Origin of the sequence: Pedobacter sp. UYP1 (assembly GCF_040547305.1) — a bacterium.
GTDB lineage: Bacteria > Bacteroidota > Bacteroidia > Sphingobacteriales > Sphingobacteriaceae > Pedobacter.
Window position 1 is genome coordinate 1 of record NZ_JBEPPL010000017.1, and the last position, 57,671, is coordinate 57,671.

Consider the following 57,671-nt stretch of genomic DNA (forward strand, 5'->3'; position numbering starts at 1 on the left):
TTTTTGGAGTGGAAACGGCATTACCTTTAGCATCTCCTACATATAGTTCTGTGTTGTTTAGTTTATTGTCTACAGGTACCCAGTCTGTGCCGTTATAAACGTACAGGCGGTTATCTGCGGTGTTGTAGTAAGTATCACCTGCAACTGCTGTACCCGGAGCGGTGGGCCCTACTGGTGTTTTGGTAGTTTTTGAATCTACGTATTTTTTAGTAGCGGCTTCCTGATCGGTTGATGGATCGGCAAGGTTGATAATTTTGAAATTAGTTGTTCCATTACCTATTGCAATATCCTTTACTGCGTTTCCAAAATCACTCAGTGGAATATCATCTTTCGCAACTGCTTTTGCCTTGTTTAATATGTCACCTACAAGCATGTGATCTCTTGGAATAGTTAATGAGCTAGGGATAGCAAACTGATCATCTACATAACTTCTGGTAGCAGCATCTAAAGGAGCCTCAGGATATTTCAGGAAACTAATACCGAATTGTGTATCCTTATCTCCCATATAAATATTGTCTTTTGCTTCTCCGAAACCACTGACAGGAATTAGTTTTTTAGCTGTGGGTTTAGCTTTTCCTTTATCATTTCCAACAAAAAAAGACCCTTCAGGTAAAACCAGAGAATCCGGGTTTCTAAATTGATCATCAACATATTTCTTTGTAGATGCATCTCCGTCAGCTACTGGAGTACCTAAATTATTAAGCACAAGCCCCCCCATAGAAACAGGTACAACTGGTAAGCCAAAACCACTTAAAGGAATCGTATTTTTCAATACATCGGCAGCTTTTCCTTTATCGTCACCTACGAAAAAGTTCCCTTTAGTTAAGGAGATATTAGCAGCGACAATAACTTTAGTATCTACGTAATTCCTGGTCGCTGCATCCTGAGCATCCTTTGGTTCAGCCAGATTAGTCATATTAAATCCTCCTAAAGAAACAGGAAGTACAGCTGGTCCAAATTCACTAAAAGGAATACTCTTTTTTTCTACAGCTGTTGCTGTACTAATATCATTTCCAACAAACATAAATCCTTTTGGAAGGCTTAGCTTTCCTGGCGCAACGATGCGATTATCGACATAATTCATTGTTGCGGCATCCTGAGGAAGCTTTGGATCACTCATATTGGTAATCTTGAAACTTACACCACCAGGGATTCCGTCACCCATAGAAACATCTTTCAAAGGCCTGTCAAATCCACTGATTGGAATCATACTTTTGGCAACTGCAGTAGCTATACCAGAAGAATTTCCTATAAAAAAGTTATCGGCAGGTAAGGCTAAAAGAGCAGGTTTTGCAAACAACGATTTTAAATAACCAAGCGTTACAGCATCTGATGCGAGTGAGGGATCTTTAAGATTAGTAATTTTAAAATTTGTAGTTCCATTACCCAGCTTAATATCATCTGTAGGAATGCCAAAGCCACTTAGTGGAATACGTGCTTTATCAAGTTTCTCATCTGTGATTGCATTCTTCTCAATAATCAATCTGCCGGAAGCCCCAAGAGTTGCATCTCCGGAGATCGTTACTCCGCTCGCCATGTTGGAACTGTTTCCCATAAAGATTTGTCCGCTGTTTAGTGAAAGATCGGCAGGCACCCATGCTGTACCATTGTAAACATATAGTTTATGGTCTGCTGTGTTGTAAAACAGGTTTCCTTCTTTGACAAGAACAGCAGAAGGATCTGGATTCGTATCTCCTGATGGAGTGGATCCGTTAGCAGAAATTTCTAACCATTTTTTGGAATTATCTAAGACGTAAAGTGTATTGTTATCTGTGTTGAAATAAAGATCTCCGGGCTTACTATTGCCAGGAAATTCAGTTCCCGGCCCGCCTGGAATAGATAATCCACCAATATTTATCCACTTGTTATTGACATCGAACATGAATAGCTTCTGCTGACTTTTGTCATAGAATACATCTCCATATTTAGATTGTGTAGGCAGCGCGGTCAGTACTTTTGGTAATATCCAGGAGTTTCCGTCATAAGTATAATTCTGATCATCAAGCGCATTGTAAACAACATCGCCCTTAACTGCATTATCCGGAAGACCAAATACGAAAGGGATATTAGTGACCATTTTCCAGCCACCAGTCTCCATCTTATAGATTTTTGAATTACCGGAAAGCAGCACGACATCTCCAACTTTTGCTGTGGCTTCAGGAAGTGTGGTACCAGAACCATAAGTAGGGATACTATTGTCTATAGATAAGGTTGCTGTATTTTGGGCACTGGTCAGAATCGCAACTCCTGCATTATTGGTAATCAATGGAAATCCTTTAGCCGACGGACGATAGATCAATCCATCTCCAATAGTTGGAGCAACTCCATCCATTGCCTTTGACAATGCATTGATAATAGAACCTTCTGTAGTCAGGGAGATAATTTCAAACATCTTTCCACTGCCATCAATGATCCTGTCACCTGGTAGCCCATCGGTTGACTGAAATACACCCGACTGATCGGTAAAAACTCCCCGAATCTGATATTCATTGATTCCCATAGCTTCAATTTTCTGGATCACAAACTGTCCGTTGAACTGTACTATAGATTGTGCTTTACTGCTGCAGACTGAGAAAATCAGAATAATAAATACGCAGAACCTTGATATTTTCATCTGTTAAAAATTAATCATTACATAGAATCCGTTACCGTTTGTAAGGTTGTTCACTCCGGTTAACATAAGATTTAGTGTTCCTCCACTGTATCCTACGGTTTGAACATTGAGATTGCCGGTACCTGCAGGCTGGTAACTGTCCGCGGTACTTAAACTTGCAGCTGCTGCTGTTCTCTGAGCAAAACTTATAAATGGAATCATTGTATCAGTAGCATCGTTGTTGACCAATCCTGATTCATCTTTAATAGAAAGACTAATAAACGATTTACTCCCTATTTCCAGAAGTGTTGTATTCGCTCTGATATAATAAACAAGTACACCTGCCGGGATCGTAATATTCATTGCATTACCCGTTAAAGTATAAGTTACTCCAGGGCCGGATGCTTTAACCATAACCTTTCCGCCATTCAACTTATAAACCTGGTAGCCGGAACTTCCACCGCCCGCGGCTGGAGTAACCCACTTTGCTTTTGTACCGTCTGCACTTACTGTTAATACTTTATTTGCATCGGTAGCAGTTACGATGTCATCAATCTTATCTAGTTTAATTTTATCTGTGTTTGGCATCAAACCGGCCGCCACGGCTGTTGCGCCTGGAATAACAACTGCTTTTCCAGGGCTTGTTGGTGTAATTGTTCCTGTTAGCGGGGCTGCAGTATAAGTTAAGTCTGTTGTGGCACCGCCTCCACCACTTGCTGGTGTTGTCCAGGTAAACCCACCACTTCCGTTTGAAGAAAGGACTTGTCCTGTTGTTCCGTTAGCGGTAATGTTATTTAATTTTGTAGCGGTAATGGTTTGGTTCGCGATATCTGCTGCGACAATTGTTCCGTCCAGAATATGCGCTGAGGTCACTTTATTCGTACCGATTGCGGTGGTGATTGGCCCGGTACCTGTTCCACTCACATCGCCCGAAAGTGCAATAGTCTGGTCACCTGTATTTGTGCCAGCTAAATTACTTCCAATAATTGTTCCTGATGTATTGATAGAGGTTGGCGTGATATTTCCTAAACTCAGCGAAATACCTGGCGTAGTGTTAGGGGCTGCCACTGAACCAACAATACCACTAGCTGTTGTCAGGGATACATTGGTTACTGTTCCGCTACCGCCGCTGCCACCTGCTGCATTGAGTGTATTACCAGTAAAGCTTAAGCCTGTTCCCAGCGTAATTTCACTTACTGCTGTTCCTGACGCGCCAGATCCTAAAAGCTTATTTGCCGTCATGGCTTGCATCTTGGCATAAGTAACTACACCGGGTTGGATAACCACAGTATTCTTAGTCGTAGTTTTTACATCTCCAGTAATAATTGCATTGGTTTCTACGGTTTGAGATTTACCAGGAATATCTGTCTGATCGCCGGTGTTTGTTCCGGTTAAGTTACTTCCGGTAATTGTTCCGCTTGTAGTGATAGCTCCTGTAGCATTGATGGCTGTTGGGGTAATTGCGCCCAGTATTAATGTAATTGCTGGCGTAGTAGTTGGGTTGGCTACTGTACCACTGATCCCATTTGCATTGACAATGGAAGCAGAAGTGACTGTTCCACTGCCACCGCCTGTACTAGCTGTCCATAATGCAGCGGTTCCACCGCTATTTACAGTAAGTACTTTATTGGCGTCGGCTGCTGTAAATGCAGGAACCTTTTTATCAATATATGTTTTTATTGCCTTTTCTGTTGGGAATTTAACATCCGAATTGCTGGCAAATGTTCCATCAGTACTTTTATTAACGGCATCTTCTTTACCCGCAAGTGCAGCGGTGTGCGCTGCAACGGTAGGGTTTGCACTCACTCTTGCTTCAGTGTAATATTTATTGCCAGCCTCAGTTACCTGATCTGTGGTGTAATCTCCAGGTGCCGCAGCAATTGCTCCGGTTCTGCCAAATACAGTAGAAATTGTACTGCTGCTGCTTACTTTATCCCAGTTTGTTCCATTTGAAATTACCCAGTCTCCTACGTTTAAAGTCAAACCTTGTTGTGTCCCTGCTGTGGTCACTACAAAATAATATCCTTTGTTAGCTGAACCCGGGGCTGCCAGTGCTGGTGAATTTGACACCGCATTATAGACACCTTGATAAGTAACTGCCCCAGTCAAAGAGTTTGGTAAGTATTTGCTGTCAATTTTACCAGAACCGTCTAATGGAGTTACGCCTGAAGGTGATCCTTTTTCTGTAATATTTATTTTTCCATCCAGTGCTGCTTTAGTCAGGTCACTGATGATTTTATCTTTATCTGCTGTATTTTGGATATTTCCAAGACCTAAGTTTGTTCTTGCTCCGGCAGCATCTGTTGCTCCTGTTCCACCATTGGCAATTGCAACTACACCTGTTACGTTACCGGCTGTGGTAGCAGAGCCTGCTGTGGTTGCAGTGGTCGCATTCCCTATTAAATCTGCTTTGATTTTACCTGCGGAGAAGTCACCGTTGGCATCTCTTTTAACTATTGTATTGGGTGTATTGATGGCAGTTGCTGCATTTGCAAGGTTAACACCGTCTTTAATTACATCAGCAGCTAAACCACCTACTTGTTTGACTAAAGGTAAATCTGCAGTACCGGTGAAGTCTCCTGCTAATTTTAGTTTTCCTTTGGTAGTTGCATCTGCATCAGGAACTGCTCCTGCTCCTATTTCAGCTGCTTTTACTGCTGCGGCAACTGTTTTGTCTACATAGGTCTTTGTTGCTTTCTCTGTAGGGAACAACTCATCTGAGTTACTTGCAAATGTTCCATCAAGACTTTTATTAGCAGCGTCTTCTTTTAAATTCACTCCGAGTTCTGCTTTCAGATCGGCTGGGGTAACTTCGATCAGCGTAGTTGCGTTTCCTGCTTTAATATAGTTTCCGGCAGTATAAGAATCTTTACCAGTTCCGCCATTGGTAACCGGAAGAATACCTGTTAAGGAACCAGCTGTAACTGTACCCCAGGTACCATCACCGCGAAGAACTTTCGTTGCATCAGCAGTACCTGTAGTTTTCAAAGCCTCTACAGGAATCGTTCCGGCACCGAATAGTTTCTCTTTAAGAGTTCCGGTAGTCAGGTTATCTGCATTTGTCTGGTCAACATTTTGAACTTTATCTAAAAGAAGTACCGATTTGACTGTTGCAGCATTTAATGGGGTTGGTACTGCAGGTGTCAATCCGGAGTTACCTAAAATTGTATTTGCAGGGATAGGTGCCAGTCCTAAAGTAGCGTTGCCGCTGGTAGCTCCTCCTTCTAACCCTGTTCCGGCAGTTACACTGGTTATTCCACTGGTACTGCCTGATGCGGTTGCGGATAATACTCCGCCTGCATCAATACTAAGGTTTGCACCAACTTTAATTCCTCCTAAGATAGTCGCAGAAGCTGCCGTCAAAATATAACTGCTATTACCTAAACCATCTAATTTTGCTTTATCTGCCGGCGTAAGCAAGCCCGATTTGGTTGTTGTTGCATCGGGGATGTTCACCGCTAATGTTCCTCCGTTGATGGCGATACCATTACCAGCAGTAATGTATTCTGGTTTGCCTGCTATTGCTGTACTATTTCCTATTAATGAATTTGGTAAAGCATCGGCCATTTTAGCCAGCGTAACCGCTTTGTCTGCTAAGCTTAAGTCTGTTATATTGCCGTCTCCGGTTAAGGTTGCATCGTGTTTAACACCAGTCATTCCGCCACCTGCAGAGGTGGTTATTTTACCTTGTAATTCCTCTAATGCAGCTTGTACATTGGTTGAAACCAGTGCGCCTTTTGGGGTAACAGGAACCGTAAGTGCAATCTGGTCACCTGTATTAATATTGGTCATGTTATTGATTAGGGTAAGCTGCGCGTCAGTAACATATTTTTTATTCGTTGTTTCTGCAATATCAGCAGTAGTTGCGTCTTCGCCTCTGGTCACTAATCCTTTAGCATCATAAGTTATTTTAGTTTTAGTAGCAGCAGTTATCGGAGCATTGTTATCTACTTTTTTATTCAGTTCATTTCTAACGGCATTACTAACTGGTTTATTGATATCGGAGGTATTGTCAACATTTCCAATACCTAAGTTTGCTTTGGCGTCTGGTACATTATTTGCACCTGTACCGCCATTAATAATGGGAACAATACCTGATATATTACGTGCAGTACCGTCAATATTACCAGTAGCATTTCCGATGTTCGGTGTAGTTAATGTTGGAGAGTCGCTTAAAACAATAGCTCCTGTACCTGTCGTTGCTGCTGCTGTAATTGCGCCTGCTTTTCCTGTTAGGATACCTTCAACTGAAGTTCCAAGTGTAATATTAGGGGTAGTTGATGGATCAGCAACTGAACCTGTTAACCCATTTGCCGGAGTTACAGCTACAGAAGTTACAGTTCCCTGCCCTATATTGCCACCAGCACCCGATGTTGCGTAAGTAATACGGCCTTTTGCATCTATCGTAACATTTGCAGATCTGTATTCACCAGGAGTAACTCCTGTGTTTGAAAGCCCTAATGGCTTGCTTAAATTTCCAAGGCCTGTGAGTGTAGCATCATGTACTACTGGTCCGCCACTGCTACCGTCGTTTAGCAATGAATAAAGATCCACCTGGCTGTTTCTTGGTCCTGATATAGATAATACTGTCCCAACAAGACTCAAAGATTGGTTCAGGTTTTCAAGACTTACTGTATTTCCACCTCTTATAGATAAGTTACTCGCTCCATCATAGCTCAATGCTGGTATTTGTCCAGGGTTTACTGGCCCTGTAATCAGTTTATCATCAACGTATTTTTTTGTAACCGCATCCTGATCTTTTGCCGGCGCAGCAAGGTTCGTAATTCTGTACCCTCCAAAGGACACATTTTTAGCTGGCACCCCGAATCCACTCAGCGGGATGTTCTTTTTATCCAGATCAATATTACCAATTGTTCCATCAGCAATTTTAACTGAGGTAACGGCATTGTCCGCAAGGTCAAGTGTAAAGTCTTTCAAAACAGCCTCCTGACCGTTTACGATCGTTATAGTCCCTCCAGATGTGACTGTTTTCCCTATTCCGGGCAAAAAATTCCCCGGAATCCCAGGAATCCCTTGAATACCCTGGATACCTTGTACTCCAGGATCGCCTTTTGGACCGGTTGCACCTGGAATACCCTGTGCTCCAAGCGTCCCAGGATCTCCTTTTGAACCTGTTGCGCCAGGAATCCCCTGTGCTCCGGGTGCACCAGGATCTCCTTTTGGACCTGCTATTCCCTGGATTCCCTGTGAACCAGGTATACCCGGATCTCCTTTTGAACCTACTAATACTGTCCCGTTTGCTGGCCAGCTTCCTGATCCTTTGGGGCCATATAAAGTATTATTACTGGTATTCAAATAGAAATCTCCGTTTGAACCTATAGCTGAAGAAGGCACAACATTTCCATTTAAGATAGTATTTCCACTAGTTCCATTGCCTCCTGAAGTTAACTCTGAGTTATTTACCAGCCTCTGCCACTGTCCGTTATTATAAAAATAAAAGCCAGAAGAACTATTTGTCTGGTAGATTAATAAACCATTGGCAGGGTTATTGATATCATTACGTTGTAAAAGTGACATCCTTGGGATAAGAAGACCTTTTGAAGTAGAAAGTATTTCAAGTTGGGCACTTGCATCAGGAACATTAGTTCCAATTCCAACTTGAGCTTTAGCACCGAATGCAGAGAGCAGTCCGATAAGCACGGCAAAATGCTTAACTTTTTTATTCATGAGCGTATTGAATTTAAAATAGTAGATTATTTTTTATAGCAAAAAGGGGAAACGAGCATAAACAAGTCCACTCTAAAGCCAGAGTACACTGTTTATTCATTTCCAATTATAGGTTAGCAGTTAAATATTAAAATTGCGAATCAGGAATCTTCTGATAATTCATAACACATTCAGGTGGTATGAAAATTAGTGGAGAGAGACCGTCTTTTTTGTACTTTAGATGTTTTTTCATTACTGGAAATATATTTACAGGAACAATCGTTAAGCGTTGAATATTTGCATTTTAAACTCATAGGTAAGTCCACTTTTGCAAAAATTTCTCAATTTGGGAGCTAAGCTACCAATCCATATCTGAATTTTATTGCATCATAAGCAAAGTTACCACAGCACAACGCAAAAATAAGAGTCAACAAACTGACTGTCAGTTAATTAATTTTAAATTTTATTTCTGAAATAAAAATATGAGCTAACCGGAAAAAGGAATGAGGCCACTCCTTTTTACCTAAAAAAGCCGGTAAGTTGAATTGATTTCCAATTTCGAGAATTAGAAACTTTAAGTTAATTACATCACTTACATCCACCTGCTCAGGTAGGTGTTGAATGCATCTTTATATTGTTCACCCACGGTTATACTTAGTGAGCCGATGTTCAAACTATTCTTGGTAACAGAATTTACCTTTTCAAGTGAAACGATGTAAGATCGGTGAACCCGCATAAATATTTTAGCAGACAGCTTTTGTTCCAGAACCTTAAGGCTGGTTAAAGTCAATATCGCCTTGTCTGCGTTTTCCAGATAAACTTTTACATAATCTTTAAGTCCTTCAATATACAGGATGTCTTTAATAGCAACTCTAACCAGATGATATTCAACTTTTAAAAAGATATACTCTTCTTCCTGTTCAGTCTGAATAGTGGCTTGCTGGGCAGGTTTAACCAGTTCAGCATAAGCTCTTCCCTTATTGGCTGCAATCAGAAACTCTTCATAATTAAATGGTTTCAACAGATAATCCAGCGCATCGACTTTATAGCCTTCGAGTGCAAAGTTGTTAAAAGCCGTGGTAAATATTACTCTCGGGCCATTACTACCGGGCTGTCTGTCCAGAATCCGGGCCAGTTGAATCCCCGTTAGATCTGGCATCTGTATATCCAGAAAAATAAGATCTATTTCCTGTTCATGAATCATAGTCAGCGCGGTTACCCCACTGGAGAAACTGCCTGCAAGATGTAAAAAAGGAGTTTGTTCAATAAAACTGCAAACCAGCCCCAGGGCTAGTGGCTCATCGTCTACCGCTATACAATTCAGTATCATCAAGTATTAAGGTTAAGTGAACAATAAATTCATTGGTATCTTCAGTCTTACCGGCCGAAAAAGTATGCTTACCCGGATATAATAAATCCAGACGTCTTTTAGTATTTGTGAGTCCTATACCCCCATAATTATCTGCAATCTCTGCATTTTCATTAAAAATCGAGTTCCTTACCTTCATCTCAAGGAGATCTTCTTCCATACTCAGCTCAATAGAGATCACCGAGGATGAAGTTGAACTTACACCATGTTTGAAGGCATTCTCAATATAAGGAAGAAATAACATAGGTGCGATTTGTATATCATTATTGATCAGCGGACCTTCAAAAGTAACTTTAGTCGTATCATTCAGCCGAAGCTTCATGAGCTCAATATAATCGACGATAAAGGAGACTTCTTTGCTGAGTGGGGTACTGCCTGCCTGAGTGTCATACAAGAGATAACGCATCATTCTCGATAATTTATGCAGTGCATTACGGGATTTCTCTACGTCCACATGTGTTAGGGCATAGATATTATTCAGCGTATTGAAAAAGAAGTGAGGATTAATCTGGGCTTTTAAAAAGGACAATTCTGATCCTATCCGGTCTTTTTCAAGTGCTTCCTGCAATTGTTTATTAGCTTGCCATTTTTGTATCAGGGTTACGCTGGTGCTGATTCCGATCACCAGGAAAGTCATCATGATCAGAAAAATATCCATCTTGTTTCCGGCTTTCGGAAGTTTCGGAATACCGATTTTCATAAATGCCTGGTTAATTAGAAAAGGTAAATTCAACGCGTCATCCAAAGATTTCACGAGGAAGCTACTCAGCGCTGCCACCAAAACTATAATCAGCAAAAACAGAAAAGACTTATTCTTCATCAGCAATTGCGGAACGAAGATATAGCTATTGACATAAAAGATAATAATGAGCAGAAACAGTTCAAAACTTTGCTTGATCCAGAACTGGGGAGGTACAGTAATACTCCAAGTTAATGGCATATAAAAAAGCAGGATAAAGGCGAATAGCATCCATAATAAAATATGGAGAAGAACTGTGATATAGGAACGGCTTTTTACTGCATTCATCTATTCAAAAATTTAATTATATTTATTAGGGCAAGGTAATCAACCTATAGTAATAGGTGCAAATCTTTCCATCGTCCACTTTTTGTTCTTTGTCGGTATGTTTTAACCACCAGTCGATTATACTTTTTTCGCCTCGTTAATTAACGTTAATTAGATCTGTTAAACCGGATTTTTAATCTCATCATATGTCACAATTAACCATTAAGAGCCTGCTCTTTTTGTTTCTTGGCTTCTCCTGTATTCAAGGTTTCGCCCAGGACACGACAACTAAAGATATTCCAGTGATATGGGATCTGGCTACCTGTCTTGACTATGCAAAGCAAAACAATATTCAACTCAAGACATTAAGACTAACTACCGAAAGCGCCAAACAAGACGAACTACAGTCGAAATCTGCACTGCTGCCCAATCTTTCTGGTTCAGCGTCTCAATCTTTCAATCATTATAACCTGAATACGAATGGTTCAACCAATGCCATTAATTATTCTGGTGCTTATGGACTGGCCTCTTCCTGGACATTATATAAAGGAGGTTATCTGAAAACTGATATTAAACAGAAAGATTTGGCTGTTCAGTCTGCAAATTTCACTGTCCTTTCTACTGAGAACGATATTACCCTGGCCATTACGCAGGCGTATTTAAGCATTCTGCTCGATAAGGAAAGTATTGTGTACAATCAGGATCTGGTCAAAACATCGACTGCACAACTTGGTCAGACACAGCATCTTTTTGAGGTGGGTACTGCCGCAAAAAAAGATGTAGCTCAATTTCAGGCACAACTCGCCGGGGATCATTATAATTTGATCACTGCACAAAATGCAGAGCGCCAGGATAAAATTACTTTAAAACAGTTATTACAACTACCTGCAACTCATGATTTTGATATTATAAAACCTGACACTGTAATCTCTGATCAATCCATCCCAGCCCTGCAAACGGTACAACAATATGCCTTACAGAATCGTCCTGAAATCAAAAATGCTGAACTTGGCGTACGCATAGCAGCCCTTGATGTGGATAAAGCTAAGTCTGGTTACCTCCCCACTTTAACATTGGGAGCTGGAGTCGGGACAAGTTATGCGAATGATCCGACCTATAATGCTTTCAAACAATTTGATAATAATTTCTATCAGCAGGGCGGACTAACGCTCTCTGTTCCGATTTTCACGAACAGAATCAACAAGACCAATGTTGCTAAGGCAAAAATACAGGCTATCCAATCTGATCTGGCATTGGAAAACACAAAAACCACGCTGGCACTAACTACTGAAAAAGCTTATATCACTGCGCAGAATTCACAAAGTCAGTTAGTTTCAGCAATTGAACAATTAAAGTACAACACAGAAGTTTACCGGATAGCCACTCAGGAATTAAAGATTGGCGTCTTTAATATTGTCTCTTTTTATCAGCAGCGAAATTTATACGTCCAGGCGATGCAATCGTATATACAAGCAAAATATAATGCTGCACTTGCTGCAAGAATTTATGCCTTTTACTTGGGAACACCCATTAAATTATAAATCATGAACTCTAAAAAAATTAGGTTAATTATAGTCTCAGTGATTGTTTTAGCTGGTTTGGTTTGGTACTTCTTTTTAAGGACTAAAGAAAAACCTGTTGTGCTAACCACAGAAACCGTCAGTAAGGGTGCAATCTCCACGAGTGTAACGGCCACCGGAACGGTACAACCTGTCGACACGGTTACTGTAGGTACACAAGTATCGGGAACAGTCTCTGCTTTATATGCTGATTTCAATTCTACAGTAAAAAAAGGTCAGCTTGTTGCGCAACTGGATAAAACACTGATTATGGCCACAGTCGATCAGGCCAAAGCGGGTGTGGCGCAGGCGCAGAGCAATCAGAGTTATCAGGCTGCAAATTTTAGCCGTCAAAAACAATTGTTTGAAACGGGTTCTATCAGTAAACAGGATTATGATATCGCTTTAAATACTTATCAGGTGGCTAAAGCTACTGTTAATAGTGCTCAAGCGCAGTTAAGAGCGGCAGAAAGAAACCTTTCTTTTACGCAGATTTATTCTCCTATTGACGGTGTTGTGTTAGGCAGAAGTGTGAATATCGGGCAAACACTAGCAGCCAGTTTTAATACCCCTACAATTTTCACCATTGCGAAAGATATCACCAAAATGCAGGTCCAGGCAAAGGTGGATGAGGCCGATATAGGTAATGTTGTTGTTGGGTTGAGAGCATCATTTACTGTAGATGCTTTTATTGATGATACTTTCAATGGGACGGTGAAAGAGATTCGTCTGCAACCTTCTATATCGGCGAACGTGGTGACTTATTCTACACTGATTGATGCACCAAATAATGACAAAAAATTAAAGCCGGGAATGACAGCCAACATTGTAATTTATACGAAGGAGGTTAAAGATGCCTCGTTGATTTCTGTACAAGCCATAAAGTTCAATCCGGATTCATCCTTAAAGAAACAGTACGAGCTTATACCAGCACCCGAAAAACGACATGAACGTAAAGCGCATGGTGCTGATGGTAATAAAATGAGGAAACAAACGTCAGACAGCACTTCCAAATCTGAGACGGTAAAGGTTCCTGACAGCTATGTCTGGGTTTTACAAGCGAACAAGCTCATTCAGAAAAAGATTAAAATTGGTTTGAATGACAATAACCATGTGCAGGTATTAAGTGGATTAAATGACAATGAGGTCGTGGTTACCGGAACTGAATCTGTTGCCGCAGCAAATGCCGCTGCGGTTAAGAGTCCGTTTATGCCACAAAGACCGGGAGGAAGAAAACGATGAACAACAAAATTCTGGAAATCCTGAATGTAAAGCGTGAGTTTACCATGGGTACTGAAATTGTAAGGGCATTGAAAGGGGTCTCTTTTGAGGTCAATGCTGGAGAATTCGTAACCATTATGGGAAGCAGCGGTTCAGGAAAAACAACGTTATTAAATATGCTTGGATGCCTGGATAAACCTACAGACGGGATTTATATGCTCGACAAGGTCAATGTGAAAGAGCTTTCCAGAGATCAGCTGGCCAAACTAAGAAATACGAAGATTGGCTTTGTTTTCCAGGCTTATAATTTACTACCCCGTACTACGGCATTGGAAAATGTAGAATTACCCTTGCTTTATAATCCTGCAATAGGTTCGAAAGAGAGAAAAGAAAGAGCTATTGCAGCTTTACAAGCTGTGAAGCTGGATGGAAGGTTTGACCACACTCCCAACCAATTGTCAGGCGGTCAGCAGCAGCGTGTAGCCATTGCAAGAGCTTTGGTAAATGAACCGGTAATGATTCTGGCAGATGAGGCGACGGGTAATCTGGATACACGTACCTCTTATGAAATCATGTCCCTGATGCAGGATTTGAATCAGAATGGAAAAACAATTGTGTTCGTTACGCACGAGCCTGACATTGCAGGATTCAGCAGCAGAACGATCATGCTTAGAGACGGTAAGGTTCAAAAAGACTCAATGAATACTAACCATCGGTCTGCCAAAGAGGCTTTAGCTTCTCTGCCAGCAGCCGATGATTATTAAAATATGCGATTATGAAACTCATTAATCTGGTCAGACTGGCCCTGTTAGCTTTAGAACGCAATAAATTACGTGCCTTGCTCACTATGCTCGGTATTATTATAGGAGTGGGTTCTGTAATCACAATGATGTCCATTGGGGAAGGATCAAAAGAAAGTATTAATGCATCACTGTCTAGTATGGGCTCCAATATGATCACCATTACTCCTTATAGTAATGAACCTGGAGGAGCAAGATTAGGCGGAAGCAGTTTTAAAACTTTAACCTACAAGGATGTGGAAGCTATGAAGAAAAGTGCGCCTGATATTGCTACACTCTCTCCGCTGGCCTCCTCTAGCGGACAGGCAATCAATGGGGCAAATAACTGGCCGACGAATATACAAGGAGTTAGTCCGGAGTACCTTGATATCAGAAAACTGGTGATCAAAGAGGGAATTGTATTTTCCGACCAGGACGTGAGGGCATCAGCCAAGGTTTGTTTACTGGGCAAAACAGTTGTCGACAATCTTTTCCCGAATGGAGAAGATCCAATAGGCAAGATCATCAGGTTCGGAAAGATTCCCTTTCAGGTTATCGGTGTACTTGTCCCTAAAGGATATAGCAATTTCGGACAGGATCAGGATGACCTGATTATTGCACCTTATACAACCATTCAGAAAAGAATAACTTCCTCTATTTATTTTGGAAGTATCTATGCGTCTGCAATTAATGAGGGTGCTTCTGATGCTGCGGTTAATGAAATCAATTCGATTTTGAGAGAATCTCATCGCTTAAGACAGAATCAGGATAATGATTTTCAGGTCAGGACACAAGCAGAGCTGATGACCATGATGAATTCTACCAGCAGTATGATGACCGCTTTATTAACTGCGGTAGCCAGTATTTCTCTAGTGATTGGCGGAATTGGAATTATGAATATCATGTATGTTTCAGTAACCGAAAGAACACGTGAAATAGGCTTAAGAATGTCTATTGGGGCGAGGGGAATTGATATCCTGCTTCAGTTTTTAATTGAGGCAGTTATGATCAGTATTACCGGTGGTGTGATTGGTGTCGTGATCGGGGTATCAGCGGCATTGATAGTCCCTAAAATGCTGAATTGGCCAACCGTAATTTCTGAGTTCTCTATTGTGATCTCCTTCCTGGTCTGTGCAGTTACAGGGATCTTCTTTGGCTATTATCCGGCCTTAAAGGCTTCCCGTCTCGACCCTATTGAAGCGTTGCGTTACGAATAATTAATTTTGGCAGGAAAAAGTACTACTATACTTTTCCTGCCTTATCCATTAAAGGTTCAAGCGTAAGACGCCACCTTTAAGGCTATAAAATTGTTTATCAGGATAGGCTTCCAGCAATAATTCTCCTGCAATGACACTTCTGATTCCAGAGTGGCAGAACAAAATTACTTTCTTTCCTTCAATAGGTGGAATTTGCTTTCTTAGTTCAGATAGTGGTAAACTGACAAAGTCAAATCCGGATGCTGCAGGAAGTTCACCTGGCTCCCGCACATCAATAATTGTGAAATCCCCTGTTTGTTTCATTTTATTAAAATCTGCCGGACTCATTTCTTTAACTTCTCCGCTCTGTTGTTTAATACCGCAAAACCATTGATAATCCATTTGAGCGAAAGCTTCCAGACTAGCGGGTAAAGTTGTCTCTCCTAAAGCTGCAGGTGATAACTTGAGTTTATACGTTTCTCCAGAATACAGGTTATAAATGATCATTTTATTGATCAGCGGTATTCCAATCCCCGAAATCAGTTTGATTGCCTCACTGGCCTGCATTGTTCCAATAATGCCTGGTAAAACACCAAGCACTCCTGCTTCCGAACAATTTAAAACTTCACCTGGCTGTGGGGAGGTGGGAAAAACATCTCTGTAATTCACTTTAACACCATCAGCGCCTGCCACATTAAAGACAGCAACCTGTCCTTCGGATTCGGACAATGCGCCATAGATTAAAGGTTTGTTTAATAATACACAGGCATCGTTGATCATATACCGTGTCGGAAAGTTATCTGAGCCATCAATCACAATATCAAATTCATTTAAAATTGATACCGCATTCTGATTCGTCAATTGTAACTGATAGGGAATAATTGTAATATCAGGATTGAATTTCCTTAATCTTTCTGCTGCGCAGGATGCCTTTGAAAGTCCCACATCTGCAACTGTGTATAAAATTTGCCTGTGCAAGTTACTCAGCTCTACTACATCATGATCTATAATCCCTAAAGTGCCAATACCAGCCGCAGCAAGATATTGTAAAATGGGACAACCGAGTCCACCTGCACCAATGACCAGCACTTTTGCTTCAAAAAGCTTCTGCTGACCACCAGACCCAAAATCTTTAAGTAATATTTGCCGCTGATAGCGTGCTTCGCCCTTTATATTCATTTTAAAATCCGGAAAATGGTCTGGATATAAAGATAGCGCATTGAAAGAACTTTCGAAAAAAACAGGTTACCTGGCACGATTAAAACCGGCTGTCTGTGGAGCTTTTCTGAGGAATATTGGATTGTGATTACATACGGTAGCGCAAAGATACAGATCTGCCTAAAGCCTGAGCAAGATCAGGTTCAATAGTAAATTCACTCTCCTGCTGCATCCAGACCTGATTGATACTTTTCAATAAAGTTACCGGCTGCCCGTTTAAAATTATTTTCAATTCGGTAGTTTCTTTATTTATTGACGCACCATTTACAATTTCGTACACATAATCTGTGTCTCTATACGTTATACGCATTTTCAATCCCATATTCTTCTCCTCGACCCCAAAGATAAATTAAAACTCCTATAACGGCGTGTTTTTGTTGCTATTGCTAAAGAATAATTAAAAATTCAGCTTATAATCTGTTCAGGCCACTTTTTAAGGCAACTATTTTTTTCTGACCCCATCTTCAAAACATCCATTGTCTCAAGCGTGTAAATAAATTCGTTAAATTTGGACATCAAATTCTATACAACAACATTTGCAATATGACATATCAGGATAAACTACGCGAAATACGTAAACAAATGAAGGCCGATAATGTACAGGCCTATATCATCCCATCTGCTGATCCTCATATCAGTGAATACCTGCCAAAACACTATAAATGTATCCCATTTACTTCAGGGTTTACCGGCTCTGCAGGCACATTAGTAATTACACATGATTTTGCTGGTCTCTGGACTGATTTCAGATATTTTGAACAAGGAGCTGCACAATTAGCAGACAGTGGTTTTGAACTGGTCAAACAAAAAGTTCAGCATGCACCAGAATATATACAGTGGTTAAATGAAAAATTGGATAAAGGTGCTATAGTGGCGACCAATGAGAAGTTACTTTCTGTTTTATTAGGCGATCTGCTTACCCAGCAATTATCTACCAGAGGTATTCAATTAGTCAGCAAAGATTATTTAAGCCCGATCTGGGAAAACCGTCCGGCATTACCCGTTGATCCAGCATTTTTAATTGCGGATGAACACATTGGACAAGCTGTAAGCAGCAAGCTAACGCAAGTAAGGGCTGCATTACTTAAACATCAGGCAGACCATCACCTGGTTTCTTCACTGGATGATATTGCCTGGTTATTCAATATCAGAGGTAAAGATGTAAACTTTAATCCTGTGGTGCTGGCCTTCGCACTGATTAATCAGGACCATGCTACTTTATTCATTAATCCCGATAAACTAACAGCAGAAGAAAAAGTGACCTTACTGAAAAGCGGAGTTGAAGTTCTTCCTTACGAAGAAATTGAACGTGCCCTGACTCAGCTTCCAATAAACACCTCCATATTTATAGATCCAAAACGTAACTGCTATGCTTATGCGAAGCTGGTACCTTCTGCTGTAAAGATTATTAAGGAAACCAACCCTTCTACCAATCTGAAAGCTGTTAAGAACGAAACTGAAATTAAGAATACCCGTGAAGCTATGCTTAAAGACGGTGTTGCCATCACCAGGTTTTTAAAATGGGTAGAAGAAACTATTGGAAAAACCAAAATTACAGAACTTTCTGCAGCTGCGCAGCTCCGCCAGTACAGAGCGGCACAAGAAGGATTTATCGGAGATAGTTTTACAACGATCAGTGCCTTCAGAGCCCATGGTGCTTTACCGCATTACTCACCTTCGGCTGAATGCGATGCAGAAGTAATTCCTGAAAGTCTGTTCCTGGTAGATTCAGGAGGTCAGTATTTTTATGGTACGACAGATATTACCCGTACTATCCCAATGGGTATTACCACCGAACAGGAAGAAACAGATTATACACTTGTGCTGAAAGGTATGATTGATGGCTGTAAAGCAAAATTCCCTAAAGGAACCTGCGGATACCAGATCGATGCGATCACCAGAAAACCATTATGGGATTACACAATCAATTATGGGCATGGAACAGGCCATGGCGTAGGCTATTTCCTGAATGTACATGAAGGCCCGCAAGTCTTTAACCCAACCAATACTCCTGTCTCTATAGAACTGGGTATGATCACCTCTATTGAACCAGGAGTGTATCGTCCCGGAAGACATGGTATCCGTATTGAAAACCTCGTACAAACGATTGCGATTGAAGTGAATGAGTTTAACGAGTTTTATGGTTTTGAAACATTAACTATTGCTCCAATCAATACGACCATTGTGAAAAAAGAATTGCTGGACCAATCACAGATCGACTGGCTGAACAGTTATCATGCAGAAGTTTTTGAAAAACTAAGTCCAAGACTAAGTCAGGAAGAAAACGACTGGCTGAAAGAAGCTACTAAAGCTATATAAATAAAAAGCGGTACTCTTGTTTTGCAATGCCCCCAAGAAGTTAGACACTTTCTGGGGGCATTGAATTTTAACAAGAGCACCGAATTTCTTTTTAAGCGTAAGTCTTAAGCAAGCTGCCAGCTATAAGCAGCACCAACTAAAGCTGCATCTTCCCACATGATGCTTTGTTTTAAAGCGACATGCTGATCTTGAAGATGCTTTTTTACTTCTGGAATAAAATAATCCCATGTCTTGGCTATATTTCCGCCGATCACAATAACATCAGGCTTCTCTTCAGCAATAAAATCATTCAGGAAACTTGCCAGATTCTGGCCAAACTCCTCAAATATCTGATCCTTGATTCCCTGTTCATCAGATTCAAGCAGAGATTCTACATTTTTAATATCTTTTCCGGTTAACTCTTTATAACGCTTTGAAAACCACCTTGTAGAAATATACTCTTCAGCAATACTGTCCTTGAATGGAATAAATGCACGGTCCGAGTCTACAGTTTTACCCTGACAATTACTTGCAGAACCTAATCCGGTTCCAAGTGTAATTCCCAACGCACGTTTCTCTCCTGCCACTGCTCCTGAGGCCAATTCACCATGCAAAAACGATTCAGCATCATTTCTGAAAAGAATATGACTAGCTGGGATATTTAATTTTTCAGCTAAAATTTCTAAAACATTTAACCCATATAATGAGTCATATTTTTTAGTTCCTTTCATCAGGGAGATTCCTTTTTCATAATCGAAAGGTCCGGGCATCGCAATGCCAACATAGGTGGTTTCTTCACCCTGATTTTCGATCAGTGGCAATAAAGCATCAACCCAAGACTTAATGATTACATCAGCACCTTCCATAGAAGCTACGCGTTCTCTGATCAGAGAACTCTTAATTACTTTCAAATCAGCAGCACCTACGTGTGCTGCTGTAATATGAGAGCCTCCAATATCTACCCCTATATAAGGTAGTTTAGGCAAATTATAATTCATGTTTCTGGTTAAGATTGTTTTAAATTTATTTGATCATTTTTAGCAAATAAGCACCATATCCACTCTTAACAAGTGGGGTTGCTATTTTGCGTAGTTGCTCAGCATCAATAAAGCCCATTCTGTAAGCTACTTCTTCAATACATCCGATTTTTAAACCCTGACGTTCTTCAATAACCTGTACAAACTGTCCGGCCTGCATTAAGGAAGCAAAAGTACCTGTATCCAGCCATGCTGTTCCACGGCTCAATACACCAACTTTTAAGTTTCCTTGTTCAAGATACACTTTATTTACATCGGTAATTTCATATTCACCACGTGGAGAAGGCTTAATATTTTTCGCGATTTCTACCACACTGTTATCATAGAAATACAGTCCTGGAACTGCATAATCAGATTTCGGTGCTACAGGTTTCTCTTCAATAGATATTGCTTTTTTATCGTCATCAAATTCCACTACTCCGTACCGTTCAGGGTCTGATACACGGTAGGCAAAAACGACACCACCATCAGGATCAGAACTTGCTTGTAATAGCTTAGTCATACCGTCACCATAGAAAATGTTATCGCCTAAAACAAGCGCAACTTTATCCGTTCCAATAAAGTCAGCTCCAATTACAAAAGCCTGGGCAAGACCATTAGGTTCATGCTGAACAGCATAAGAAAATTTACAGCCTAAACTGCTACCGTCTCCCAGAAGCTTTTCAAAATTAGGAAGGTCATGAGGGGTAGAAATAATCAGTATTTCTTTGATTCCAGCCAGCATTAATGTCGACAATGGATAATAAATCATTGGTTTATCGTAAACAGGCATCATTTGTTTACTCATGACCAGAGTTAAGGGATGCAACCTGGTGCCGCTCCCCCCTGCTAAAATTATTCCTTTCAAAATTTTATATTTTTATGATTATAGATTTGAAGATACACTATTTTCTAATTCCTCATACCAGTCAGCGCCATATTTTCTGATCAGCGGGCCTTTTAAAAAGGTATAGACTGGTACTTTAAGCTCCCTTCCAAATGCACAGGCATCAGAACAGATATGCCATCTGTCATAATTAAGCACATCAAATTCCGGATATTGTGTAATCCGGATAGGATACAAATGACAGGAGATTGGTTTTTGCCAATCCACGATTCCCTGTTCGTGTGCTTTCTCAATTGCACATTTAGTAATTCCATTCTCAAAAGTAACATAAGCGCACTCCTTATTACCATCAACACATGGTGTAGTCAGGTCACCATCTGCATCTACTACAGAGGTACCGTATTCTTCAATTGCTGCGATCCCTTTTGGCGCAAGCATATGTTTTATCTTAGGATAAATCTCCGCAAGAATAGCTGTTTCAGCTACTTCTAAAGGCGCTCCTGCATCTCCCTCCACACAACAGATACCTTTACACTTATTCAGATTACACACAAAATTTTCGCGTATAACATCTTCGTGTATCAGGGTATTTTGTATTTCTATCATTTTTATCAGAATATATTTGCTTTTCAGCGGTTATGAAGCTATCATGATTTCATGTTCATTCGTTTTGTAATTTGAAAATCATGATGATTTCTTATTTTTCTTTAGCCAGCGGATATTTCAGTCCGTCAGCCGATTTAATTTCCATAGTGACTGCACCCACGATAATCTCTACCTGAGCCTTTACAGGCACCCTGTTGCCATCATCAGTGATCCAAAGATACAAAGCGCTATCTTTTCTAAAGATCCTGCCCGGATCAATAGACGGGCTGAATTTCAGACAACGTATATTTCCCAGTTTACTTTTTACAACTTCTTTTCCAACATACTTAATTTCCAGCTGATGAATGCCATCACCCAGAAAATAGTTCAGCTTAAACTTCTCTCCTGTCTTTAGTTTGGAAATATCCAGACTGCGGGCAAAATAATAAGCAGAAACCAGATCAAAGGTCTGATTTGTTGGTGCAGTAAAGGTACCCTTATTAGAAACCACCTTTTTGGCTTCCTGCGTAAACCTCGCCTTGTCTTTTCTGGTATAACTTGCCTCTTTAATGTCCTCCTGATAAAAATACGGAGTCAGTTTCGTCTTGTCTATATAAGAATCGTAATGATCCCTGATTTTATAAAAGATATCAAAGGTGCCCGAAGTTTTCGCATCGACAACCAGTTTATAAGTCTCATTATCCTCAAATTTGAGGTCAGAATTCATGACTTTAATCGTAGCCTCGGCAGCTGTGATAAAGCCATATTTCAATTTATAAGATAAAACTTCACCCGCCTGAAAGATAGGTTCCTTCTTTAACGGTAATTCCTGAGCTTCAGCATCGGCGATGGTAATCAAAAATACAAACAGCAAAAACAATTTTCTCATACCTGATCTAAACAAAAACTCCTCCAAAAAACTAATCCTTTCGTTTAAAGATAGGCACTGTAGAACAAGGTTCACCATACATAATACTTTTTACCACCGGAGTTAACAAAGAAGTGATCTCTACATAAGCAGATACCGGAATATCAATATCCGCACATCCCTTCACTACAACCCTCGCATCCTGGTATACAGAAAGGTCAACTTTGGCTAAGGCCTTACTGAATAAAACAGCCTCCAGGGTATCTAAACCACCAAAAACGACTTCATTTGCAAAAGGCTTCAACTTATTGGCCAATAACATATAAGCCCAGGTTGGCACAATAGCATCTGCACTGCAGATCACAGCTACATTTTTTCCTGTGTAAGATGCCCAGTCATGAATTTTAATAAATTCTCTGAAATCCTTTTCTCTAAGCATCAGACCGTGGAACAGGTTTTCTTTAATATCATAGACTACCCTTTCTCCCTGATCGTAGTAAAGCTCCAGATTAAATGTAACTAAACCACTGGCAGCAACCTTATTGACTATATTTTCCTGAATATCCATTTTCGCTTAAAATAAAAAAACCGGAAGTGATGTACTTCCGGTTTCAAAATTACGTAAAATAAGATTAATAGAATTTCACTCTATTGTCTTTTATGTCACTTTTATCTTGCAATGCCTGGAATGCTGCTCCTAATGACTTCTGAGCAATAACCTGACGCATAGTTTCTTTTTGTTTGTAAGTATTTCCAATTGGTGCCGGGTTAGTAAATCCATTTACTGTAAATACATATACGCCATGCTCACCATCAATTGGCTTAGATACTTTACCTGGTGCTGAACCAAATACACTACCAATCAGCTTATTTTCCTGTGCTGCACCCGGTACAATAGGGTTAGAGAAAACAATGTTAGAAACAGGTGTAACTGTTTTACCAACTTTCTGAGCTACCTGAGCCAGACTGCCAGCACCTTTAGCTGCATTGTTTAATTTTTCCGTTAGCATCTTTGCTTTAACAGCATTGATCACCATTGGCTCAATGTCCTTTTTAACAGCATCAAGAGGCAGAATACCTTTTGCTTTAATGTCAGTTACGTGTGCTACAACGAAAGCATTATCCATTTGATAAACTTCTGTTAACACGTCACCTTTTTTAGCTGCAAAACCATCACGGATCAACTGACGAGGATTATCTAATCCTGGCGCATAACCCTGACTTCCTGTAATTCTATCCGCAACTGCTACTGTATAACCTAATTTCTTAGCTTCAGCACTAAAGTTATCACCTTTAGCTATATTCAGGAAGTTAGATGCTTTTTTATAAGCCTGATCCTTAGTTTTGCTGCTTGGTGTAAGGTTTTTCTCAATATAAGCCAGCTTAGCTACTTTAGAAGAACCAATTTGTTTTTCAATTTTAATTAAGTGTACACCAAATTGTGAGCGTACTACCTTAAGCTCACCAACCTGACCATTAAATGCTGCATTCTCAAATTCAGGCACCATTTGACCTCTGGAGAAAGTACCCAGTTCACCACCTTTATCTTTCGAGCCGTCTACACTGTAAGTTTTAGCCAATTCAGCGAAACTCGCTCCTTTTTGAATCAGGTTTTTTAAAGAGTCAGCCATTTTCTCTGCCTTATCCACACCACCTAATTTGGTTGCGTCTAAAAGAATATGACTTGCTTTAACTGAATCCGGAGAAAAACGAGTATCGATAACTTTAACCAATTTGTAAGAATTTCCACTGAACACTGGTCCGTAGAAACTTCCTGCTGGTAAAGCAAATACTGCTGAATCAATTTTAGGGTCTAATTTACCTTTGTTGATATACGCATATGGAACTTTTACATCAGAATTAACTGCTGCAAATAAAGAATCACTTTTCGAAGCTTTGAAATCCGCAGCTAATTTTTCTATCTGGCCTTTAACGGCAGCAGAATCTTCTTTAGTTGGATTAACACTGAAAGAAACATATTCAAATGAACGGGTCTCAGTTGGGTTATCAAATCTCTTTTTATTGTTGTTGTAGTAATCTGAATAATCAGACTCCGAAGGCTTAACTGATGCATCAGGAATACTTGCATAATCCAGGCTTACATAGTTGAAATTAGCAAGTTTATTTCTGTTTTGATATTCATCGTTAGCTTCAATAGAAGTTACGTAAACAGAGTTTTTAATTAAGTTAGCATATTTCTGTTGTAAAGCTTGTTTTTCAACTTCAGCTTCCAATAAATCCCATTGTTGTTTCAACTGAGGATTTGAGGCTTGTTGTTTCAATGAATTGATTACCGCAGCACGGTCAACCTGACCAGTTTGAGGATTACCAAAATATTGAACGATCAGCGGGCTGGGATTTTTACCCTGGTATAAATCGAACAATTCTTCGCTGGAAATACCTAAACCTAAACGGTGATATTCTTTAGCCAGCAATAAAGTAGCTAATTCACCATTCCATGCATTGTCAACAGCCATAGCTGTCATTTGAGGATTAGCACTACCACCGTACTGCTGTTTGAACTGTTGTAAATTCTGATCTACTTTAGGACCGAATTCATCGATGTTGATTTCCTCACCATCTACTGACCCAACAACTTTTTGAGATGCTGCCCAGAAAGGCTTTCCTACGTTAATTGCATCACCGACTAAAAATGCAACAATTGCAAAACCGATGGCGCCCACTAAGATAATGCCCATGCGATTCCGCAAAAATGTCATAAAACCCATAATATCTATTATTTATATTTCTAAAGAGGGCGCAAGATACAACTTTTGCTAAAAAAAGAAAACAATTTAATGTTTTTGAATATGAGCAAATTTAAATTTGATTCAATAAAGTTTTTACAGCAGAGAAAATGCACAAAAACCCACACAGGCAAGTCAGACCGGCCGGTGCAGGTTTTTATCCTTTTAACTGAAATACTATAGGGTTAAACCCACACGAACAAAGAAACGCCTTCCATTTCCGCCCATTTGCACTGCATCAAATGGCCCCGCAGGTTCATTGTTATAAGCATATCCTTTTGCTCCTTTAATATAACCCAGATCAGGATGTACATTAAATATATTATCCGAACCCAGTGTAATACGAGCAATCTTATTCAATTTACAAGAGAAATAAAGATCACTTACCACTTTTCCGCTGTAATTGTACAGATCTGGCAACTGACCGGACCCGTTATCTGCAGGTACCGTAGGATAAATAGTTGATCCATCGCCATAACCATAGATATTAACTTTCCCGAAATAAGTAAAGCGCAAACCCGCAGTGAAATCTTTGTGTCCAAATTCCGGGTTTAAAGAGAATTTAGCTGCCGGGGCAGAAGCCAGGATAAACTTCTTCTCCCTTGAACTCAGGAAAGTCTCTTGTAAAGTCTCCGTTTTCCCCAGAATGGGCGGATAATTGACCTTATCAATGGTCATATGCTGAAAGTTGCCTGTAAACAACATACGGTAACGGTTATCTCCTATAGTTTTATTGTAATCCAGGACTACATCTAAACCACGGTTAGTAGTGTTCACCGCATTGGCGAAGAATTGCGCCGAGCCTACATGCAATGCTTTCAGTGCATTGGTAAATGATGGATCCAGTGAAGTATCATCTGCACTAAACTGACCCGATAATACGACGCGGTCAGTCACCTTAATGATATACCCATCTACAGTAACACTGAATTCAGGAACCGGTTTAAAGGTAAATCCAAGTCCTGCGTTTTTAGATTTTTCCTGTTTCAGGTTAGGAATACCTGCTGCCTGTGTGATCGGACTATAGTTAGGTGCAATTTTAACTTCAGAAATTATAGCGCCCTGAACGTTCGTAAAGGTAGAACTATAGTTAATCTGTTGTAAAGACGGTGCACGGAAACCTGTACCTACCGAACCACGGATATTGAAATTATCCGTCAGCTTGTAACGGGTAGCAAATTTAGTACTGAAATTATAACCAAAGTCATTGTAATGCTCCAGCCTGTTGGCGAAATCGATCAGCCATTTTTTAGTAATATCAACCTCGAAATCCACGAAGCCACCGAATACTTTACGGTTTGCATTGACAGCGTCACCAGGTTGAAAACCCGGAAAGCCTTGCGAACCTGCTGCTTTTACCCCATTTGGATCATAGTTTTTATAAGAAGCTTCCTCTCCCGAAAAGATTTTGTAGCGTTCGTAGCGGTATTCTGCACCAAAACCCAGGTTAAACCCGGAAAGTACTTTATCAAAGTGTTTACTAAAATTCAGATTGGTTGTATTTTGTAAGAAAGCCGATCCTCCATCGTCAAAATGTGTCTTATCAGCCCCTAATGACGCATTAAACGTTTTTTCACCATAAAAATGAAAATTATTACTTCCCGTATTATTACTCAGATCCCAATCCCAGGCATCTCCAAAACTCCCTTTCAGACCACCTGCAAATGAGAGATCAGTATTGTGTGTCTCAATCAGCGGATTATAATAAGAATCCCCGTTTGGTGTATTAAAAATCACCCCGTCTACCGGAATCAACGCACCGCTGCCCGTTGTTGGAAAACGATCCGGTCTGGCCAGAAAGTTTCTTGAAAATGCATAAGCATCAGATCCTTTATAGCTATATCCGCCAAAACTGTAAAAGGTAGTTTTGGCACTTAACGGGATTTCGTTGTTAAAAAAGATAGTCCCATTCTCAGACGAACCGTCTCCGTTAGCACGTCTGGCTGTATTTACAGGTAATGCTTTTGGATCTGACGTAGTGGTATCATGCACCTGTCTGTATGTTTTTCCACTTTTCGAGTAATCTGCGGTAATATTCAGGAAACCCTCTTTTCCTATTTTAAAGCCATAGTTTGCATCTACATTAACTGCATTTCCATCAATTGATCCACCATGCGGATATTGGTTGGCTACTACACTTTTTTTACTGTTAAATGCAGGATCATAGTATCCAGAATAACCCACATTGATATTAAACTGGTTCACTGTTTTCTTTAAAACAATATTGATTACCCCTGCTATCGCATCAGAGCCGTATTGTGCAGACGCACCATCTCTTAAAATCTCTACCCGGTCAATTGAGGCTGTGGGTATTGTACTCAGATCTACACCAGAGTTCCCCCTTCCACGTGTCCCGAATACAGAAACAAAAGCAGTAGAGTGACGGCGTTTACCGTTAATCAATACTAGGGTTTGATCAGGCCCTAAACCCCTTAAAGTACCTAGTTCCACATGATCCGCCCCATCAGAACCAGACTGTTTATTATAATTAAAAGAAGGTGCTGCATAGTTTAAGATATCTGTAAGTTCCATACGTCCAGTTGTAGCCGCAGATTTGCTGACATTGACAATATCCACAGGAACCGCCGTTTCCAACTTTACGCGGCCCGCAGAACGCGTACCGATCAATACGACCTCATTTAACTGGGCAGTATTACTCTCTAAAGTTATATCAATTTTTGTGTTGGTTCCTACAGTCGCTGTTATTGCAGTATAACCGGTATAGCTGAAAATCAGCTGGTCTGCCGGCCCTGCCAGGATAGAAAATTGTCCATTTTGGTTGGTGCTTGTGCTTAGTGTAGTGCCCTTAACGCGGATAGATACACCAGGGATAATTTCTTTATTGGCTCCATCAATAACGGTTCCGGTGATTGCTTTTTTTTGCGCCATTACCATCCCTGTACATAGGAATAGCAATGCGACAACAATTAATAACTGTTTTTTCATAGGTCTTGGTTGATAGGTTTTGATTGAGGTAATATTTTTATTACATTAATATACACTATTTTTCACCTACAACACTAAAAACCAACATTTTACCTTAAAAAAATGGAATTCCTCAGCAGAATTCCATTTTTCAATTTTTAATGGCAAAACCTGAATATTTTTAGCCTTAAAAACAAATACCCCCAGGAAATTCCTGAGGGTATTCAATTAAAATCATTAAAATGATCTTAATTTTATAATAAAAGCATCTGAGATTTAGAATTTATCCCAGAATAGCTTAGTTGTAACTAAATCACCACCAATTGCAGCAGCAGCAGCAGCATAGTTAGTACCATTTAACTGTTGCTCATTGCCCGGATAAGTAAATCTTGTTGGAAAAGTAGACCTCGCACTCACTGGAGCTGTAATTTTAGGAAAATCAAGTCTTCTCATTTCAGTCCAGCCATTGAAAGGACGGTCATATAAAGCGATCCATTTTTGTGTTCCGATTTTTTCTTTCCAGGTACCTGTAGCTGTTGCATAAGCTACAGCTGGCTGAGCTAAATAAGTTGCAGCATCTGCAACTGTACCACCCCAATAGATAATTGATGCAGTTATTGCATTATTATAGTGAGTTTCAGCACTACCAGATACAGCAAATCCCCTTTCAACTGCCTCAGCTCTGAAAAACTCAGTTTCTACATAATCCATCACTAAAGTTGGAGCATCAGCTGCATAAACTTTTGGAGCAGGAAGAGAGAAAAGTGAAATTGTATTGTTAGCACCAACTTTTCCACCTACATAAGTACCAGCAGCAGTTTTAGCAAAATATTGAGATAAACGAGGGTCAGCAAGTGTCGTAAGTTTATTTACTAGATCTTCAGCAGCGACATAGTCACCACGGCCTCCAGTAACGATATCAACAAACAATGGGTTCTGACTTGGTGCACCTGCTAAATATTGAAAAGAACTATTATCAGCAGCAGCAGAAATTGCGCCTGCATCTGAAGCCTCTATCGCAGCTTTAGCTGTAGCAGCGTCTACATCAGCAAGGATCATTCCTTGTTGCATACGCAATGTATTAGCATATTTTATCCATTTCGCAATAGAACCTTTGTTAATAAGATCCTCTGAAGTCGAAAACCCAGGACTTGTTGTTTTTAATTGACTAATATCATTATTTAACCGTTTTATCAGATCAAGCGAAATAGTTTTGGCATCATCATATTTAGGAAATAAATTAGCCGGATTAAGCGCTTCAGTATACGGCACATTACCAAATGTATTCACAAGCGTACTAAACGTAGTAACCTGCATAATATCAAGTATAGCTAATTTATTAGCTTTTTCATCTGGTGTTATTGTAGCGTCAGCACTAATTATTTGTGCAGAATTACTTAGGTTTTGTAGCACATCTCTATACATTGATCTAAACCAGAATAAAGGAATAGTCCTTGTAGTAAAATCATATCTTGCTTCATCTTGATACGTGGTCATTGCCCAATGACTAACCGTAAATCTAAATACGTTAACATTTACACTTGCACTGGTCATTGCATCTACATAAGATTTAGTTGCAAAAGCAAATAAACTACCCGCAGGTACAGTTGCCGGATTCTTCGTTTCGGTATTTAAGGTGGTGATATCTTTTTTGCAGGCCGCTAAACTGAGTACGCCAATAAAAAATATAATTAGTTTTTTCATCTGAATAGAATTTAATTTTAGAATGATAATTTGGCATTGAATCCAATAACTCTTGTAGTAGGATAAGCACCACTTTGGAAGCCTTGAGCATTACCTGAAGATAAATTCTCTTCTGGATCTGCATATGGAAGATTTTTATGAATAATCCATAAGTTTCTTCCAAAAACAGAAAGATCTACACCTTTAACCGGTCCCCACTTTGCAATAAGCGATTTTGGTAAACTATAAGTCACAGTCGCTTCTCTTAACTTCACATAACCCGCGTCATAAATAAATTCTGATTGCGGATATCTGCCGTTATTTGCATCAATAATTACACGTTTCGTATTTGGCTTACCATCAGCTGTTACACCAGGTAAAATAACGCCCCCGCTTTTATTATCATTAGTAACAGGATTTCTAACTGGGTTGCCCAAATCATTATTACCAACAGTGTTAGGCAATATACCTGTATAAGTAGCATAGAACTGATCCAATGACCATAAATCACCACCTTTTTTAATATCAATTAAAAAGCCTAAAGTGATGCTTTTGTATCTGAATTTATTATAAATACCACCCATCCAGTCCGGGTTAATATTTCCAATTACATTATTAGTTGAACTTGTCGTTTGATAATAACCATCAGCACCAATAACTTTTTGACCCTGAGCATCATAAACATAAGTTTTACCTTGGATTGTTCCGAAAGCCTGACCTAATGTTCCATTTACACTAATACCGGCATTATAACTTGCAATCTGTACGTTTTTACTGTCATTATATAATTCCTTAACTAAATTCCGGTTTCTGGTCCAGTTTACGTTAATAGTCCAGTTAAAATCATCTGTCTTGATTGGAGTACCATATACAGAAAGTTCAACTCCTTTATTTTGGATAACACCAGCATTAACATAAGTATTAGAAAAACCAACTGATGGAGAAACTGAAACAGGAAGGATTTGATTTTTAGTATTAGTTATATAATACGAAGCATCAAAACCAAGGCGGTTTTTCAAGAAAGCCATTTCCAAACCAAATTCAGTACTTTCTGTTTGCTCAGGCTTCAGCTTACTATTATTAGTTGTAATTGGATATGAAGTTACAATTGTACTCCCAAATTGATTTTCTATTTTGTAAGAATTTTGTGTACTGCCCCATGGCGCGTCATTACCTACTGTAGCATAGTTAACTCTTAATTTACCTGAAGACAACCAATCTTGTTGTATATGTTTAGAAAATAACCAGCTACCAGCAATAGAGTAATAATTATAAGCATTATTACCTGCAGGTAAAGTTGAAGATTTATCTCTTCTGAATGTACCGTCAAAAGTTAAAAATTCCTTATAACCAAGTGTAACACCACCAAAATAACCGTCAACTTGTTTAGGCTGATAAGTTTCAATAGGAGCAGCCAGAGTTCCAACAGAATTCGATATACTGTATAAACCTGGTACAATTAAACCACCATTAGTCGTATTAAAAATACTTGTTACTTTACTTGTTCTGATGTTAGTACCTAAAAGTGCTTTAAAGTTCAAATCTTTCGAAATGTTTTTATCAACATTCGCGATTAAATCATAGTTTGTCTCATTAAAAGTACGATCCTGACGCGAATAAGCTGCAGCACCCTGACTACCTACAGCAATACGTTCTTCCTGATTTTCATTGTAGGCATCTAAAGTTACTCTTCCCATCACATTCAACCAATCGTTAACTTTGTAATTTAACGCTGCATTTCCGAAAATCCTGGTTCTGGTATCGGTTTCAAAATTCTCATATCTTGTCCAGTAATAATTATCAGTGTATTTTGCAACTAAGCCCTCTGGAGTTGATGGGTCTGCCCAGTTCCAGGTTATATTCTTTTTATTTCTGAAGTATGCATCTTTTTGAGCCTGCATATCTACGTTAGTTTGATACCATTGTCTGAAATTCTGATTCACGTTTTGACCACTGTATCCTGAACCATATCTTCCCTTACCGTCGATTTTCGAGAAATTCGCAGAAGCAGAAGCAGTTAAACGATCAGTAATCTTATAAGTAGAACCAAAGTTCACGATGTTTTTTAGCACTCTACTGTTAGGTAAAGTACCTCTCTCATCATTTCTGCTATAACCAAGTTTGATACTTCCTTTATCTGTTGCTCCATCTAACATTATACTGTTGCTGTTAGAAATAGCAGTTTGATAGAATGACGCAGGACCATTAGCCGCTGCAACCCATGGAGTTTTTTTATGAAAATTAGGAGAAGCAGGATCAAAAGCATCCCATTGATAAACTAATAAATTAGGATCAAACTTTGCTCCATAAGAAGCATCTTCACTTGTTGGTACAACTTTTTCTTTTACTCCGTTACCTAATACATCAATTAAAAGGAAACCATCACCACTTTCGTATCCACTTGAGTAACCAGCTCCGTATTCTTTCTGATAGGTAGGGAATGTAGATTTATCAATAGATCCAATAGATAAACCACTATTAATCGTGATACCCATACCACCTTGTTTTCTGCTTTTTGTTGTAATCATTACAACCCCATTTGCACCCCTTGAACCATACAATGCACTTGCAGCAGCTCCTTTTAGTACGTTCACTGATTCAATATCATCAGGATTGATATCCGCAGCAGCGTTACCATAGTCATATCCGCCTCTTCCTGTTTTTTGATCGGCAGTGTTGTTGTTTGAGTTATCAACAGGTACACCATCTACTACAAATAGAGCCTGGTTGTTACTTGTTAATGATTTATTACCCCTGATAACCACATTGGTAGACCCACCAATTGCGTTACCTTGAATAATTTGTAGACCAGATACTTTTCCAGACAATGCTGAAGCCGCATTTGCCGTTCTTGTTTGGGTTAATTCATCTCCTTTAACCTGTTGTGCTGCATAAGGCAAAGAGTTTTTAGTTCTTAACTGTCCCATAGCTGTTACCACAACTTCATTCAGTTGCTGGTTGTCCGCTACTAAAGACACATTGATTGCATTTGCGCCTGCAGTAACCTCTTTAGGTAAATAACCGATAAAAGAGAAGACTAATACTGCATTGCTGCCTGCACGAATCGTAAATTTTCCATTTCCAGATGTGCTGGTTGCAATTTGTGTCCCTTTGATTTTCACACTTACGCCCGGAAGGGGAAGGCCATCTTCCTGAGCCGTAACTGTACCACTGATTGTCCGCTCCTGAGCCATTGCAGATACCGCAAAGAACAAAAGCACGAACAAACTTTGTAGAAGTTTTTTCATAATTTCAAATAATTTAGTTAGTTAATTGTTAATAATGGTTAATGAGTGGTTGATACTCATACTGGTTGATAATCACTAAATATAGGGTTTGAAAATGATGTAAAAAACTTTTTTTTACATTTTTTGACAATTTAAATCGTTTATTCAAAAAATATTGTAGCCAAAAGTATAGGCAAATTGCTATTTTGGTTATTAACTAACGATTAATATTACAGTGCATTATTTTTTACCTAAAAAGTGCTAAAACGATATTAAAAGCGGCATTTTTCCCAATATTTGAAAGGTTTAATCAGCCATTTTTTTTGTCGCAGGAATTCATAACAATATAGTTACAGACTAAGCTTGAAAAGCTCAGTAGAGAATCATTTTCGGAAGGACAGGAGGTTATTGCCCGAGGTCGCCCTTAACATAAGTTTCACCTGACCCTTGTTCAAAGGCAACAGAACTGAAATCTTCAGGCGCAGTAAAGTTTATGGCATTTAAAACCGTACCATCTGGACGGGTAACTATCCCTTTTGGAGAGAAATACATCTTTTTTTGTTGATTCCAGGTTAGCTCTTCTGTGTTAAAAGTCAGATCATCACGGACAACAACAACATTTTTCTTAAATATCGTTACCTGTTCGGTTTCTTTTCTAATCGCATAATCAGAAGTAATAGTTCCTGTAATGGTTTGTTTCGGATCGAAGAAGGTAATTTTCACCCCTTTCGGCATCTCCTGGTATTTACTGCCTGAAGATGGATTTACCTGATCCAGAATGGGTGCAAACCCTTTGGCTTTAACAACGGCAGAATCGCTGAAAACGATTTCTACCTTTAAAGACCGGTCCTTACTGAGTATAAGTTTTTTGGAGGATATTGTAGCCGCTTTTTTTAAGTCATCCCCATTGCAGGAACTTAAAAAAAGCGGGACAAAGCACAGTATAACTATACGGGATAATATACCGGCAGTATTCATTAGTCGAATTTAAATCTTTTGAACCAGGTATCATTCAGCGTGAAGCCCAAATGAACACTGATATAGTTTTCCTGAAGCGTACCGCTTTGCATCGTTCCTCTGCGGCCCAGCTCAGTTGTGAAATTCATTTTATAGAATGTACCCCTGGTTTGAGAGTTTGCCAACGGCAACCCAAGACCAAATGATATTGCCATTTGTTTCACATCCTGATCAGATATATTAATATAAGTCTTATCATAACTAAAGCCTAAACGATAGTCAACTCTTTTGAAATAACTATTGATTGAAGTAATATCAGGTGTAATCTGGCCACCAACAGATATGCCCTGACTGTTTTGTAAACCCTGGTTCACACCATTAATAGCATAAGAAGACCATTTACCGGTTCTGAAATCCGCACCAATCAGCCATTTGTTATCTTTTTGCAGTGCAATTCCGAAGTTATGGATCAAAGGAAGTTTCAGATTAGATTTTCCGCTTCCTATAGAATCCACAGTTTCTACAGTTACATTACCTTCTCCTGTATTGCCATCATACAAATATTTGCTGGCCATAAAGGTTCTTGTAGAATTGATTGTAGAAGCAGATGAACCTGAATAACCAAAAGTCAATAACATTTTAGAGGTTAAACGGACATCATACTGCGCACCATAAGAGAAACTGATACCCCCGATGCTATTCTTGTTTTGCAAACGGGTTGCAAAAGCGCTTGGATCATTTACGAATTCCACTCCTCTGTTTTCAATCAGGTTACCAAAAAGATATTCCATATTGGCACCAATTCTAAAGTGATCACCAAAACGGTAACCATAACCAATATAGGCTTTTGATAGTCCGCCCTCACCAGAATAAACATTATTTACATCAGCAGTTGAAGGGTTTCCAGGAGTACCTGTAACAGTTTGTCTGTTAGAGAAATTGTAGCCCAGTTCTGAATAAGGCAGAATACCAAAACTTAATGCAGAGTGCTGATTAACCGGAAAAGCCAAAGCAAGATGACTTAACGTACCATTGAAACTGTTTTCGGCTGCACCATCCTTTTTCAGATTGGTAAAAGTACCTGCAACACCAACATCAATAGTTGTCGAAGTGATTCCGGCATAAGACGCTGGATTCTGAATGTTGATATTGTTATATCCGGTAGGTTTATTCACCGCTGTCGAAATTCCGCCCATCGCCCTGAACTGAGGGAGTAAGACACCTTTAAGGTTTCCGATTCCATATTTAGAATATGGCGACTGGGTAGTAACCTGTGCGTTAACAGAAATGCTGGCTAGCAGAACTAAAACTGCAGTTATATAATTAATTTTTTTGTACATATTCAAATGCAATGACTTCATTTAATCCTTTTAATACTAAATAGGGATCGTGTATAATTTGAGGTGCAAAGATGCTGTTTTTTAATTGTTCCAGCAAAAAAGTAGCATCCCCTCCAGTTATAACTACCTTCAGTTCTTTATTATTTTTATTATTTAATGCTATAAATCCTTCAACTTCGTTGATTACACCCTGCAGGACGCCATTTATAATGGCAGTTTCCGTATCAGTACCCTGAGGAATAATTTGTAATTCCCTGTCCCACTTTACTAATGGCAGCTTGCCAGTGTAGTGATTCAAAGCAAGAAACCTCATATTCAGGCCCAAACTAATGCTTCCACCATAATAAGCTCCCTCCTTGTTTAAAAAATCATAGGTAATACAGGTCCCTGCATCTATAACTAAACAATCTTGCTGAGGATAAGCATGATGAACGGCAATTATTTTTGCCCATCTGTCTTGTCCGAGAGTGGATATTGTTTTATAATAATTATTTATGCCAGTATTCAAATTGGTAGAAAACGGCATATAATTGGTTTGCGCCTCCAAAATGGCTAAAAGTGCAGCATCAGCTTTTTTCACACTGGAAACAGTAGAATTAGCAACCTTATACTCAGCGATTAATATCGTCAGTACCTGCTGATCAAAATGCTCAAGGATTTGAAAAAATACCAGCACTTTATCGTTAAAAACAGCTATTTTACTGTTAGTATTGCCGATATCTATTACGAGATTATGCATTTACCAATCCACACTTCATGTTACAAAGCTATTAATCTTTACCAAGTTTCAAGCCGTCAAATTGTTAAAAAAAGTTAAACAAACAAAAAGAACTGTATCGTTAAGACCAAAATAACGAACAAGCTTTCATAAAACCATCGTTTTGTTGCATTCGAAAAATAGTAAGCCAGCAAAACTGCGCCCGGTGGCACACAGAGTAGAAAATGGTATAGTTTAAAGTTCGACTTCGTATAGACACTTAAAATTGCGATTAAAAACATAAAAAACAGCATTTGAAAGGCCTTCCTGGTACTGATAAAACTCCTGAAGAAATTCTCCCGCAATTGTATAGTGGCTAATACCATCGTGATTCCTACAGGAACCAGCACCAGGTAATCATTATACCTGATTTTAAACATCGACGGGAATTTATTTTTTAAAGGGAGCCATATTTTATAAAACATCCCCAGATTGTCGTTCCAGTAATAGAACACAGCCAGAAAGAAGATAATAGCCAGAAAGCCTACCAATCCCGAAACCCATTCTCTCCAGTTAAATGAGCGATATAGCAATAAACTTAGCCAGATGAGCAAAAGCATCATGACAAACGGAAAATAGATCAGCGTACCTACTGCAATAAAAAGCCCGATATCAAACATAATCATGATGGCATTGGGCGATTTACCAATTTTCAACAATTTATCCATGATCAGGATCAACATGAAATTGGAAATCAGTACCGGGCTGAGAATAAGAAAAGGATCAAATAAACTGGCTCCCGTAATATAGAGTAAAGCTGGCAGGAAACTTGGTTTAGCCAGTAAAGTATGGTTATTAACGATCCTGTTAAAGATGATCGCCTGGATAAAAACCAAAATACCAGCCAGCAGAATGTTGGTAATCACCGAAAAATTATCCCCTATAGGAATTTGAATCAAAAACTTGGCATACGGCTCCATAAACTCAAAATTCAACCGCACTGGTGGATTGATCAAAATCGAGATCCGCATAAAAAAAGTATATGCGAACAGCAGGAGTATATTAATAGGGTTTAACGTTTTGAATTGATTGATCATGCCGTAAATAGAAGGGCAAAGTAAAGAAATTTATCTGGCAAACTGGCTGACAACTTTTTCAATCACATCAGCAGTCTCATCAGGAAAATTAAATTGATGCATTTGCGGCTGAAGCACCCATTTTTGAATTATAGGCAGCCAATTTTTATTAGACCCCCAAATTACTGGCAAGCCCATTTCCTGCAGAGCATAAGCATTACATTGTTGCTCGTATTGAAATTTCATGGGCACAACCAGAAGTTTTTTACCCAGGAATAAAGCTTCAGCCGGCCCCTCAAAACCACCACCAGTGAATAAGCCTTCGCAGCTTGCCATGCTCAGATTAAACTGTTCATTATTGACAGGACGGACATACACGTTCCCGGCAGTAAAACTTGTTTTTGTATGTTTAGAGAAAACCTGCCATTGCACATGGGGAATTTGTTGTAAAATTGGCACCAGCATTTCATCAGCTATTGCAGGCAGGTATACTGTATAATGCCCCAGGTTGCTGGTCTGAAGATTTCTGATCTCCGAACGAATAACTGGGGTATGGATAAAATCGTCGTATTCTTTGAAGTGGAAACCTACGTAATGTGTAGATGGTGCATAATATTTCATTACCAACTGAGCCCAGTCAATACTTTTAGGCTTTGGAACTTTCTTCGATTGAAAAGATGCCTGATGACTTAAACCTACACTCTCTACTCCCTTTAATTTACATGCCCAGGCTGTAACAGGTTCAAAATCATTTAAAATAAGATCGTAATTTTTGAGTGGTAGCTGACGCATGTCCTTTACGAACCGTGGAAGATTCATTGATTTCCAGGTTTCGTAATGGTCTACCCCACCCTTTTTACCGAAAATAAAACTAAAACCATGAAGCTGATAAGCCACTTGCTGACTCAGTTTAACATCCGCCTGTGTACCACTGATTAATAATTCTACATCGCCGTGTTGTTGTAATAAAGGCACGATTTCACGTGCGCGGCTGATATGGCCGTTTCCTGTACCTTGAATAGCATAAAGTATCTTCATCCTTGCCGAATATCTGTAATTTTATTTGCTAGACAATTTCTAATTTTATCTTTTGTAGCAACATATTGATATCCAGCTTACTATGCAAATCCTCACTATCGGAAAGAATTCCCTCTTCGACTTCGTCGGTTTGAAAGTCTTTAGCATCATATTTGAAGATGTTCCAGTTCTGATCTTTATATTCCAGTGCAGTCAGGTTTTCTACCCAGTCACCACTGTTTAAATACAATACCTGCCCATCTTCAGTAGTTACTGTCCTCATCTCGGGCTGATGAATATGGCCGCAAACTACATAGGCATAACCATTTTGCGCAGCCAGTTCGGAAGCTGTATCCTCGAATTTATTGATAAACTTAACGGCGTCTTTAAACTGTGCTTTAACTTTTTTAGAAAAACTCATTTTTTCTTTGCCAAAGAGTTTCAGTCCCCAGTTGACAAAGCTATTGATGAGAATTAAACTGTCATAACCCACTGCGCCTAATTTGGCAAGCCATTTAGAGTGCTGCATCGTCACATCGAAGATATCGCCATGGAAAAACCATGCTTTTTTTCCATCGAGTTCTAAAACCAGCTTATTCTGGATATGGAAAGAGCCCAGGTGCATGTCTGCGAATTTGCGCAATAACTCATCATGATTTCCTGTCAGATAGTATACCGGTACTCCCTCAGTTACAAACTTCATCAGTTTTCTGACAACTTTCATATGTGTTTCAGGCCAGTATCTTTTACTGAATTGCCAGATATCAATGATATCTCCGTTCAGGATCAATATTTTGGGTTTGATACTTTTTAAATATTTAAGGAGTTCTTTTGCATGACAACCGTAAGTGCCCAGGTGGACATCAGAAATCACAACAATATCAACTTCTCTTTTACACATCGTCTTCATCTATGGTTAGTTCATAGGGACTGAAAAAGAAAGCTACAAGAGCGATAACACAGACAACCGTAATTATTTCTTGCATATCAGTTCAGTTTATATACACAAATATGCAAAACTCAGGTTAACAATGTGTTAAGTAAGTATTATGGTATAAATATTAGTATTTAAGAGGGTTAGAGCAAGCTGATTTTCTAGTTGGCATGAGTTCAGGTTTATAGGGGTTGTGGCTAGGTTGTGTTGTAGGTTGAACTAGCCTTGAACTAGCATTCAACTACCCTTGAAGTAGCCTGGGCTACTTCAACCCTTCTTCAACGGTTCTTCAACACTACTTCAATGTATACCACAACCCCTACAGTACCTAGCCAAAACCCCTGCAAAACCTCAATTTTTCACCTCAACAAAAAAGGGTTGCTGCATCATGCAACAACCCTTCTCATTAATCTGTTAAAAAAGTATTAACCTACCTTTTTTGTTTTTTTCTGATCTGTATAAACAGCAAACCCTAAACCTAACATCAACAGGATTGAACCTGCAAATGAGATTTTCTCTCCCATATAGTAAGAAGTAGGGTGGAAAATGAAGTCAATTTTATGATTTCCAGCAGGAAGTTGTGCAGCACGTAATGTATAATCAGCTCTGAAATAAGGCTTCTCAACATCATCAATATACATTTTCCAGCCTTTATCATAATAGATCTCAGAGAACACCGCGATTACGTCTCTTGGCGCGCTATAAGAATAAACCATGTGATCCGGATGATAACTATCTAACTTAATAGACGATGTTGGCCCGCCAATACCCGCTTTAGCCGTATCAATTAAGTTTTTATACTTAATATCTACAATAGCTTCTTTCTTAGGATCAAAACTGCTGATTGCTTTCATCTCTTCGTCAGCGTTTTTCACAAACTGAACCTGATCTACAATCCATGCGTTACCGGCCGCAGACTCATTGCGCTGCATTTTATAAGCACCAGTCTGCTGATCCTGCGTAATAATATATTTAGTATTCAGCATGTCCAGCACATCGTGGTTTACGCTTTTCGTAAACTGATGATCAACCAGTTCCTGAATACGTTTTAGCCTTGCTGAATGCGCTCCACCAACTGTTTTGTGGAAGTATGAAGCATCTGCACTGGTAAATGTCGGGATTGATGTATCAAATACTCTGAAATCAGGATCTTTATCTGCCAAAATAAAAGTATCTACATCTCTTGGCTGATAATGATTCGTCAGCGAAGATGCAGGTACAAAGTTTTGATTATTTAAATAACGGCGATCTACCTGCCACATATCGATCAGGATAAATAAAGCCAGTAAACCAAAAGCATATTCTGCTTTCATCTTTTTAGTGATGAATGCCCAGGTTAATCCAAATCCGATGGCGATAAAGATCAGAGTTCTCAAAGCATCGGCTCTTGCCAGTTCAGCCCTGTCTTGTATCAGCGCATTACCAATGGTAAGCGCAATGTTTTTATCATTATTTACTGCCTGACTCAGTGTACTCAGAAAAGCTTCATGATCAGAAGTCTTGAAACTGAAGAACAAAGTAGGCATAACGGCAATAATCAAGGCGAAGCCACCCGTTATACCAGCAGACCACGTTAGTTTTTTAACCAGGTATTTTTGGTCATATTGTCCGTCCTGAGCTTCTTTAACAGCAAGTACAGCTAATATTGGGAACAACAACCCAACTACTGCCAGAATAGATTCTACAGCTCTGAATTTGTTGTACAATGGTACATAGTCGAAGAACAGATCAGATATAAATGGCAGATTTTTACCAAATGACAAGAAAAGGAATAAGATTGTTGTCGCTAAAATCCACCATTTAATACGGTTACGTACAATAAACAAACCGAATACAAATAATAAACATACAATTGCTCCGAAATAATAAGGACCTGCAGTACCCGGTTTATCGCCCCAGTATACTGGCATCTGCGCTGCAAAACCGGCTGCTTGCTCAGGTGAAGCACCTACGGTTTCAATAGCTTTAGCTACGTTTGATTTAGCATCCAGGCGATTAGATCCGCCACCATATAAATTAGGGATCAAAAAGGTAAAAGATTCACTTACCCCCTGGCTCCACTGATAAGCATAGTCCTTTGGAAGACCACTATCTGGTTCTGCTGCATCTGCAGTCAGGTTAGATTTACCACGGATAGTCTCTTTTCCATATTCATAAGTTGTCCACAGGTTACTCGCATTAACCATTACTGAAAGCAGTACAGCCATTCCAAGAAACCCAAGCGCTTTAGAAAGTTCTTTAGTTTTATTCGCTTTAACAGCGTGGTAGATTTCTATTCCGATGTAAATTAACAGCGCCAACAGAAAATAATAAGTCATCTGGATATGGTTAGCTCTGATATTCAGGGCCAGAAAAAGTGCTGTCAAACTTGCACCCATCCAGTATTTACCCCGCATAGTCAGAATAATTCCTGCAAGGATCGGCGCAAAAAGGCCAATTGCAAGAGCCTTGTTGCTATGCCCGGCACTAATAATTATAAAATTATAAGAAGTAAATGCGAATGCGATTGCGCCTGCCGCAGCAAGCCAGGGGTTAACCTTTAATACGCAGAAAAGCAGGTAGGAACCTAAAAGATACATTAAAACTGTTCCTACAGGATTTGGTAAAACATCTGTAATCAATGCTATCCCATAAGTAGTCAGATTGAGCGGATATTGAACCCAGATCTGATAAGCAGGCATCCCACCAAACATTTCGTTCGTCCACAGTGGACCTTTTCCATCTTTGGCTTTGTACTCCATGATCTCCCGCTGCATGGCTTTAGCCTGCATGACATCGCCTTGAATCGGAACTTTTCCCTGTAAAACAGGACTAAAATAGACGAAACATAAAATTACAAAAAATGCACTGATGGCTAAGTGTATGCCATTCCTTTTTAACCAATTGTTCATTAAGGTCTGTTTATATTAAACTAACCCCAAAAATATAAAATTGATACAGATTAGGAAGGAAATATATCGATTAGCAGGATATTTTTATTTAATTTCCTCGTAATCAACGAAATCACCTAGTTTATCGGCATTTCCCTGCTTAGGCTGTGGCGGTACATAGTCAATTGACAACGAGCCCTCTGGTTTAGTAGAGTAGCGCTGTTGTTGTTGCTGCTGCTGTCCGGCATAACCTGAAGACTGTTGCTGCATTTTCCCGAAGATACTTTTGATTACCATTGGAAAAACCAGTCTCAATAAAAGACGGATAATCCAGAGTATCAGTATAGTAAAAAAAAGAAATTTAATTAATCCCATTTATTTTTTCAGTTAATCTACAAATATAGACAGAATTCAATGCTGATTATTACAAAGACTGCCTGTTTGTTATATAATAATTACAATCTGTACAGAAATGTTGCTTTGACCAGCATTTAAACCTATTTAAAGACCTAATCTTCTTCAACGATTTCTGCAACTCTTCCTATTTGTCCGTCTTCCAGACGAACTTTAATCCCACGGGAGTGAAAAGCTGAAGAAGTCAATAAGTTAGCAACAATCCCCCTGGTCAGCTTCCCGCTGCGCTGATCTTTCTTTAAAATGATCTCTACTTCTAATCCCGGATAAATATCCGCTCTGTTCTTTCCGTCCATTATTTAACTTTTTGTTTACCAAATCTCTCTGCAAAAACTGTTTCCATTGCGAACATTTCGTCACGCAACCGCGCAGCCATTAAGAAATCCATGTCTTTGGCTGCTTTAGCCATATCTTTTCGTGTCTTATCAATTGATTTCTGCATTTCGGGTTGTGTCATATACTGCACAATCGGATCTGCCATTATACTCGCCTGATTAGTCTCCACATAAGCATTTTTATGCTCTGTATTTGCTGAGAAGTCGAGTACAGAAGTCTGTTCCATAATAGCCTCTCTGCTTTTTCCCACTGTTTTAGGGGTAATGCCATGCTCCGTATTGTAAGCAATTTGTCTTTCTCTGCGGCGACTGGTTTCATCTATTGTCCTGGCCATGGAATCTGTTATTTTATCCGCATAAAGAATGACCCTGCCTCTGTCATTTCTCGCCGCCCTGCCCACGGTCTGGATCAATGCCCGGTCTGATCTTAAAAACCCTTCCTTATCGGCATCCAGAATCGCGACAAAAGAAACTTCTGGTAAATCCAGTCCTTCTCTTAACAAGTTGATCCCGATCAGCACATCAAACTCGCCTAAACGCAATCCCCGTAAAATCTCCACCCTTTCCAGTGTTTTCACTTCAGAGTGGATGTAACGGCATTTTATATTCAGCCTGTCCATGTATTTGGTTAATTCCTCTGCCATACGTTTGGTCAGGGTGGTTACCAGTACACGGTCGCCCATTTTTATAGTTTTATCAATTTCATCCAGTAAATCATCGACCTGATTTACTGCCGGCCGTACTTCAATCAGCGGATCAAGCAAGCCTGTAGGGCGGATAACCTGCTCCACTACAACCCCCTCTGTTTTCTGCAGTTCATAATCTGCAGGTGTTGCACTTACATAGATCGTTTGCGGGGCAAGGCTTTCAAATTCCTCAAAATTTAAAGGCCTGTTATCCAAAGCAGAAGGCAAGCGGAAACCATATTCCACCAATGACATTTTACGCGATCTGTCGCCACCATACATCGCCCTGATCTGTGGTACAGTTACATGACTTTCGTCAATCACCATCAGGTAATCTTCAGGGAAATAATCCAGTAAACAAAAGGGACGCATGCCGGGCTGACGACCATCGAAGAACCTTGAATAGTTCTCAATACCTGAACAATAACCCAGTTCTTTCATCATTTCAATATCAAAATTGACTCTTTCTTCCAATCGCTTGGCTTCCAGTAATTGTCTGTCTCCTATCAATTGATTTTTCCTGACTTCCAGTTCTTCCTGAATTCCCCAGATAGAGGAAGTAAATCTATCTTTTGGTGTCACAAACAGATTTGCCGGATAAACGGCCATATCTTCCACTTTTTCTATTGTTTTACCCGTAACCGGATCGATAATACTGAGCTCTTCAATATCATCTCCGAAAAAAGAAATGCGGTAAGCAGTATCTAAATAAGCCGGAAAGATATCAACGGTATCACCCTTAACTCTAAACGTTCCCCGTTTAAAGTCATTGATAGTCCGTGCATATAAAATTTCAACCAGACTATGCAGGAATGTATTTCTGGAAACCCTGGTACCCACCGCAAAGCGGAATACCGAGCGGGAGAAATCTTCCGGATTTCCCATACCATAAATACAGGAGATGGAAGAAACGACAATTACGTCCCTGCGTCCCGACATTAAAGCCGAAGTTGTTCTTAGTCTGAGTTTTTCAATCTCTTCATTAATACTTAAATCCTTTTCGATATAGGTATTGCTGCTGGGCATATAAGCCTCTGGCTGATAATAATCATAGTAAGAAACAAAATAATTCACCTGATTTTCAGGAAAAAAGTTTTTGAATTCTCCATACAATTGGGCAGCCAATGTTTTATTATGGCTCAGAATCAAAGTGGGTTTCTGCGTTTGCTGAATCACATTGGCTACTGTAAACGTTTTACCAGATCCCGTTACCCCCAGTAATGTCTGATAATTTTCATTATTGTTAACGCCTGTAACCAATTGTTCAATGGCGGCTGGTTGATCACCCGTAGGTTTATAATCTGAAACAAGTTGAAATTTCATAGCTATTCAAAGATAACAATTATTGATGTATTGGATTGTCGTGATTATATCCTAAATTTATTGGCAGCATGAAATTATTGGTATATGTTCCCATACTTACGCCCAGGATAAAGTATGTTTTCAACTTTATTTTCACCGATATCCTCAAAACACAGGCAGGGTTCAGTTCGAATGTGCAAGAATTTAAGGCTTCACCGTTGCCTAAAATCAGCTATTCTGAGATGCCTGTTGGTGATGAGCCTTTCTTTAAAAATTCCGATTTCCTGCTTGCACATACCATTTCGCCTCCAACTATCAAGACCACAACTTTCGGGGATATGATTGTCCCTTTTGCAGTAGATAACAGCAGTTTGCCGTTTGATGTTTTCGCTGCAGCATTTTATTTTGTAAGCCGGTATGAAGAGTATCTGCCTTTTACGGCAGATGCAGCAGGAAATTACCCTCCTGAGGCAAGTTTACAATTCAAACTTAAGCTGCTGGAATTCCCGGTTATAGATGGCTGGGCACTGCTGCTCAAAAACATGTTGTTGAAGCGTTATCCTAAACTCCATTTCGGACAAAAGAAATTTGAGTTCACCCCACTGGTGTGCATGTACGATGCGCCGGGAATGAGCTCTTTTAATATTTTTAAGCATGCGGTTAATTTTTTAAGGAATATCCCTTTCATTTCCCGTCCCAGATCTGCAGCGCAGGCCAAGGGCAGCGGATTATCGTTATTTCTGAATGAACAACATGAAAAACATCAGCTGGCACCGGTTTATTTTTTTAAACCTTCTGCAGGAGTAGACCTGATTTGCGACCGGCAGATTACTTTTCCAAGAAGCTATCTTCAATTGCTGAAATCGGGTGTACTCAAGGATTATAGAATGGGTTATGACACCACAGTTGGCTTTAGAGCTGGTACTTGTACCCCATTTTTCTGGTATGATCTGCAGCTGGAAAAAACCACACATTTACAAATTTATCCTATCGCTATCAATGATACTATTCTCTTACAGCGCAGGACATTTAATATTGATGAAACAATAGATCAATGGGGAAAATTGATAGAAAATGTCAAATTATTAAATGGTCATTTTTATATTTTATGGCACAAAGAAACTTTGCCGGAATTCGGTAAAGGGAAAGTTGGAAGAAGACTATACACACAATTGTTAAGCAATTTTTTATCTTTGCCAAATGATATTTGACCTGAGTAAAACAAATTCTATTGCGAATATTTTCATGGCAGAATTACGTGATGAAAATATCCAGAAGGATACGATGCGTTTCCGTAAAAACCTGGAAAGACTGGGTGAGTTTTTTGCCTGGGAGATCAGTAGAAACTTGCCATATAACGATTCAGAGACGAAGACTCCATTGGGAATTGCTAAAACTAAAGCGTTGGACAGTCAGCCGGTACTGGCTACAATTTTACGTGCTGGATTACCTATGCAACAAGGCATGCTGAATATCTTTGATCGCGCTGATGCAGCATTTGTTACTGCTTACCGCAAATCAAATCCTGCAGGGACGATAGAGATTCATGTGGATTACATTTCTTCTCCTGATTTGACAGACAGAGTTTTAATTATGGTTGATCCGATGCTGGCTACTGGCCTGAGCATGGTTTTGTGCTGTAAAGAACTAATGGCGAAATACAAAATCAAAGAATTACATATTGTAGCTGCTATTGCAAGTGCTGAAGGGGTAAGGCATGTACGTGCAAACTTACCTCATGCCAAATTATGGTTGGGCGCAATCGATGATGAAATGACCGTTAAATCCTATATCGTACCTGGATTAGGTGATGCCGGAGATCTTGCTTACGGAACCAAAATCTAAGTATCAAATGATCAAACATATCTTTTTTGATTTAGACCATACGATCTGGGATTTTGATAAAAATGCAAGGGAAACCTTAACTGAATTGTATCATCAGTATGATCTGAATCTGCTTGGTCTTCCGGTTTGCGATCTATTTATTGACGTTTACACGGAAAATAATCATGCACTGTGGGCGGAGTATCACCTGGGGAAAATCACCAAAGAAGTATTAAGATCCGAACGTTTCAGCAGAACTTTTGTTCAGCTGGGTGTTTCGCCAGATTTAGTGCCCCAGGGGTTTGAGGCTGATTATGTGAACCAAAGCCCAAGAAAAAAGAACTTATTCGAAGGGTCAGAAAAGGTACTATCCTATTTACAACAAAAATACACACTGCATATTATCTCCAACGGGTTCAAGGAAACTACCCTGACTAAAATGGCAACCTGTAATTTAAACCCATATTTTTCGAACGTAATTATTTCTGAAGATGTGGGTGTGAATAAGCCTGACCGCGCAATTTTTGAGTATGCACTGCAAAAGGCGGGTGCAGAGAAACAAGAGAGTATCATGATTGGTGATAGTCTAGAAGCTGACATCCGCGGTGCACAGGATTTTGGAATCAAAGCTATTTTCTTTAACCCTTTAAATATTGCCAAACCTGCTGATGTAGCATGGCAAATATTGCATTTGGAAGAATTAATGCAACATTTTTAGCAATCTACTGTTTTAATCGGAACAGCAGTTTATATTCAGGTCATTACCAAAATGATGACCTGAATATAAATTCTCTAAATCTATAAAGTATAGTTATGCGCAATTCTTCCGTTTTTTCTTCGCTGAAAGATATTTCAGCAAATTATCAGCATTTTTTACGGGAGGTCTCTGAGGGTCAGTTTCAAGAAACACCCCCTATTGGAGGATGGTCATACAGCGAAGTATATTCACATATTTTTGACATCAGTATATTGACACTTAAAGAAGTGGATAACTGTATAAAAGGAGAAGGAAAAATAAAGTCTACTGCTTTCATTGTCAAAGTGATCTTATTTATCGGGAGCTTTCCACCAAATGCAAAGTATAAGGTGCCCAAAGCATTAGTTGGAAGGGAAAGAAAAATCACAAAAGAGGCCGCGGCAGCATTTATCCAGAAATTCCTTGAACAGCTTGATATTGTTTATAGCCAGCTTCATTTAGCTGATCCCGCACTTAAAACCCGTCATCCACGTTTAGGTTATTTAAATGCATCACAATGGTTCCGTTTTATGGAAATCCATCTAAAGCATCATTTGAAACAATTAAAGCGAATTGAGAAGAGTTTTTAATTTCACATCTTTGCGCGGATGAAATTACCGGGTTTAAAAGGTTTTGACGAGGAAGCGTTTAACAAGTATTTTAAAAATACGGGTTGGCTGATGTTTGGGAAAATTCTCAGCATGGTAGTTGGCTTCGTCATTGCGCGGTATCTTCGTGCTTCTTCTTTTGGGGAACTTAGTTTTGCAGATGCTTTCACCATGATTATCGCGGCTGTTGGTGCTTTAGGTTTGGACACGTTTATTATCCGGGAAATTCTGAATGAACCGCATAAGAAAGATGAAATTTTAGGTACTTCTTTATTGATGCGTTTAGGAGTAAATGCATTATTAATCCCGATTACGGTTTGTATTTACCTGCTTTTCCATAATTATTCAGAAAAACCGGGAGATTCACTGACCTGGATTATTTTAATCTTGTCTTTTGCGTCCTTTTTCAAGTCATTTAATGTGATTGATTCATATTTTCAATCACAGGTTGCTTCTAAATACGTAGTTAAAGTACAGAATATCTGCGTGGTATTATCTGCCGTGGTGAAGGTATTACTCGTTGTTTTCAAAATGCCGCTGATCTATTTTGCAGCTTCTTTGACTTTTGACAGCCTTGCACTTGCTACTGGCCTGGTCTATATGTATCATCAAAGGGGGTTTAGCTTATTTACCTGGACTTTTAGCCGCAAAAGGGCTATCAGTTTGCTAAAACAATCTTTTCCGCTGATACTATCGGCAGTTATGGTTTCTATCTACATGAAGATTGATCAGGTGATGTTAAAGAGCGTAGGTAGTGTAGAAGTTGGGATTTACAGCGCGGCAGCAAAAATTAGCGAAGCTTGGTTTTTCATTCCTGTAGCCATTGTAACCTCCGTCTTTCCAGCTTTAATCCATGCTAGGAAAACTGATCTGGACCGGTATCAGAAACGTTTAAGGAATTTATATGATTTACTGGTATTTATTAGTTTACCGGTAGCGATAGTGATCACATTTTTAGCGCCGTTTATTATTCAGTTTCTCTATGGCGACACTTATAATGGTGCGGGGCAAATGTTATCGATACATATCTGGTCTGGTTTATTCGTTTTTCTAGGCAGTGCGAGCTCCCAATATTTACTGGCAGAAGGTTATACCATGATATCTTTCCAGCGGACGGCAATGGGTGCTGTGATCAATATCTTACTTAATTTATGGCTGATCCCCCTGTATGGTGGTGTAGGCGCGTCTATTGCTACTTTAATCGCTTGTGCGGTCAGTGCTTTTTATCTTTTATTAATTCCCAAAACCAGGGATCAGGGTATAATGATGTTAAAATCATTATTTTTGTTCACTGTGTTTCAAAAAATATTCAATCGTCAGAAAAATTCACCGCATGTTTAGTAACTGTTCAGATTTAAGCAGAGGCTGAAGTTGCCTGGATTTTTCAGAATTCATATTACACCTAAAAAGAATTTTTGCCATGTTAAGCGATGAAGTAAAATCAGCATACGACAATTTTTATACACAGACCGATACGACCTGGCGCATGCTTGGAGCGGAAGCTAAGGCAAAGAATATTATGGATGTTTGCAAAAGCATCCAGCCTGTTAAAGTACTGGAGGTCGGTGCGGGTGATGGCAGTATTCTTCATTTTTTAAATGAATGGAATTTCGGCAAGGAACTTTATGCGCTGGAAATTGCTGATACGGGTGTTTCTCTGATTCAGAGTCGCGGTTTAAGCAGATTGAAAGAGGTACAGCGCTTTGATGGCTACCAGATTCCTTACGGGGACAATGAGTTTGATCTGGTTATTTTGGCGCATGTACTGGAGCATGTAGAGCATGAACGGATTTTAATCCGGGAGTTAAAACGTGTAGCCAAACATATCGTGGTCGAAGTTCCTTTGGATTATCGTTTCGGGGTGGATAAAAGGATGAAACATTTCCTGGATTATGGACATATTAATATGTACACGCCTACTGCTTTGCGTTTTTTATTGCAGAGTGAGGGTTTAGAGATTATAGATGATAAGGTTTCTATGACGCCTACGGCAACGATTAAGTTCAACCAGTTCGTCAATAACAAAACGCCAGGGACTTTTTCAAAGGTTTTGAGGATTGAGCTGGAATACCGGATCAAAAAGATGGTTGGGAATTTATTAGGAACGAAAAAGCAGGAACAATATGGGAATGCATATACCGTTTTAACCAGAAAATCAAGTCAGACACTTCAAATATTTTAATTCATGCAAAGTTTCGCTCCTATTGCCTTATTTGTTTACAACAGGCCCAAGCATACTGAACGTACGCTTAAGTTTCTGAGACAGAATGAACTGGCGGCCGAAAGCCGTCTATTTGTTTTTTCTGACGGCCCAAAGTCAGAGGCCGAGGAAGAGAATGTGAAGGAAGTAAGGGAGTTACTGAAACATATTGATGGATTCAGGTCTGTGGAGATTATCGAGAGAAAAAGTAATATGGGCCTTGCTGAGTCTGTAATTGCGGGGGTAAGCAGATTGGTAAAGGATTATAAGCAGGTGATCGTTTTTGAGGATGATTTAGTGACTTCGCCTTATACGCTGACTTATTTTAATGATGCGCTGAACCGTTATCGTGAGCAGGAGAAGGTAATGCATATTGGTGCTTATATGTACCCGCTGAAGGAGAATACGCTGCCGGAGACTTTTTTTTACAGGGCGGCAACGAGCTGGGGGTGGGCAACGTGGGGTAGGGCGTGGCAGCATTTTGAGCCAAATATTGACGTATTGATGAAGCAGTTTGATGCGCGGAAAAGGGCTGAGTTCTCTATTGAGCATCAAATGAATTTCTGGAAACAGATGAAGGATTTTAAGAGTGGAAAGAATAATTCGTGGGCGATCAGGTGGTATGCTTCGGTGTTTTTAAGGGGCGGATTGACGTTAAATCCGAGCCAGTCGTTAGTGAATAATATTGGCCATGATGGTTCTGGGGTACATTCTGGGATCAATGATATCTATAATGTGATTATTAATCCGAGCCGGGTGAAGGTTTTTCCGGAGGTTGTGAAGGAGAGTTCTGTGGCTTATCAGGCTATAAAGGGGTTTTTAAGTACGAGGAAGGGGAGCTATATAGAAAGATTGAAGAGGTATTTGAAAGAGATTGGTCTTTTAAAGTAGGGTTTCTCCACCAGCGAAATATACCCCCCCCGATACTGTCGGTGCCGTTTGTTGGTAAAACCAACGCTGGTCACCTACAGTATCAGGGGTTTTTAATTTCTCAACTGGTATGACAAGCCGCCCTACTTTTACTTTAAAAGAAGATCTACTTCTCAAATATTGGAGTGGTTTGGCAGGGTGCATAATTAGGTTATGTTTTTGGAATAAAAAGAGAAACTTCCTTCTTTCCTGAAACTTTCTGAAGGAAAAACTGATTCACTTTCCAGACAAAACTACTTATTGAAGCTTTAGGATTGTTTTTACTTTTGTTTTCTGGCTTCCAGAATGATATATGGGGACAGTTGACGGGAGTTGAACGGGATTATTTTTGTGAATACTTTCCCGGCAAGCCATATGGTTTTTTTAAGGATTTTTACGCCGGTTGACCGTTGTTTTTCGTTTTCAAGCCAGATGCTGAAGTGCCCGAAATATTTGGATTGGATAACTTCGAGGCCGGCTTTTTTGCAGATTTCGGCAAGGAGAGCGGGATCCATGCAGGAGATGTTATGTTTGTCGTAGTTGGCCCGGTCAAATGATTTCTGAAACCAGCCGTTGATGGCTTTGAAGTTGGGCAGAGTGATGAAAAGGGTTCCTCCTGGTTTGACGAAGTCTATGTGGCGCTGTATAATGTCGGCGGTGTCGTTGAAGTGCTCAATCAAGCCACAGGATAAAACCAGATCGTATTGCTGGGTTTCTTTATGGTTGAAGAGATCAGTTTCAATACTGTGAATATCGCTTTCTTTGAGGTTGTTGGCTTTGAGCAGGTCGTTGGTTACGGGCTGATGGACAAAATAGTCCAGGAGGGTAACATCGAGTTTAAGGTATTTTTTAAGGAAGACAGCGTAGTAGCCGGGAAATCCACCGAGTTCTATGGCAGTTTTTACCTTTTGGGTCTGGACTATGGTGGTGAGCTCTTTATGAAAGAGATAGTTTGCAGGGATATTGACTGACAGTCCTGTTTTACTTTCCCAATAATTTACCCAAAATTGTCTGTCTGTTAAAAGGTTATCCATGTGTGTTTTCTTTTTCTGTTGTTTTTGTTTCGTCTCTTCGGGTTAATAACGTCAAATGGGGTACTAGAGTTTGTACATCTGACGTTATGGAAGAAAAAAATGTTTCTTTATTTATTTGGGAGACGTAAAATTAATTATATTCAACTGAAAACAGTTAAAAAATCAGGAGGCTGCTAAAATTTAGGTAATAAATTTGTTTAGGGCATCGAATAAAGGATAACAATTATATGTAATTTTGAGCTGTTGAAGATAATCCATTTAAATACATACGAAGGAAACGGTGGGGCTGGAAGAGCTTGCCTCCGTCTAAGTGATGCGCTGCAGGCTAGTGGCGTTGAATCCCGCGTGATGGTTTATTACCAGTTTAAGAAGAGCAATAAAGCTGATTCATTTAGCAAAAGTCTCTTTCAAAAAGGACGGGCTATTTTCAATATTCTCGCCGAAAGGTATCTGGCCAAATTTTTAACGAAGGCGCTGAAAACTCCTTTTTCTTTGCAGTGGTTTGGCCGTTCTGTGATAGATAATGACGCATTGAAAGATGCAGATCTGATTCATATCCATTGGATTAATCATGGTTTTTTAACTCCGAAGAAGCTGGCTGAGCTGGAGGAGCTGGACAAGCCTATCGTCTGGACTTTTCATGATAGCAATGCTTTCACGGGGGGCTGTCATGTGAGGTATGCTTGTGAGAATTTTCATAAGCAGTGCGGGTCTTGCCCGCTATTAAAGATTAGTGGACCTAATGATATTTCTCATTGGAATTGGGTAAGCAAGAGAAAAGGATATGCAAATCTGGGCTTTCATATTGTTGCACCAAGCCGCTGGATGGCCAGCTCGGTAAAGTTCAGCAGTTTGATGGGTGCAAGAGAAACTACTGTTATTCCGAATACTATTGAGACTAATGTTTTTAAGCCTTATGTGAAAGCTGAAGCGAAGAGGTCTCTGCATATTGCACCCGATAAATTCGTTTTAATGAGTGGCTTTATGCCTTCTAATAATGATAAGCACAAAGGGACGGCTTATTTGATTGAGGCTATGAACGATCTGTCCACCAGACCTGGTATCGTCAAAGAAAATATAGAATTACTGATCTTTGGCAATAAGGACCAGAATGACGTGCCTGTTTTTCCTTTTAAAACGACTTATCTCGGAAAAATAGATAATGATGCCCATTTGGCGAAGTGTTATTCGGCGGCTGACGTATTTATCACGGCTTCTCTTGAAGATAATCTTCCGAATACGGTTATGGAGAGTCTGGCCTGTGCAACTCCAGTAGTAGCCTTTAAAACTGGCGGGATTCCAGATATGGTCGAGCATCTGGTGAATGGTTACCTGGCCGATTACGAATCTGCTGAGGATCTGGCTACAGGTATGGAATGGCTGTATCATGAAGAAAATGCAGCAGAGATTCAGAAGGAAGCCCGTTTAACTATACTCACACATTTTTCTGAAGCAGTCATTGCTGATAAACACATTGCTTTATATCAATCCCTGATCAATTTACATCCACATTAATCAATTATATTTTATTTCATGTTGCAGCCAAAGCTAAGTGTCATTACCATCGTATATAATAATGTAAGGGATATCGAACGCTCCATGCTTTCGGTGTTGAACCAGACCTACCCGAATATTGAATATATCCTGATTGACGGCGCTTCAACAGATGGAACAAAAGATATCATCTATAAGTATAAATCCAGGCTGGCTCAGTTTATTTCCGAAAAAGATAAGGGGATTTATGATGCAATGAATAAAGGATTGAAATTAGCTACTGGCGATTATATTTTGTTTATGAACTCGGGAGATGAGATTTATGCGCCTGAAACAGTAACGGATATTTTTGAGACCGCACCGGGAGCTGATATCTATTATGGGGAAACTGAGATGTTCAATGATAACTGGCAGAGCTTAGGACAAAGAAGACACCGCGCTCCGGAATGTTTTAGCTGGCGCAGTTTTAAACATGGAATGAGTATTAGTCATCAGGCCATTTATGTGAAGCGCAGTTTAGCAGAGCCCTATGATTTGAAGTATAAGTACAGCTCAGATATTGACTGGATTATTAAAGCTGCAAAAAAAGCATCAAGTATTGTAAATACACAGCTTTATGTAGCCAAATATCTGGTCGGCGGGATTTCCAAACAAAAACATTTTGCGAGCTTAAAGGAGCGTTTCCGTATCTTTCATAAGTATTACGGATTGATTCCAAACTTGGTTAACCATTTTTGGATTGCAATTAATCTGACACAATATTATGTCAAGCATAAGAAAACTAACGATTAATCTTCAGGCTGTTATTCATACTCAAAAACATCTTTGAACAATGGAGTATTAATTATTTTTTGAAAAATAACTTTATGCCCATCTTCATTTATATGGATTCCATCTCCATTTGAATATTTGTCTTTGATATAGTTTTTATTAGTGGCCAGCTCTTCCAAATAATCGACCACATGTCCGGGATAAGCTTCCAGAAGTTCATTGTTCAGAATAGTTAATCTGCGCCTGTAACTATCTTCAATAAAATTACGAGGCTGTGTTCCTGTAATCAGATATTCAACATTGGCCTTGTCCAGCATTTCTACTAGTACTTTATAATTTGTCAGGATTTCATCTTCAGAAAAACCCAAAGCGATATCATTGGTTGGCATGCATATAATCAATAGTTTAGGATTATATTTCAGACCAGCTTCAATATTCTTTAGCATGTCAGGTAATGGACGTCCATTAAGATTGATAGCTCTGACAGGCATAATCTGGTAGGTTGTATAGCCAGGAGCGGCCAGATTTATAACCTCTGCATTTTTTTTATCTTTAATGAGCTTATTATTTAACAAGTTTGGAAAGCTAAGATCCGGATTAGCCAACTTATAACCAGCAGCAGTAGAAGAACCAAGTACAATAACTTTAAATTGTTTAGTAGGATCAGCAGGCTTAATCCCTGAATCTTGAGGACTGTTTTTTTTGCAAGATGAAAAAACGAATATTAGTAAAGCAGAGAGAATAACGAGAGACGATTTAGCATTCATTTGAGCCATATATATTTTCCGAACATATGTAATATTTTTGATATAAATCAAAAATATTAAGAAAAAAATAGCGGTTGAGCCTTAATGTGTTTTATCCGAAAATGCAACTGGTTATTAGTTCAGGAATGTTGATTTAAACTAAGATATCCTAACTTATACTTAATCAAAAATCTAACTAAAAAGACTGTGAAAAGATAGCAAACCAGAAAGTAAAGCAAGAATAGCAAGAGATAGTTTGACATGTTATAAATATCAACCTGTAAATATTTCATCAGCAAGCTATGCATCCTGGGCAGGAAAAAAATTATAAAGATGGAATGGTATAGATAGATGCCAAATGTTTCCGCTCTTGGATTAAAGAAATTAAAAGTAATTCCCCGTTGCGAGATCTTGACAAGAAGGCAGAACATGGAAATCGAATAAAGTTGATTCATAACTCTCAATACATTAAAATACTGCGTATTATTCTTTTCTAAAAGCTCGTAAGACTCTATACTTGATAGCACAAACAGAGAGAGTGTAATTAGTATTAACCAGTTGATTTTAATTTTGTAAATCTGATTGATCAGGTTATGCTGTCTTACATAAACACCAAGCCATAAATAAAATACAAAACCAAATATCGCTGAAGTATGTGAAACCTCATATGCTGGATTATATACGGTTAAGGCGGTATATATCAGCGTGGCTAAGAAAAGAATTCCCCCAAACTATATTTTATGAATGTATTTAGTACAGCAAAGTAAAACGGTGAGAGAAATCAGGTAATTCGGCAGGTACCACAAAGCTCCGTCAAGAACTAAGTATTTCATAAGCGCATAGAATTCTGTACCAGAACGGTTACCATGTACCAGAAAGAAACTAATACTTTCTGCTACAAGGATGATCAGCACAACCACTATGTAAGGTTTGGCAGTAACATTGAACCGGCGTTTAAAGTACTGGTATGGTTCGCTGGACTGTATTTTGTCGCCTAATAAGTATCCTGATATCAGAAAGAAGCAGATTACTCCAAATTTAAAAAACTGCATAAAAAATATGTATTCCATTTTCATGAAGTTTGGCAGACGGGCCAGAAACTGTTCTGTATTTAAATTGTCTGGCATAAACCTGATATGCGCCCAGACCACTCCTATCATTGAAATAAATCTCACGAAATTAATGAAGCTGTAATTGCTTTTCGTCACTATAGCTTCGTCAGGATTATTATGCACTACTTCTTTATCTAAAGTTAGATTTTCTCCTATTAAATTAATCTTATCAATACTCAAATTATACTCCCACATTTTTTAACAGGGGGTAAACCTAACTAATGCATATCCAAATACAAAACATAGACTTGTATTTTTTCTTTTACAATCTTATAATTAAACAAAAATTAGTTGATGTTAATTACTTATATCATTTAAAAAACCATCAATACCAAAGCATTTAAAGAATGATTATAAAATTATTCTTTAAATGTAAAAATAAAGTAAAAATTCAGGCTTTCGGCCATATTTTCTATTTAGGATAGGAAAATGATAAGCCCGACAAATATTTACTGATTTTTCTAAAAGGGTAACCTCCTGCTCCTTTTTCTGAAAACTGAACAATGATGGTATTTGTCAGGGGATCAATGTATAATATCTGACCTCTCATTCCCTCTGCAGCATAATCCCCGGTCTTCCCTTGTTGTGGGATCCACCATAAATAGTGATGTGCCGATTTCTGCCAGCCTTTAGCGCTCACAGGGGCTTCATTTCCCAAATCAACAGATTTGCACACCCAAGCTTCAGGGATTACCTGGTGGCCGTTATACAGGCCCCTGTTCAGATAAAGGCGGCCGAGTTTAGCTAAGTCTATTGCGGTCGACTGAAACCTGCTTGCCGTGTTTGGAAATCCATTTTGATGGTCCAGCCCGAAACTTGCCGGATAGGCAGTACCAATTTGTTTCCATACTTTATCCTGAAAGTAAGTTGCAGCTTTTTGGCCGGTTGCATTTTCCAGCGCCCAGGTCAATAGGAAAGCATCTATACTTTTATACTTCCAGACGGTACCGGGTTTGTTCGCCAACTTTACCTGAAGCAATTCTTTTTTGATATCTTCTGTATAATAGTATTTCGCTTCGTCTGACAAGAAAGCGGCTATAATTCCTCCATAAACGTCCTTGAACTCCAGACCTGATTTCATCTCCAGTAAATTTCTCAACGTAATCTGATTAAATGCCGGGTTATTTTTGAGTTCAGGAATGTACTGTTTAAGGTGATCATCCAGGCTTTTAATTTTTCCTTCAGCCAGGGCTTTACCTGTCATGATCGAAACCATAGTTTTAGCGACTGAGAAAAGTGTGGTTAGCGTGGTATCGCTATACCCAGGCGCAAATTTCTGATAGATAATCGTATCATTCCTGATGACCATAAAAGCTAAAGCTTTTCCATCTTTCAGGTAGGTAGTAAATGGAACGTATTCATTCTTCCAGTTCAGTACATGAACAGTATCCAGATCATCCCGGTTAACTGTTGCTTTTACAAAATGAAAAGCGGTAGCTGAAGGCTGGATAATGGCCTGCGGAAATATCTTATAGGTATTGGCATCAGGAGACTGGTACCGTAAAACCCGCACCAGTTCCGGGCGCCAGGTAAACAGCACTGCAAAAAGAAGCACAATGACTAAAGTTACAGCCGCAAACCAGTAAAGGATCCGTTTCATCTTATGGATTTGTAGACCAGAGTCCTGCTTCTTTTACAAAAACCCTGCGGTTTAATTTCAATTGGCTTACCACTAATTCTGCAAGGTCTTCTGGTTGCATCACTTTATCAGGGTTTCCGTCAGTAAGTTTCAAGTCTTTAGCCATGTCTGTTGCAACTGTACTTGGTGTTAAAGTCGTTACACGGATATTATGTTTGCGGACTTC

44 protein-coding genes (1 of these 44 running past the window's edge) are annotated in these 57,671 nt (G+C 39.4%); 14 read left to right on the forward strand and 30 right to left on the reverse strand.

Going from position 1 to position 57,671, the window contains the following annotated elements; translation table 11 throughout:
* The 4 genes from ABIB30_RS23645 to ABIB30_RS23660 all read right to left on the reverse strand — a co-directional run.
* A partial coding sequence (locus tag ABIB30_RS23645; RefSeq protein ID WP_354305520.1) for a hypothetical protein occupies positions 1–2,614 on the reverse strand: 2,614 nt, incomplete at its 3' end.
* Between the two features lie 3 nt (positions 2,615–2,617).
* Positions 2,618–8,281 carry a beta strand repeat-containing protein gene (locus tag ABIB30_RS23650; RefSeq protein WP_354305521.1) on the reverse strand — a complete coding sequence of 1,888 codons (5,664 nt, stop codon included), beginning with the start codon at positions 8,279–8,281 and terminating at the stop codon, positions 2,618–2,620.
* Between the two features lie 571 nt (positions 8,282–8,852).
* The gene (locus tag ABIB30_RS23655; RefSeq protein WP_354305522.1) at positions 8,853–9,590 is read right to left on the reverse strand and encodes a LytR/AlgR family response regulator transcription factor; all 738 of its coding nucleotides are present in this window, start codon (positions 9,588–9,590) and stop codon (positions 8,853–8,855) included.
* Positions 9,559–10,656 (reverse strand): sensor histidine kinase, encoded by a 1,098-nt coding sequence (locus ABIB30_RS23660; RefSeq protein ID WP_354305523.1) that lies wholly within the window; start codon positions 10,654–10,656, stop codon positions 9,559–9,561. Before ABIB30_RS23660 ends, ABIB30_RS23655 begins: the two co-directional genes overlap by 32 nt.
* Positions 10,657–10,841: 185 nt before the next feature.
* Here ABIB30_RS23660 and ABIB30_RS23665 point away from each other — a divergent pair, with 185 nt between their 5' ends.
* From ABIB30_RS23665 to ABIB30_RS23680, 4 genes are read left to right on the forward strand one after another with little or no spacing between them, the layout of a single operon-like run.
* Entirely contained in the window at positions 10,842–12,176 is a 1,335-nt protein-coding gene (locus ABIB30_RS23665) for a TolC family protein (protein ID WP_354305524.1), read from the forward strand.
* Positions 12,177–12,179: 3 nt separating this feature from the next.
* Entirely contained in the window at positions 12,180–13,436 is a 1,257-nt protein-coding gene (locus ABIB30_RS23670; RefSeq protein ID WP_354305525.1) for an efflux RND transporter periplasmic adaptor subunit, read from the forward strand.
* Entirely contained in the window at positions 13,433–14,179 is a 747-nt protein-coding gene (locus ABIB30_RS23675; RefSeq protein WP_354305526.1) for an ABC transporter ATP-binding protein, read from the forward strand. The genes ABIB30_RS23670 and ABIB30_RS23675 overlap by 4 nt, the downstream gene beginning before the upstream one ends.
* 11 nt (positions 14,180–14,190) lie before the next feature.
* Positions 14,191–15,411: an ABC transporter permease gene (locus tag ABIB30_RS23680; protein WP_354305527.1), complete on the forward strand. Its 1,221-nt coding sequence runs from the start codon at positions 14,191–14,193 to the stop codon at positions 15,409–15,411.
* A 48-nt stretch (positions 15,412–15,459) separates the two neighbouring features.
* On the opposite strand, the gene ABIB30_RS23685 is transcribed toward ABIB30_RS23680, so the two are convergent.
* Positions 15,460–16,569 (reverse strand): ThiF family adenylyltransferase, encoded by a 1,110-nt coding sequence (locus tag ABIB30_RS23685; RefSeq protein WP_354305528.1) that lies wholly within the window; start codon positions 16,567–16,569, stop codon positions 15,460–15,462.
* 127 nt (positions 16,570–16,696) lie between these two features.
* Complete coding sequence (locus ABIB30_RS23690; protein ID WP_354305529.1) at positions 16,697–16,918, reverse strand: hypothetical protein; 222 nt, start codon at positions 16,916–16,918, stop codon at positions 16,697–16,699.
* A 233-nt stretch (positions 16,919–17,151) separates the two neighbouring features.
* Between ABIB30_RS23690 and ABIB30_RS23695 the strand changes: the two genes are divergently transcribed.
* Positions 17,152–18,927: an aminopeptidase P family N-terminal domain-containing protein gene (locus ABIB30_RS23695; protein ID WP_354305530.1), complete on the forward strand. Its 1,776-nt coding sequence runs from the start codon at positions 17,152–17,154 to the stop codon at positions 18,925–18,927.
* A gap of 104 nt (positions 18,928–19,031) precedes the next feature.
* On the opposite strand, the gene ABIB30_RS23700 is transcribed toward ABIB30_RS23695, so the two are convergent.
* The 19 genes from ABIB30_RS23700 to uvrB all read right to left on the reverse strand — a co-directional run bounded on the left by ABIB30_RS23700 (position 19,032) and on the right by uvrB (position 44,453).
* The gene (locus ABIB30_RS23700) at positions 19,032–19,904 is read right to left on the reverse strand and encodes an ROK family protein (RefSeq protein ID WP_354305531.1); all 873 of its coding nucleotides are present in this window, start codon (positions 19,902–19,904) and stop codon (positions 19,032–19,034) included.
* A 25-nt stretch (positions 19,905–19,929) separates the two neighbouring features.
* The gene (gene rfbA / locus ABIB30_RS23705; RefSeq protein WP_068405340.1) at positions 19,930–20,790 is read right to left on the reverse strand and encodes a glucose-1-phosphate thymidylyltransferase RfbA; all 861 of its coding nucleotides are present in this window, start codon (positions 20,788–20,790) and stop codon (positions 19,930–19,932) included.
* Between the two features lie 18 nt (positions 20,791–20,808).
* Positions 20,809–21,375 carry a DUF3109 family protein gene (locus ABIB30_RS23710; protein WP_354305532.1) on the reverse strand — a complete coding sequence of 189 codons (567 nt, stop codon included), beginning with the start codon at positions 21,373–21,375 and terminating at the stop codon, positions 20,809–20,811.
* 91 nt (positions 21,376–21,466) lie between these two features.
* The gene (locus ABIB30_RS23715; RefSeq protein WP_354305533.1) at positions 21,467–22,243 is read right to left on the reverse strand and encodes a DUF3108 domain-containing protein; all 777 of its coding nucleotides are present in this window, start codon (positions 22,241–22,243) and stop codon (positions 21,467–21,469) included.
* Between the two features lie 31 nt (positions 22,244–22,274).
* Positions 22,275–22,790, reverse strand: coding sequence for a DUF2480 family protein (locus tag ABIB30_RS23720; protein ID WP_354305534.1), 516 nt, complete (start codon positions 22,788–22,790; stop codon positions 22,275–22,277).
* A 64-nt stretch (positions 22,791–22,854) separates the two neighbouring features.
* Complete coding sequence (locus ABIB30_RS23725) at positions 22,855–24,951, reverse strand: peptidylprolyl isomerase (protein ID WP_354305535.1); 2,097 nt, start codon at positions 24,949–24,951, stop codon at positions 22,855–22,857.
* A gap of 195 nt (positions 24,952–25,146) precedes the next feature.
* Complete coding sequence (locus ABIB30_RS23730; RefSeq protein WP_354305536.1) at positions 25,147–27,915, reverse strand: TonB-dependent receptor; 2,769 nt, start codon at positions 27,913–27,915, stop codon at positions 25,147–25,149.
* Positions 27,916–28,170: 255 nt separating this feature from the next.
* The gene (locus ABIB30_RS23735) at positions 28,171–29,598 is read right to left on the reverse strand and encodes a SusD/RagB family nutrient-binding outer membrane lipoprotein (protein WP_354305537.1); all 1,428 of its coding nucleotides are present in this window, start codon (positions 29,596–29,598) and stop codon (positions 28,171–28,173) included.
* 17 nt (positions 29,599–29,615) lie between these two features.
* Positions 29,616–32,825 (reverse strand): SusC/RagA family TonB-linked outer membrane protein, encoded by a 3,210-nt coding sequence (locus ABIB30_RS23740; RefSeq protein ID WP_354305538.1) that lies wholly within the window; start codon positions 32,823–32,825, stop codon positions 29,616–29,618.
* A gap of 384 nt (positions 32,826–33,209) precedes the next feature.
* Positions 33,210–33,782 (reverse strand): hypothetical protein, encoded by a 573-nt coding sequence (locus ABIB30_RS23745; protein ID WP_354305539.1) that lies wholly within the window; start codon positions 33,780–33,782, stop codon positions 33,210–33,212.
* Complete coding sequence (gene bamG, locus ABIB30_RS23750; protein ID WP_354305540.1) at positions 33,782–35,101, reverse strand: BamG family beta-barrel-assembly machinery protein; 1,320 nt, start codon at positions 35,099–35,101, stop codon at positions 33,782–33,784. The genes ABIB30_RS23745 and bamG overlap by 1 nt, the downstream gene beginning before the upstream one ends.
* Positions 35,085–35,840: a type III pantothenate kinase gene (locus ABIB30_RS23755; RefSeq protein ID WP_354305541.1), complete on the reverse strand. Its 756-nt coding sequence runs from the start codon at positions 35,838–35,840 to the stop codon at positions 35,085–35,087. Before ABIB30_RS23755 ends, bamG begins: the two co-directional genes overlap by 17 nt.
* A 74-nt stretch (positions 35,841–35,914) precedes the next feature.
* On the reverse strand, positions 35,915–36,829 hold the full coding sequence (locus ABIB30_RS23760) for a DUF6427 family protein (RefSeq protein WP_354305542.1): 915 nt from the start codon (positions 36,827–36,829) through the stop codon (positions 35,915–35,917).
* A 96-nt stretch (positions 36,830–36,925) separates the two neighbouring features.
* Positions 36,926–37,912, reverse strand: coding sequence for a glycosyltransferase family protein (locus tag ABIB30_RS23765; RefSeq protein ID WP_354305543.1), 987 nt, complete (start codon positions 37,910–37,912; stop codon positions 36,926–36,928).
* A 28-nt stretch (positions 37,913–37,940) separates the two neighbouring features.
* Positions 37,941–38,792 (reverse strand): UDP-2,3-diacylglucosamine diphosphatase, encoded by an 852-nt coding sequence (locus tag ABIB30_RS23770; RefSeq protein WP_111635083.1) that lies wholly within the window; start codon positions 38,790–38,792, stop codon positions 37,941–37,943.
* Positions 38,793–39,250: 458 nt separating this feature from the next.
* Entirely contained in the window at positions 39,251–41,716 is a 2,466-nt protein-coding gene (locus tag ABIB30_RS23775; protein WP_354305544.1) for a YfhO family protein, read from the reverse strand.
* Between the two features lie 84 nt (positions 41,717–41,800).
* A complete protein-coding gene (locus tag ABIB30_RS23780) occupies positions 41,801–42,070 on the reverse strand; it encodes a DUF4834 family protein (RefSeq protein ID WP_354305545.1) in 270 nt (89 codons plus the stop codon).
* Positions 42,071–42,204: 134 nt separating this feature from the next.
* The gene (locus tag ABIB30_RS23785) at positions 42,205–42,405 is read right to left on the reverse strand and encodes a YwbE family protein (protein ID WP_068405291.1); all 201 of its coding nucleotides are present in this window, start codon (positions 42,403–42,405) and stop codon (positions 42,205–42,207) included.
* On the reverse strand, positions 42,405–44,453 hold the full coding sequence (uvrB, locus tag ABIB30_RS23790; RefSeq protein WP_354305546.1) for an excinuclease ABC subunit UvrB: 2,049 nt from the start codon (positions 44,451–44,453) through the stop codon (positions 42,405–42,407). The genes ABIB30_RS23785 and uvrB overlap by 1 nt, the downstream gene beginning before the upstream one ends.
* 68 nt (positions 44,454–44,521) lie before the next feature.
* On the opposite strand from uvrB, the gene ABIB30_RS23795 reads away from it, so the two are divergent.
* The 7 genes from ABIB30_RS23795 to ABIB30_RS23825 all read left to right on the forward strand — a co-directional run bounded on the left by ABIB30_RS23795 (position 44,522) and on the right by ABIB30_RS23825 (position 50,691).
* Positions 44,522–45,643 carry a DUF7033 domain-containing protein gene (locus ABIB30_RS23795; protein WP_354305547.1) on the forward strand — a complete coding sequence of 374 codons (1,122 nt, stop codon included), beginning with the start codon at positions 44,522–44,524 and terminating at the stop codon, positions 45,641–45,643.
* Entirely contained in the window at positions 45,633–46,277 is a 645-nt protein-coding gene (gene upp / locus ABIB30_RS23800; protein ID WP_354305548.1) for a uracil phosphoribosyltransferase, read from the forward strand. Before ABIB30_RS23795 ends, upp begins: the two co-directional genes overlap by 11 nt.
* Before the next feature lie 7 nt (positions 46,278–46,284).
* Positions 46,285–46,974 (forward strand): YjjG family noncanonical pyrimidine nucleotidase, encoded by a 690-nt coding sequence (locus ABIB30_RS23805; RefSeq protein ID WP_354305549.1) that lies wholly within the window; start codon positions 46,285–46,287, stop codon positions 46,972–46,974.
* A 95-nt stretch (positions 46,975–47,069) separates the two neighbouring features.
* A complete protein-coding gene (locus ABIB30_RS23810; RefSeq protein ID WP_354305551.1) occupies positions 47,070–47,582 on the forward strand; it encodes a DinB family protein in 513 nt (170 codons plus the stop codon).
* A gap of 18 nt (positions 47,583–47,600) precedes the next feature.
* Complete coding sequence (locus ABIB30_RS23815; protein WP_354305552.1) at positions 47,601–48,941, forward strand: flippase; 1,341 nt, start codon at positions 47,601–47,603, stop codon at positions 48,939–48,941.
* A gap of 79 nt (positions 48,942–49,020) precedes the next feature.
* Positions 49,021–49,782: a class I SAM-dependent methyltransferase gene (locus tag ABIB30_RS23820; protein ID WP_354305553.1), complete on the forward strand. Its 762-nt coding sequence runs from the start codon at positions 49,021–49,023 to the stop codon at positions 49,780–49,782.
* Between the two features lie 3 nt (positions 49,783–49,785).
* The gene (locus ABIB30_RS23825; protein WP_354305554.1) at positions 49,786–50,691 is read left to right on the forward strand and encodes a glycosyltransferase family protein; all 906 of its coding nucleotides are present in this window, start codon (positions 49,786–49,788) and stop codon (positions 50,689–50,691) included.
* A gap of 299 nt (positions 50,692–50,990) precedes the next feature.
* Here the strand turns inward: ABIB30_RS23825 and ABIB30_RS23830 are convergent, their stop codons facing one another.
* Positions 50,991–51,743 carry a class I SAM-dependent methyltransferase gene (locus ABIB30_RS23830; RefSeq protein WP_354305555.1) on the reverse strand — a complete coding sequence of 251 codons (753 nt, stop codon included), beginning with the start codon at positions 51,741–51,743 and terminating at the stop codon, positions 50,991–50,993.
* A gap of 243 nt (positions 51,744–51,986) precedes the next feature.
* On the opposite strand from ABIB30_RS23830, the gene ABIB30_RS23835 reads away from it, so the two are divergent.
* Together ABIB30_RS23835 and ABIB30_RS23840 are read left to right on the forward strand one after the other, a co-directional pair.
* Positions 51,987–53,258: a glycosyltransferase gene (locus tag ABIB30_RS23835; protein WP_354305556.1), complete on the forward strand. Its 1,272-nt coding sequence runs from the start codon at positions 51,987–51,989 to the stop codon at positions 53,256–53,258.
* A gap of 18 nt (positions 53,259–53,276) precedes the next feature.
* Positions 53,277–54,029: a glycosyltransferase family 2 protein gene (locus tag ABIB30_RS23840; protein ID WP_354305557.1), complete on the forward strand. Its 753-nt coding sequence runs from the start codon at positions 53,277–53,279 to the stop codon at positions 54,027–54,029.
* Between the two features lie 11 nt (positions 54,030–54,040).
* Here the strand turns inward: ABIB30_RS23840 and ABIB30_RS23845 are convergent, their stop codons facing one another.
* The 4 genes from ABIB30_RS23845 to ABIB30_RS23860 form a co-directional block, all read right to left on the reverse strand.
* The gene (locus ABIB30_RS23845) at positions 54,041–54,775 is read right to left on the reverse strand and encodes an SGNH/GDSL hydrolase family protein (protein WP_354305558.1); all 735 of its coding nucleotides are present in this window, start codon (positions 54,773–54,775) and stop codon (positions 54,041–54,043) included.
* Between the two features lie 710 nt (positions 54,776–55,485).
* On the reverse strand, positions 55,486–56,061 hold the full coding sequence (locus ABIB30_RS23850; protein ID WP_354305559.1) for an acyltransferase family protein: 576 nt from the start codon (positions 56,059–56,061) through the stop codon (positions 55,486–55,488).
* A gap of 217 nt (positions 56,062–56,278) precedes the next feature.
* A complete protein-coding gene (locus tag ABIB30_RS23855) occupies positions 56,279–57,466 on the reverse strand; it encodes a serine hydrolase domain-containing protein (protein WP_354305560.1) in 1,188 nt (395 codons plus the stop codon).
* A gap of 1 nt (position 57,467) precedes the next feature.
* A protein-coding gene (locus tag ABIB30_RS23860) for a 3-ketoacyl-ACP reductase (RefSeq protein ID WP_354305561.1) crosses the window boundary here: on the reverse strand, positions 57,468–57,671 show its 3' end. Its footprint extends 513 nt past the window's final position; 204 of the gene's 717 nt are visible here — the last part of the coding sequence; its start codon lies beyond the right edge, outside the window; it ends in the stop codon at positions 57,468–57,470.

Coding starts and splice junctions, on each gene's coding strand:
- ABIB30_RS23650 (WP_354305521.1), bottom strand. CDS start 8,281: ATGAATAAAAAAGTTAAGCATTTTGCCGTGCTTATCGGACTGCTCTCT.
- ABIB30_RS23655 (WP_354305522.1), bottom strand. CDS start 9,590: ATGATACTGAATTGTATAGCGGTAGACGATGAGCCACTAGCCCTGGGG.
- ABIB30_RS23660 (WP_354305523.1), bottom strand. CDS start 10,656: ATGAATGCAGTAAAAAGCCGTTCCTATATCACAGTTCTTCTCCATATT.
- ABIB30_RS23665 (WP_354305524.1), top strand. CDS start 10,842: ATGTCACAATTAACCATTAAGAGCCTGCTCTTTTTGTTTCTTGGCTTC.
- ABIB30_RS23670 (WP_354305525.1), top strand. CDS start 12,180: ATGAACTCTAAAAAAATTAGGTTAATTATAGTCTCAGTGATTGTTTTA.
- ABIB30_RS23675 (WP_354305526.1), top strand. CDS start 13,433: ATGAACAACAAAATTCTGGAAATCCTGAATGTAAAGCGTGAGTTTACC.
- ABIB30_RS23680 (WP_354305527.1), top strand. CDS start 14,191: ATGAAACTCATTAATCTGGTCAGACTGGCCCTGTTAGCTTTAGAACGC.
- ABIB30_RS23685 (WP_354305528.1), bottom strand. CDS start 16,569: ATGAATATAAAGGGCGAAGCACGCTATCAGCGGCAAATATTACTTAAA.
- ABIB30_RS23690 (WP_354305529.1), bottom strand. CDS start 16,918: ATGCGTATAACGTATAGAGACACAGATTATGTGTACGAAATTGTAAAT.
- ABIB30_RS23695 (WP_354305530.1), top strand. CDS start 17,152: ATGACATATCAGGATAAACTACGCGAAATACGTAAACAAATGAAGGCC.
- ABIB30_RS23700 (WP_354305531.1), bottom strand. CDS start 19,904: ATGAATTATAATTTGCCTAAACTACCTTATATAGGGGTAGATATTGGA.
- ABIB30_RS23710 (WP_354305532.1), bottom strand. CDS start 21,375: ATGATAGAAATACAAAATACCCTGATACACGAAGATGTTATACGCGAA.
- ABIB30_RS23715 (WP_354305533.1), bottom strand. CDS start 22,243: ATGAGAAAATTGTTTTTGCTGTTTGTATTTTTGATTACCATCGCCGAT.
- ABIB30_RS23720 (WP_354305534.1), bottom strand. CDS start 22,790: ATGGATATTCAGGAAAATATAGTCAATAAGGTTGCTGCCAGTGGTTTA.
- ABIB30_RS23725 (WP_354305535.1), bottom strand. CDS start 24,951: ATGGGTTTTATGACATTTTTGCGGAATCGCATGGGCATTATCTTAGTG.
- ABIB30_RS23730 (WP_354305536.1), bottom strand. CDS start 27,915: ATGAAAAAACAGTTATTAATTGTTGTCGCATTGCTATTCCTATGTACA.
- ABIB30_RS23735 (WP_354305537.1), bottom strand. CDS start 29,598: ATGAAAAAACTAATTATATTTTTTATTGGCGTACTCAGTTTAGCGGCC.
- ABIB30_RS23740 (WP_354305538.1), bottom strand. CDS start 32,825: ATGAAAAAACTTCTACAAAGTTTGTTCGTGCTTTTGTTCTTTGCGGTA.
- ABIB30_RS23745 (WP_354305539.1), bottom strand. CDS start 33,782: ATGAATACTGCCGGTATATTATCCCGTATAGTTATACTGTGCTTTGTC.
- bamG (WP_354305540.1), bottom strand. CDS start 35,101: ATGTACAAAAAAATTAATTATATAACTGCAGTTTTAGTTCTGCTAGCC.
- ABIB30_RS23755 (WP_354305541.1), bottom strand. CDS start 35,840: ATGCATAATCTCGTAATAGATATCGGCAATACTAACAGTAAAATAGCT.
- ABIB30_RS23760 (WP_354305542.1), bottom strand. CDS start 36,829: ATGCGGATCTCGATTTTGATCAATCCACCAGTGCGGTTGAATTTTGAG.
- ABIB30_RS23765 (WP_354305543.1), bottom strand. CDS start 37,912: ATGAAGATACTTTATGCTATTCAAGGTACAGGAAACGGCCATATCAGC.
- ABIB30_RS23770 (WP_111635083.1), bottom strand. CDS start 38,792: ATGTGTAAAAGAGAAGTTGATATTGTTGTGATTTCTGATGTCCACCTG.
- ABIB30_RS23775 (WP_354305544.1), bottom strand. CDS start 41,716: ATGAACAATTGGTTAAAAAGGAATGGCATACACTTAGCCATCAGTGCA.
- ABIB30_RS23780 (WP_354305545.1), bottom strand. CDS start 42,070: ATGGGATTAATTAAATTTCTTTTTTTTACTATACTGATACTCTGGATT.
- ABIB30_RS23785 (WP_068405291.1), bottom strand. CDS start 42,405: ATGGACGGAAAGAACAGAGCGGATATTTATCCGGGATTAGAAGTAGAG.
- uvrB (WP_354305546.1), bottom strand. CDS start 44,453: ATGAAATTTCAACTTGTTTCAGATTATAAACCTACGGGTGATCAACCA.
- ABIB30_RS23795 (WP_354305547.1), top strand. CDS start 44,522: ATGAAATTATTGGTATATGTTCCCATACTTACGCCCAGGATAAAGTAT.
- upp (WP_354305548.1), top strand. CDS start 45,633: ATGATATTTGACCTGAGTAAAACAAATTCTATTGCGAATATTTTCATG.
- ABIB30_RS23805 (WP_354305549.1), top strand. CDS start 46,285: ATGATCAAACATATCTTTTTTGATTTAGACCATACGATCTGGGATTTT.
- ABIB30_RS23810 (WP_354305551.1), top strand. CDS start 47,070: ATGCGCAATTCTTCCGTTTTTTCTTCGCTGAAAGATATTTCAGCAAAT.
- ABIB30_RS23815 (WP_354305552.1), top strand. CDS start 47,601: ATGAAATTACCGGGTTTAAAAGGTTTTGACGAGGAAGCGTTTAACAAG.
- ABIB30_RS23820 (WP_354305553.1), top strand. CDS start 49,021: ATGTTAAGCGATGAAGTAAAATCAGCATACGACAATTTTTATACACAG.
- ABIB30_RS23825 (WP_354305554.1), top strand. CDS start 49,786: ATGCAAAGTTTCGCTCCTATTGCCTTATTTGTTTACAACAGGCCCAAG.
- ABIB30_RS23830 (WP_354305555.1), bottom strand. CDS start 51,743: ATGGATAACCTTTTAACAGACAGACAATTTTGGGTAAATTATTGGGAA.
- ABIB30_RS23840 (WP_354305557.1), top strand. CDS start 53,277: ATGTTGCAGCCAAAGCTAAGTGTCATTACCATCGTATATAATAATGTA.
- ABIB30_RS23845 (WP_354305558.1), bottom strand. CDS start 54,775: ATGAATGCTAAATCGTCTCTCGTTATTCTCTCTGCTTTACTAATATTC.
- ABIB30_RS23850 (WP_354305559.1), bottom strand. CDS start 56,061: ATGTGGGAGTATAATTTGAGTATTGATAAGATTAATTTAATAGGAGAA.
- ABIB30_RS23855 (WP_354305560.1), bottom strand. CDS start 57,466: ATGAAACGGATCCTTTACTGGTTTGCGGCTGTAACTTTAGTCATTGTG.